Source organism: Novosphingobium chloroacetimidivorans, from assembly GCF_014204535.1.
Classification (GTDB): Bacteria; Pseudomonadota; Alphaproteobacteria; order Sphingomonadales; family Sphingomonadaceae; genus Novosphingobium; species Novosphingobium chloroacetimidivorans.
The window spans coordinates 57,199-114,869 of sequence record NZ_JACHLR010000006.1 but is presented as its reverse complement, the minus strand read 5'-3'; the positions used below and the strand labels follow the sequence as shown (position 1 = coordinate 114,869).

Annotated in this window: 49 protein-coding genes and 1 tRNA gene (2 of these 50 only partly in view); 20 read left to right on the top strand and 30 right to left on the bottom strand. The window is 67.7% G+C overall.

Going from position 1 to position 57,671, the window contains the following annotated elements:
• The 5 genes from HNO88_RS08980 to HNO88_RS08960 all read left to right on the top strand — a co-directional run.
• Nucleotides 1-705, top strand: partial view of a GNAT family N-acetyltransferase gene (locus HNO88_RS08980; RefSeq protein WP_312857032.1) — the 3' portion only. It extends 306 nt beyond the left edge of the window; the window shows 705 of its 1,011 coding nt (coding positions 307-1,011); the start codon falls outside the window, past its left edge; the stop codon is at nucleotides 703-705.
• Nucleotides 706-767: 62 nt separating this feature from the next.
• A complete protein-coding gene (locus HNO88_RS08975) occupies nucleotides 768-1,031 on the top strand; it encodes a phosphopantetheine-binding protein (protein ID WP_184244240.1) in 264 nt (87 codons plus the stop codon).
• 121 nt (nucleotides 1,032-1,152) lie between these two features.
• The gene (locus HNO88_RS08970; RefSeq protein ID WP_184244238.1) at nucleotides 1,153-1,824 is read left to right on the top strand and encodes an alpha/beta hydrolase family protein; all 672 of its coding nucleotides are present in this window, start codon (nucleotides 1,153-1,155) and stop codon (nucleotides 1,822-1,824) included.
• A 43-nt stretch (nucleotides 1,825-1,867) separates the two neighbouring features.
• Complete coding sequence (locus HNO88_RS08965; RefSeq protein ID WP_184244236.1) at nucleotides 1,868-2,644, top strand: hydrolase 1, exosortase A system-associated; 777 nt, start codon at nucleotides 1,868-1,870, stop codon at nucleotides 2,642-2,644.
• Nucleotides 2,645-2,992: 348 nt separating this feature from the next.
• Nucleotides 2,993-3,553, top strand: coding sequence for an opacity protein (locus HNO88_RS08960; protein WP_184244234.1), 561 nt, complete (start codon nucleotides 2,993-2,995; stop codon nucleotides 3,551-3,553).
• Between the two features lie 259 nt (nucleotides 3,554-3,812).
• Here HNO88_RS08960 and trxB read toward each other — a convergent pair whose 3' ends face one another.
• The gene (gene trxB, locus HNO88_RS08955; RefSeq protein WP_184244232.1) at nucleotides 3,813-4,796 is read right to left on the bottom strand and encodes a thioredoxin-disulfide reductase; all 984 of its coding nucleotides are present in this window, start codon (nucleotides 4,794-4,796) and stop codon (nucleotides 3,813-3,815) included.
• A 155-nt stretch (nucleotides 4,797-4,951) separates the two neighbouring features.
• On the opposite strand from trxB, the gene HNO88_RS08950 reads away from it, so the two are divergent.
• Complete coding sequence (locus HNO88_RS08950) at nucleotides 4,952-5,746, top strand: histidine phosphatase family protein (protein ID WP_184244413.1); 795 nt, start codon at nucleotides 4,952-4,954, stop codon at nucleotides 5,744-5,746.
• Entirely contained in the window at nucleotides 5,743-6,624 is an 882-nt protein-coding gene (locus tag HNO88_RS08945; RefSeq protein WP_184244231.1) for an NAD(P)H-hydrate dehydratase, read from the top strand. The genes HNO88_RS08950 and HNO88_RS08945 overlap by 4 nt, the downstream gene beginning before the upstream one ends.
• A gap of 128 nt (nucleotides 6,625-6,752) precedes the next feature.
• Here HNO88_RS08945 and HNO88_RS08940 read toward each other — a convergent pair whose 3' ends face one another.
• The 4 genes from HNO88_RS08940 to HNO88_RS08925 all read right to left on the bottom strand — a co-directional run bounded on the left by HNO88_RS08940 (nucleotide 6,753) and on the right by HNO88_RS08925 (nucleotide 12,090).
• Nucleotides 6,753-7,802 (bottom strand): phosphotransferase family protein, encoded by a 1,050-nt coding sequence (locus tag HNO88_RS08940; protein ID WP_184244229.1) that lies wholly within the window; start codon nucleotides 7,800-7,802, stop codon nucleotides 6,753-6,755.
• A gap of 151 nt (nucleotides 7,803-7,953) precedes the next feature.
• Nucleotides 7,954-8,808 carry an IclR family transcriptional regulator gene (locus tag HNO88_RS08935; protein ID WP_184244227.1) on the bottom strand — a complete coding sequence of 285 codons (855 nt, stop codon included), beginning with the start codon at nucleotides 8,806-8,808 and terminating at the stop codon, nucleotides 7,954-7,956.
• 156 nt (nucleotides 8,809-8,964) lie between these two features.
• The gene (locus HNO88_RS08930; RefSeq protein WP_184244225.1) at nucleotides 8,965-10,524 is read right to left on the bottom strand and encodes a class I adenylate-forming enzyme family protein; all 1,560 of its coding nucleotides are present in this window, start codon (nucleotides 10,522-10,524) and stop codon (nucleotides 8,965-8,967) included.
• 180 nt (nucleotides 10,525-10,704) lie between these two features.
• On the bottom strand, nucleotides 10,705-12,090 hold the full coding sequence (locus HNO88_RS08925; protein WP_184244223.1) for a helix-turn-helix domain-containing protein: 1,386 nt from the start codon (nucleotides 12,088-12,090) through the stop codon (nucleotides 10,705-10,707).
• A 138-nt stretch (nucleotides 12,091-12,228) separates the two neighbouring features.
• Here HNO88_RS08925 and HNO88_RS08920 point away from each other — a divergent pair, with 138 nt between their 5' ends.
• The 7 genes from HNO88_RS08920 (at nucleotide 12,229) to HNO88_RS08890 (ending at nucleotide 20,514) form a co-directional block, all read left to right on the top strand.
• On the top strand, nucleotides 12,229-13,815 hold the full coding sequence (locus HNO88_RS08920; protein ID WP_184244412.1) for an isocitrate lyase: 1,587 nt from the start codon (nucleotides 12,229-12,231) through the stop codon (nucleotides 13,813-13,815).
• 153 nt (nucleotides 13,816-13,968) lie between these two features.
• A complete protein-coding gene (locus tag HNO88_RS08915; RefSeq protein ID WP_221419928.1) occupies nucleotides 13,969-14,142 on the top strand; it encodes a hypothetical protein in 174 nt (57 codons plus the stop codon).
• A 212-nt stretch (nucleotides 14,143-14,354) separates the two neighbouring features.
• On the top strand, nucleotides 14,355-15,464 hold the full coding sequence (locus HNO88_RS08910) for a type III polyketide synthase (RefSeq protein ID WP_184244219.1): 1,110 nt from the start codon (nucleotides 14,355-14,357) through the stop codon (nucleotides 15,462-15,464).
• Nucleotides 15,464-16,168 (top strand): methyltransferase domain-containing protein, encoded by a 705-nt coding sequence (locus tag HNO88_RS08905; RefSeq protein ID WP_221419906.1) that lies wholly within the window; start codon nucleotides 15,464-15,466, stop codon nucleotides 16,166-16,168. The genes HNO88_RS08910 and HNO88_RS08905 overlap by 1 nt, the downstream gene beginning before the upstream one ends.
• Nucleotides 16,162-17,268 (top strand): NAD(P)/FAD-dependent oxidoreductase, encoded by a 1,107-nt coding sequence (locus HNO88_RS08900; RefSeq protein WP_184244217.1) that lies wholly within the window; start codon nucleotides 16,162-16,164, stop codon nucleotides 17,266-17,268. The genes HNO88_RS08905 and HNO88_RS08900 overlap by 7 nt, the downstream gene beginning before the upstream one ends.
• A 111-nt stretch (nucleotides 17,269-17,379) precedes the next feature.
• Nucleotides 17,380-19,455 carry a putative bifunctional diguanylate cyclase/phosphodiesterase gene (locus HNO88_RS08895; protein WP_312857031.1) on the top strand — a complete coding sequence of 692 codons (2,076 nt, stop codon included), beginning with the start codon at nucleotides 17,380-17,382 and terminating at the stop codon, nucleotides 19,453-19,455.
• A gap of 126 nt (nucleotides 19,456-19,581) precedes the next feature.
• On the top strand, nucleotides 19,582-20,514 hold the full coding sequence (locus HNO88_RS08890) for a 1-phosphofructokinase family hexose kinase (protein ID WP_184244214.1): 933 nt from the start codon (nucleotides 19,582-19,584) through the stop codon (nucleotides 20,512-20,514).
• Between the two features lie 34 nt (nucleotides 20,515-20,548).
• Here the strand turns inward: HNO88_RS08890 and HNO88_RS08885 are convergent, their stop codons facing one another.
• Complete coding sequence (locus HNO88_RS08885; RefSeq protein WP_184244212.1) at nucleotides 20,549-21,193, bottom strand: TetR/AcrR family transcriptional regulator; 645 nt, start codon at nucleotides 21,191-21,193, stop codon at nucleotides 20,549-20,551.
• A 119-nt stretch (nucleotides 21,194-21,312) separates the two neighbouring features.
• Here HNO88_RS08885 and HNO88_RS08880 point away from each other — a divergent pair, with 119 nt between their 5' ends.
• Both HNO88_RS08880 and HNO88_RS08875 read left to right on the top strand, forming a co-directional pair.
• Nucleotides 21,313-21,639: a 2Fe-2S iron-sulfur cluster-binding protein gene (locus tag HNO88_RS08880; RefSeq protein ID WP_184244210.1), complete on the top strand. Its 327-nt coding sequence runs from the start codon at nucleotides 21,313-21,315 to the stop codon at nucleotides 21,637-21,639.
• A gap of 13 nt (nucleotides 21,640-21,652) precedes the next feature.
• A complete protein-coding gene (locus HNO88_RS08875; protein ID WP_184244208.1) occupies nucleotides 21,653-22,912 on the top strand; it encodes a cytochrome P450 in 1,260 nt (419 codons plus the stop codon).
• Between the two features lie 37 nt (nucleotides 22,913-22,949).
• On the opposite strand, the gene HNO88_RS08870 is transcribed toward HNO88_RS08875, so the two are convergent.
• Nucleotides 22,950-23,819, bottom strand: coding sequence for an alpha/beta fold hydrolase (locus HNO88_RS08870; RefSeq protein WP_184244206.1), 870 nt, complete (start codon nucleotides 23,817-23,819; stop codon nucleotides 22,950-22,952).
• A 46-nt stretch (nucleotides 23,820-23,865) separates the two neighbouring features.
• Between HNO88_RS08870 and HNO88_RS08865 the strand changes: the two genes are divergently transcribed.
• On the top strand, nucleotides 23,866-25,302 hold the full coding sequence (locus tag HNO88_RS08865) for an MATE family efflux transporter (RefSeq protein ID WP_312857030.1): 1,437 nt from the start codon (nucleotides 23,866-23,868) through the stop codon (nucleotides 25,300-25,302).
• Between the two features lie 24 nt (nucleotides 25,303-25,326).
• Complete coding sequence (gene modA / locus HNO88_RS08860) at nucleotides 25,327-26,130, top strand: molybdate ABC transporter substrate-binding protein (RefSeq protein ID WP_184244204.1); 804 nt, start codon at nucleotides 25,327-25,329, stop codon at nucleotides 26,128-26,130.
• Nucleotides 26,131-26,191: 61 nt separating this feature from the next.
• Here modA and HNO88_RS08855 read toward each other — a convergent pair whose 3' ends face one another.
• The 3 genes from HNO88_RS08855 to HNO88_RS08845 are packed head-to-tail and all read right to left on the bottom strand — an operon-like array spanning nucleotide 26,192 to nucleotide 30,331.
• Nucleotides 26,192-27,742, bottom strand: coding sequence for a DHA2 family efflux MFS transporter permease subunit (locus tag HNO88_RS08855; RefSeq protein ID WP_184244202.1), 1,551 nt, complete (start codon nucleotides 27,740-27,742; stop codon nucleotides 26,192-26,194).
• Nucleotides 27,742-28,923, bottom strand: coding sequence for an HlyD family secretion protein (locus HNO88_RS08850; protein ID WP_184244200.1), 1,182 nt, complete (start codon nucleotides 28,921-28,923; stop codon nucleotides 27,742-27,744). The genes HNO88_RS08855 and HNO88_RS08850 overlap by 1 nt, the downstream gene beginning before the upstream one ends.
• Entirely contained in the window at nucleotides 28,916-30,331 is a 1,416-nt protein-coding gene (locus HNO88_RS08845; RefSeq protein ID WP_246381420.1) for an efflux transporter outer membrane subunit, read from the bottom strand. The genes HNO88_RS08850 and HNO88_RS08845 overlap by 8 nt, the downstream gene beginning before the upstream one ends.
• Nucleotides 30,332-30,453: 122 nt before the next feature.
• On the opposite strand from HNO88_RS08845, the gene HNO88_RS08840 reads away from it, so the two are divergent.
• Together HNO88_RS08840 and HNO88_RS08835 are read left to right on the top strand one after the other, a co-directional pair.
• Nucleotides 30,454-31,068: a TetR/AcrR family transcriptional regulator gene (locus HNO88_RS08840; RefSeq protein ID WP_312857029.1), complete on the top strand. Its 615-nt coding sequence runs from the start codon at nucleotides 30,454-30,456 to the stop codon at nucleotides 31,066-31,068.
• A gap of 45 nt (nucleotides 31,069-31,113) precedes the next feature.
• Nucleotides 31,114-34,557, top strand: coding sequence for an acyl-[ACP]--phospholipid O-acyltransferase (locus HNO88_RS08835; RefSeq protein ID WP_184244194.1), 3,444 nt, complete (start codon nucleotides 31,114-31,116; stop codon nucleotides 34,555-34,557).
• 29 nt (nucleotides 34,558-34,586) lie between these two features.
• Here HNO88_RS08835 and HNO88_RS08830 read toward each other — a convergent pair whose 3' ends face one another.
• The 20 genes from HNO88_RS08830 to HNO88_RS08735 all read right to left on the bottom strand — a co-directional run.
• Nucleotides 34,587-35,495 (bottom strand): NAD-dependent epimerase/dehydratase family protein, encoded by a 909-nt coding sequence (locus tag HNO88_RS08830; RefSeq protein WP_312857028.1) that lies wholly within the window; start codon nucleotides 35,493-35,495, stop codon nucleotides 34,587-34,589.
• Complete coding sequence (proB, locus tag HNO88_RS08825) at nucleotides 35,492-36,622, bottom strand: glutamate 5-kinase (RefSeq protein WP_184244192.1); 1,131 nt, start codon at nucleotides 36,620-36,622, stop codon at nucleotides 35,492-35,494. Before proB ends, HNO88_RS08830 begins: the two co-directional genes overlap by 4 nt.
• 243 nt (nucleotides 36,623-36,865) lie before the next feature.
• The gene (gene obgE, locus HNO88_RS08820) at nucleotides 36,866-37,924 is read right to left on the bottom strand and encodes a GTPase ObgE (RefSeq protein WP_184244190.1); all 1,059 of its coding nucleotides are present in this window, start codon (nucleotides 37,922-37,924) and stop codon (nucleotides 36,866-36,868) included.
• Nucleotides 37,925-38,023: 99 nt separating this feature from the next.
• Nucleotides 38,024-38,099, bottom strand: a tRNA-Ala gene (locus HNO88_RS08815).
• Between the two features lie 89 nt (nucleotides 38,100-38,188).
• Nucleotides 38,189-38,923, bottom strand: coding sequence for a hypothetical protein (locus tag HNO88_RS08810; RefSeq protein ID WP_312857027.1), 735 nt, complete (start codon nucleotides 38,921-38,923; stop codon nucleotides 38,189-38,191).
• Nucleotides 38,924-39,064: 141 nt separating this feature from the next.
• Nucleotides 39,065-39,805, bottom strand: coding sequence for a Bax inhibitor-1/YccA family protein (locus HNO88_RS08805; protein ID WP_184244188.1), 741 nt, complete (start codon nucleotides 39,803-39,805; stop codon nucleotides 39,065-39,067).
• A 115-nt stretch (nucleotides 39,806-39,920) separates the two neighbouring features.
• Complete coding sequence (gene proC, locus HNO88_RS08800; protein ID WP_184244186.1) at nucleotides 39,921-40,727, bottom strand: pyrroline-5-carboxylate reductase; 807 nt, start codon at nucleotides 40,725-40,727, stop codon at nucleotides 39,921-39,923.
• A gap of 3 nt (nucleotides 40,728-40,730) precedes the next feature.
• Nucleotides 40,731-41,249 (bottom strand): type III secretion system chaperone family protein, encoded by a 519-nt coding sequence (locus HNO88_RS08795; RefSeq protein WP_184244184.1) that lies wholly within the window; start codon nucleotides 41,247-41,249, stop codon nucleotides 40,731-40,733.
• Between the two features lie 136 nt (nucleotides 41,250-41,385).
• Nucleotides 41,386-43,599, bottom strand: coding sequence for an SPOR domain-containing protein (locus HNO88_RS08790; RefSeq protein ID WP_246381418.1), 2,214 nt, complete (start codon nucleotides 43,597-43,599; stop codon nucleotides 41,386-41,388).
• A 161-nt stretch (nucleotides 43,600-43,760) separates the two neighbouring features.
• Entirely contained in the window at nucleotides 43,761-45,344 is a 1,584-nt protein-coding gene (gene ftsZ, locus HNO88_RS08785) for a cell division protein FtsZ (protein WP_184244180.1), read from the bottom strand.
• Nucleotides 45,345-45,674: 330 nt separating this feature from the next.
• On the bottom strand, nucleotides 45,675-46,985 hold the full coding sequence (gene ftsA, locus HNO88_RS08780) for a cell division protein FtsA (protein ID WP_184244178.1): 1,311 nt from the start codon (nucleotides 46,983-46,985) through the stop codon (nucleotides 45,675-45,677).
• Nucleotides 46,985-47,914 carry a cell division protein FtsQ/DivIB gene (locus HNO88_RS08775; protein ID WP_184244176.1) on the bottom strand — a complete coding sequence of 310 codons (930 nt, stop codon included), beginning with the start codon at nucleotides 47,912-47,914 and terminating at the stop codon, nucleotides 46,985-46,987. Before HNO88_RS08775 ends, ftsA begins: the two co-directional genes overlap by 1 nt.
• The gene (locus HNO88_RS08770) at nucleotides 47,911-48,864 is read right to left on the bottom strand and encodes a D-alanine--D-alanine ligase (RefSeq protein ID WP_184244174.1); all 954 of its coding nucleotides are present in this window, start codon (nucleotides 48,862-48,864) and stop codon (nucleotides 47,911-47,913) included. Before HNO88_RS08770 ends, HNO88_RS08775 begins: the two co-directional genes overlap by 4 nt.
• A gap of 160 nt (nucleotides 48,865-49,024) precedes the next feature.
• Nucleotides 49,025-49,948 carry a UDP-N-acetylmuramate dehydrogenase gene (murB, locus tag HNO88_RS08765; protein WP_184244402.1) on the bottom strand — a complete coding sequence of 308 codons (924 nt, stop codon included), beginning with the start codon at nucleotides 49,946-49,948 and terminating at the stop codon, nucleotides 49,025-49,027.
• 71 nt (nucleotides 49,949-50,019) lie between these two features.
• Complete coding sequence (murC, locus tag HNO88_RS08760; protein WP_184244172.1) at nucleotides 50,020-51,429, bottom strand: UDP-N-acetylmuramate--L-alanine ligase; 1,410 nt, start codon at nucleotides 51,427-51,429, stop codon at nucleotides 50,020-50,022.
• Complete coding sequence (gene murG, locus HNO88_RS08755) at nucleotides 51,426-52,610, bottom strand: undecaprenyldiphospho-muramoylpentapeptide beta-N-acetylglucosaminyltransferase (protein WP_184244170.1); 1,185 nt, start codon at nucleotides 52,608-52,610, stop codon at nucleotides 51,426-51,428. Before murG ends, murC begins: the two co-directional genes overlap by 4 nt.
• The gene (locus HNO88_RS08750; protein ID WP_184244168.1) at nucleotides 52,607-53,815 is read right to left on the bottom strand and encodes an FtsW/RodA/SpoVE family cell cycle protein; all 1,209 of its coding nucleotides are present in this window, start codon (nucleotides 53,813-53,815) and stop codon (nucleotides 52,607-52,609) included. The genes murG and HNO88_RS08750 overlap by 4 nt, the downstream gene beginning before the upstream one ends.
• On the bottom strand, nucleotides 53,815-55,158 hold the full coding sequence (murD, locus tag HNO88_RS08745; protein ID WP_184244166.1) for a UDP-N-acetylmuramoyl-L-alanine--D-glutamate ligase: 1,344 nt from the start codon (nucleotides 55,156-55,158) through the stop codon (nucleotides 53,815-53,817). The genes HNO88_RS08750 and murD overlap by 1 nt, the downstream gene beginning before the upstream one ends.
• Nucleotides 55,159-55,168: 10 nt before the next feature.
• Nucleotides 55,169-56,239, bottom strand: a complete 1,071-nt coding sequence (gene mraY, locus HNO88_RS08740; protein WP_184244164.1) for a phospho-N-acetylmuramoyl-pentapeptide-transferase — start codon at nucleotides 56,237-56,239, stop codon at nucleotides 55,169-55,171.
• Nucleotides 56,240-56,401: 162 nt separating this feature from the next.
• Nucleotides 56,402-57,671, bottom strand: the 3' portion of a protein-coding gene (locus tag HNO88_RS08735; protein WP_184244163.1) for a UDP-N-acetylmuramoyl-tripeptide--D-alanyl-D-alanine ligase. It continues 200 nt past the right edge of the window; the window shows 1,270 of its 1,470 coding nt (coding positions 201-1,470); its start codon lies beyond the right edge, outside the window — the gene reads right to left on this strand; its stop codon occupies nucleotides 56,402-56,404.

Genomic DNA, 57,671 nt, shown 5'->3' with positions numbered 1-57,671 from the left:
AAGCACGCGAGCCGGCTGACGCTCACCGGGCTGCCGGCCGAGGATGCGGAAAGGCTCGAAGCGGCGTTTCGCGCGGCCGGCTGGATCGCCTGGCGCGAGCAGAGCGACGTCAACCATGTGCTCGCACTCGCCGGGCGCGACTACGCGGCCTACATCGCCGGTCGCCCGGGCAAGCTGCGCACGACACTCAAGCGCAAGTCGGGCAAGGTGCACACGCGAGTGCTTTCCCGCTTCGACGCGCAAGTCTGGTCCGACTACGAGGACATCTACGCCGAGAGCTGGAAGCCCGAGGAAGGCTCGCCCGCGTTCCTGCGCGCCTTTGCGCAAGCGGAAGGGGCGGCCGGACGCCTGCGCCTTGCCGTTGCCCACGCAGCGGACGATCCGCAAGGCCCTGCCCTGGCCGCGCAGATGTGGACGGTGGAGGGCGGCACCGCCTTCATCCACAAGCTGGCCCATCGCGAAAGCGCCAAGCCGCTCTCGCCCGGATCGGTGCTGAGCGCGGCGCTGTTCCGCCGGGTCATCGACGTCGACAAGGTCGAGCTTGTCGATTTCGGCACCGGCGACGATCCCTACAAGCGCGACTGGATGGAGCAGGTTCGCCCGCGCTACCGCCTCGACCTGCTACGTCCGCGCGCGCCTGCGAACTGGCCGGTGATCGCACGCCGAATGGTGCGCTCCCTTGCCGCAAGTGCGAAGCGCGGCTAGAGCGCCACGGCTTTCAGACTTCGTTCAAGAACAGATTTAGCAAGACACACGCTGGGAGGCCCATGTCCGACGACACCGATCTGCTGCTGCGCCGCATCCTGACGGACGTGCTCGGCCTCAAGCAGAACCAGGCCTCCGACTTCACCGAAGAGACCGGCCTGTTCGGCCACTTGCCCGAGCTCGACTCAATGGCGGTGGCGGGACTGCTGACCGAGCTTGAGGACCGGCTCGACATCGTCATCGACGACGACGAGATCGACGGCGAGATGCTCGAAACCTATGGAGGCCTCCTGGCCTTCGCCAAGGCCAAGCGCGAGCAGGCGTGAGCCGCTGCGGCCATGCACCGGCCAACTCGGCCCAATCTGTGCCATGGCGCCTGAAGCAAGTTCAGCGAGACGAGTGCTTCGTGGCCGCTCTGTCGCCCGGCCGACCGCTGTTCCGCAAGCCATGACGCCGCTGACCTGGCCCTGTCCCCTGCGCGACGGCACCACCACCGACGAATACGCCCTCAGCTTCGATCACGCGCGGGCCAGGCGTCTGCTGATCGTGCCGGCCCTGTTCGACGAGGCCAATCGCCTGCGTCGCCTGACCGTAGAGGTCATGCGCCGGCTGGACGGAGCCGGGATCGACAGCGTTCTGCCCGACCTGCCCGGCACCAACGAGAGCCTGCAGCCGCTCGAAATACAGGAGCCGCAGGACTGGTCGAACGCCATGGCTGCGGCCGCAAGCCACTTTGGCGCAACGCACGTGCTGGGAATCCGCGGCGGGTGCCTGTTCACGCCCGCTGGCTTCGCGGCCCTGCACTACGCGCCGGCCAAGGCGCCGGGCATCCTGCGCCAGATGCTGCGCGCCCGAACGCTCGCAGCGCGCGAGGCCGGCCGTGAGGAAACGCGCGAGGGCCTCATGCATCTGGCGCTGACGCAAGGCATCGAGCTTGTGGGACACCGGCTCGGGCCTGAATTCGTCCGCCGGTTCGAGACGTTTGCCCTGCGGACGGATGCGGTGGAGATCACCCAGGAGACGCTCGGCGGTTCGGGGCTCTGGCTGCGCGCTGAGCCGGGCGAGAGCGCGAGCCAGGCGGATGCGCTGGCCGCCGCCATCGCGCGAGCACTGGCATGACGCCAGCCCCGCTTCCCGCACCGTCCGGCCATGGAGTGAACGCATGAGGCGTCACTTCGCATTCCCGTGCGAGGGCGTGCAGCTCGTCGCCACGCTCGACGAGGCACCGGGGTGCGCAGGCCTGCTGCTCGTCACTGGCGGCAACGAGGTTCGCTCGGGCGCATGGGCAGGCCAGGCGCAGTTCGCCGCTCAGGTTGCCGCCGCCGGTCATCCCGTGCTGCGCTTCGATCGGCGCGGCTGTGGGGACAGCGAAGGTGTCAACGGCGAGTTCCGCGCCAGCGGCCCCGACATGTCCGCCGCGCTGGCCGCCATGCGTGAACACTGCCCGCACCTCACCCGCGTGGTCGGCATGGGCAACTGCGATGCCGCGAGCGCCCTGATGCTCGCAAGGGGCGCGGGGTGTGACGGGTTGATCCTGTCCAATCCCTGGACCTTCGAAAGCGACGCCGCCGACGAAGCGCCGCCGCAAGCGGTGCGCAGTCACTATCGCGGCCGCTTGAAGGATCTCGGTGCAATCAAGCGGCTGCTGACCGGCAAAGTCGCGATCGCGCCCTTGCTGAAAAGCCTGCTTTCCGCCGCCAAGCCCGCACCTGCGCCAAGCACGCTGGCGCAGGACATGGCGGCCGGGATCGCCGGCTTTGCCGGTCCCGTGCGCTATCTGGTCGCCGATCGCGATCGGACCGGCCAGGCTTTCGCTGCCGTCTGGACCGACGCCACCGCAATCCGGCGCTGCCCGGGTGCAACGCATAGTTTCGTCGAAGCAGACGCGCGCGCCTGGCTGCTCGACGAAACTCTCACGCTCTTGTCGGATCTTGCCTGAGCATCGGCACGCGCGATGATGATCTTCGCCTCTCCTCGCACTGCCTGCAAGTGACCGGACGTCCATCCAAAGCAACGGCATCGCGCAACGACCGTCGGGGATTGCCGCGCTGCCGAGGCTCGGCAATCGTTACTCTACCGAGCAGATTACGCTGCTGCGCCGCAGCAATCTGATCTTCGGGGATACGCACGGGCCAGCTAAGAGCGTCAATGGCCCCACGAATTCCCTAGATGCACAAATGCAACACTCTTGCTGCAATGCGCCATAGGGCTGCAACTTAAGTCCCTCGCTCCGCATTACACGGCCTCATCGGCAAGCTCGGTGATGCATGATAATTGGAGTTTGAGAATGAAGAAGTTTCTGTTCGCTGCGGCGCTCGCTGTGTCGATGCCCGCCGTTGCCGTAGCGCAGGACGCCAGCACCGCGACCGCGCCCGACGGCACGCCCGCATTCGGGATCGAGCCCTACGTCGGTGTGCTCGGTGGCTGGCACCAGTTCGACAAGAGCAGCGAGTTCGGCAGCCCCCGCGGCGGCCGCATGGACGGTGCGCTGCTCAGCGGCGTGGCCGGTGTGAACATTCCGCTCGGGCCCGTCTTCGTCGGCGCGGAAGGTAACGCCACCAAGGGCTTCGGCGATATCGACTGGGAATACGGCGTTCGTGGCCGTGTCGGCGCGCGCGCTGGTGACAGCGGCATGATCTTCGTGTCCGGCGGCTACCAGTGGGTCAACGGCAAGCGTGCGTACAGCGACCAGAAGGACTGGATCTATGGCGTCGGCGTGGAAGTCGGCCCCAAGGACATCGGCCTGGGCGGCATCACCACCAACAGCGGCATCCGTCTGCGCCTGCAGGCCGAAACCTACGACTTCGATTCGATCCGTCCGATGGCGGGCGTGATCGCGCACTTCTGAGCCTGAATGGGGCCGGTCGCAAAGACCGGCTCCACCGGTTCGGAAGGGCATAGGACCGAGCTGTCGTCCGGGGCGCACCTGCATTCCTGCAAGCGAGCCACCGAGACCGGATGACAGTTCGGCCCGTCTTCAACCTTTACGATGATCGTGCGGACCGCAGGTCGGCCGCAATCCAGGGCAACGCGAGAAGCTCTCGGACCACTGCCCTAAGCTCGCGACGACGAGCAGCATGAGGTCGGCGGCAAATCGAAGCTTCGGCTTACTCCGCCGCTTCCCTGGTCGCCTCGGCAAATTCCTTTTCCTGCAAGTAGCGCTCGGCATCCAGCGCCGCCATGCAGCCAGTGCCCGCCGCGGTCACCGCCTGGCGATAGGTGTGATCCATCACGTCCCCACACGCGAACACGCCGGGGATCCTGGTCTTGGGCGTGCCCGGTTCCACAACCAGGTAGCCGCTTTCGTCCGTGTCGAGCTTGCCTTCGAACAGCGAAGTCGCCGGGGCATGACCGATCGCCACGAACGCGCCGTCGGTGCCGATCTCGCTCTCCTCGCCGGTGACCGTGTCGATCACGGCGACGCCGCGCAGTTCGCCCGTCGCATGGTCGGCCACGAAGCGCTCGACCCGCTTGTTCCACACGACCGTGACGTTGGGATGCGCGAAGAGGCGATCCTGCAGGATCCTCTCGGCACGCAGCGAATCACGACGGTGGATCAGCGTCACGTCCTGCGAGTGGTTGGTGAGGTACAGCGCCTCCTCCACTGCGGTGTTGCCGCCGCCGATCACCACCACCTTCTTGCCGCGATAGAAGAACCCGTCGCAGGTGGCGCAAGCCGATACGCCCTTGCCGGATAGCTCCATTTCGCCCGGCACGCCCAGCCACTTGGCCTGCGCACCGGTGGCGATCACCAGCGTCTCGCCTTCGTAGACGTCGCCGCCATCGCCGATCGCGCGGAACGGCTCGCCGCGGCTGGGTCCGTCGAGATCGACCGAGACGATCGTGTCCCACAGCATGCGCGTGCCGACGTGCACTGCCTGCGCCTCCATCTCCTGCATCAGCCAGGGCCCCTGGATGACGTCGCGAAAGCCGGGATAGTTCTCGACATCGGTGGTGATGGTCAGCTGGCCGCCGGGCTGGAGCCCCTGCACGACGATCGGCTTCATGCCCGCGCGCGCGCCGTAGATCGCGGCCGAGAGGCCTGCCGGGCCGGAACCGATGATGAGCATGCGAGTGGTATGCGTAGCCATGAAAAAACCTCCGGCCGGCGAGATAGCGATCCGCGCCGTGCTTTGCCAATCTTGCGGACCGTAGGGAAATGTTTGCTGTCCACAACTGCGGGTTCGCGGAGGCGGTGAGCCAAGGGCCGGCGGAACCCGCGCCGTTCCCCGGCATTGCATTCGCGATGAGCCACACCGCCACCGAGAATGCACGCAGCAGCCGCTGGCCCGCCCGGCTGTGGGTCGTGCGCCATGGCCAGAGCGCCGGCAACGTCGCGCGCGATGCCGCGCACGCCGAAGGCATGCATCGGATCGACCTCGACATTCGCGATGTCGATGTGCCCCTCTCCGACCTTGGCCAGCGCCAGGCACAGGCGCTCGGGCGCTGGTTCGCCGACGGTGCCGAGGACGAGCGACCCGACGTGATCCTGTGCAGCCCCTACGTGCGCGCACGCGAGACGGCGCGGCTGTTCCGCGATGCCGGCGGCGCCCCGCCCCAGGAGCCGATCTGCGGCGACGAGCGCCTGCGCGAAAAGGAGTTCGGCATCCTCGACGGGCTGACCACCGCGGGCATCCTGGCGAGCGAGCCCCAGCAGGCCGAGTTCCGCCGCCTGCTGGGCAAGTTCTACCATCGCCCGCCCGGCGGCGAGAGCTGGTGCGACGTGATCTTTCGCCTGCGCTCGCTGCTCGACACCGTGTCGCTGCACTATCACGGCCGCCGCGTGCTGATCGTGGCGCACCAGGTGGTAGTGCTCTGCCTGCGCTACATCATCGAAAACCTGAGCGAAGAGGAGATCCTGGCGATCGATGCGCAAGGCGACGTAGCCAACTGCTCGGTCACGGAATACGCCTTCGATCCTGCATTCGGGCGCGAGGGTGGGCTGACGCTGGTGCGCTACAACGCGACTGCGCCGGTGGCCGAGGACCCGGCCGCGCACGTCACCAGCGAGCCCGATGCGATGGTCGGTGCACGCGGATGACACCGCTCGACGCGCAATGGCTGGCCGATCACCCGCTCCCCGACATCGATCACGACACCGACAAGAACAAGCGCGGCCGCCTGCTGGTCGCCGGTGGGTCCCAGCTCGTGCCCGGCGCGCTGCTGCTGTCGGGCGAGGCGGGGTATCGCGCCGGCGCGGGCAAGGTGCAGCTGGCCTTGCCAGCGTCCGCCGCCAGCGGCGTCGGCATCGCCATGCCCGAGGCGGCCGTCATCGCGCTGGAGGTCAACGACAAGGGTGAGCTTGGCCCATCGGCAGGCAAAGTGGGTGACCTGATTGGCCGGTGCGATGCCTTGGTCCTGGGCCCCGGGATGGGCGGCGGCTCTGACGCGCACGCACTGCTGGAGACGGTGCTCGATCACAAGGAAAGCGGCGTTGCCTTGCTGCTCGATGCGGCGGCGATCGGCGCTGCGCCAGACTTTGCCGATGCGCTGTGCCGCTGGTCGGGCCCGCTGGTGCTGACCCCGCACCCGGGCGAAATGGCGGGACTGATGACGTGCGAGGCGGACGATGTCTGCGACGAGATGGCCATGCAGGCGGCCGATCGCTTCCAGGCGACGGTCCTGCTGAAAGGACCGCGCACGATGATCGCGTCCAGCGACGGTACAGTGCTGCAGTTTCACGGCGGTGGCCCCGGCCTGGCGACGGGCGGCTCGGGCGACGTGCTCGCTGGCATCATCGGCGGACTGCTCGCGCGCGGAGCCGACGCGCAGCTCGCGGCGGCATGGGGCGTCTGGGCGCATGGGGAATCCGGCCGGATGCTCGCCCGAAGCGTCGGGCCGATCGGCTTTCTTGCGCGCGAACTGCTGCCGGCAATCCCCGGCTTGCTCTACCCGCGCGGCCCGACGGCGGAACGCTGAGCAGGCGAGCCGTCCGCGCTCGTCCTGCGTCGCATAGCCGTCTCGCTCACTTGCTGAGTTCCGATATCAACGTCAGATAGCAGACCACGCCCGGCGCCGCGCCGCGCAAGGCGCACCGCCGCCGCAGCTCAGGCCACGCGCAGGCGCTTCGCCAGCGTCTCGTCATCCATCATCCGGGTTCCGCGCAAGTGGCTGAGGCGCACCGCGGTGCAGCTCATCTTCAACTGGGTGAACTGCTCGTACCACTCCAGCCCTGCTGCCGACTTGCCGCTCACCTGCTCCCACAAGGCGACCGTCTCGTCATGCGAACCCATGCCTTCCAGCGGAGCGCCATATGTCGAGTTGGGGCCGTGCATGGTGTCCGCAATGACGCAGAACCAGGCGAGATCGTGCAAGGCGCCGCCTAGCGAGGGCTGCTCCCAGTCCATCACCGCGACGACCTTGTAGTCGTCCCCGAACATCATGTTGCCGATGCGTGCATCGCCCCACACCAGACCTTCGGGCTCATGCTCGGGCCATTCCGACTTCAGGCGGGCGAGCCCGGCGCGCAGGATCGGTTGCGGCTCGACCTCTTCCAGCCAGTCGACGAAACGCGTGTACTTGTCCCACTCCTGCGCCAGCCCGTTACGGGCACCCTCGGGTCCTCCTAGAAACGCCAGGTTCGCCAAGGGAATGGTCTGGATCAGTGCGAGCTGGGTCACGGCATCTTGCCACAGGATGCGGAGCTGCTGGGGGCTGGCCTCGGTCATCCAGCCGCTGCGGGCATACGGCGGGATGCTGACCGGCACGCGGCCATGCTTCTTTTCCATGACGAAGAACGGCTTGCCAAGGACCGCCGCATCCTCCTCCAACCAGAGAGGCTCGGCGATGCGAACGCGGCCGTCCTCATGCAGGGCCTTCATGATCTGGTACTGCTCTTCGAAGAGTGTGTCCGGGAAGACGGTGAACTTCTCGGGCTTGATGCGCACCACGCAGCCCTGCTTGCGCGGCTCCCCCCCTTCGGTCCAACTTGCATCGAACAGGATCGTTTCGTGCGACTGGCCGGCGCCGCGAGGATAGGTGAAGTTCTGCAAGGCGAGATCGCGAGCTTGCGGCAGCTTGCCGGAGAGCCAGGAGCGCAGATCGCGCGAAAGATCATCCAGATCCCGCGTCTCGGGGGCTACGATTACGTCGGACATGCGCCACTCCCACTCGGCATCGCCACATTCACCATAGTGAATTTGTTTTCGGCAGTATGATCGAGATACGTGGATGGGTGATGCGGGTCAAGACGACACGCACATGTCCGCCAGTGCGCTGAAGCATGCAGCGCGCATCGGTAGCGGGGGCTTAGTCCTCCAGCGGCTCGATACGGCCGGCGAGGAAGTCTGACACCCGCTTGCAGGCGGCGCTCAGACGGCCGCCTGCTTCGCGCAGCCTTGCACCCGATTGCAGATCGTGGAAGCCGGCCATCAGCAGCGAAATCGTGACTTTGCCGCGAGCATCGTAGATCGGCGCCATGATCGCCGCGAGCGGGTAGCGGGTGTCATCCTCGACCTGCAGCAGCGGAACGACCGGTGGCTCATCGCGCGCGCTGCGCATGTGCGGCGCGGCGTTCTCGAAGGCCGGACCAACGCCTGACCGGCGCGTCAGGCCGATGTAGCCGTGCTCGCGAACGAACTCCATGCCGGCAAACAGCGCCTCGCGCCGTGCCTCCTCCACGTCGGGGATGTTACGCTCCAGCCAGGCCGTCGCATCCTTGGGCGAGCGCGCGAAGAACACCGTCGCCTGCACCGTGGTCAACGGCATGCGCGTGCCCAGCGGCACCGGATAGCCGACGTGGTTGGCCGAGGTCGCCCGCTCGCGCAGGTGCATCATGTCGCCTTCCAGGAAGTAGGCTCCGCACACGACATCGAAGTCGTCGGCGATCGCGCGCATCTCCGGCTGCGCCACCTGCAACGGCGAGAAGTGGTCCGCCGCAGTGCGTCCGATCGCGGCCAGCGCCGGGCCGAGCACATAAGTCTTGTCGCCCGTGCGATAGAGGTAGCCGACATCGACAAGGCCCGTCAGCAGGGCATGACAGGTGGCGCGGCTGAGCTTGAGCGCGCGGACGAGATCGGTGAGCGCGAAAGCCTGGCCGGGATGATCGGCGATGAAATTCAGGATGGCTGCGACGCGACGCACACCCGGGGAGGACCGCGACATAGTAACTTTCGCTATTTCGAATTGCGCGGGTATGTCGTTGGACTGCGCACGTCAATAGCAGCATGTTCCCTCATGGGGACGGCGCCGACTGCCCAGCCACCACTCTGTGCTTCACCCGCCATGGATGACGCCGCCGGCCGATCCGCTTGAACAACCCTAGACATCCCGCCCCAGCCGCTCCGCGAGCATCGCGGCGATCTCGCGGCGGGCGATCTTGTTGCTGTGTAGCAGCGGCACTTCCTCGCGCGTGAAGGCGACGTAGGCGCGCGGCACCTTGTAGCCCGACAGGCGCTTGCGCAGTTCCGCCTCGATCGCCGCGAAGTCGAGCTCGACACCGTCGCGCGGCACCACCGCGGCGACCAGCAGTTGCCCGCGCTCCTGGTCCGGCAAGCCGAGCACGAAGGCATTGTGCACGCCATCCAGCGACTGCATCTCCATCTCGACTTCCGCGGGAGAGACGTTGGAGCCCATGGTCTTGATCATGTCGCCGCTGCGGCCCACGAAGTGCACGCGCCGTCCCTGCGGTCGATCCTCGATGCGGCACATGTCGCCCGTCTTGATGTAGCCGTCCGCGGTATAGTAGCCGGCCTTCTCCAGCTTGTGCAGCCCGGTAGCGACCGGATAGCCGCGCAGCTGCATCTCGCCGACTTCGCCATCGCCCACCGGCTGGTCGTTCTCGTCGGCCACGCGCACGTCATAGCCATCGGCGAAGTGGTCCATCGGGGCGCAGACCGGGTAGCCCGGCGCGCGGAAGTCGTCGCCGTACGAGTAAGGGCCCAGCGTCTCGCTCATTCCGAGGCCCCACCAGGGCTTGGGCGCCTTGGACAGGAGCGCAAGGTCATCGTCCGACAGCACCGATCCGAACGCCATGCGACTGTTGCTCATCGTCCGCTCGGTACAGACGGTGACCGCGCCCGCCTGCCAGTCGGGCACGAGCCACATCATCAGCCCGCCGACCCAGAACATCGGCATCATCGCCTGCTTTTCCTGGCCGGGCTCCAGCGCGAACATGCCCTTCAAGTAACGGCTGCGGAACAGCACCGGTCCGTGGTTGTGCTTCACGCCCTTGGGCAGCGCCATCGAGCCCGAGGTGTAGATCTCGACGATCTGGTCGGAAGTGTGCACCTCGCTCTCCACCTCGCGCAGGAAGGCGTCGTCGATGGTGGCGGCCGCCTCGGTCAGGAAGTCCATCGAACGGAATGTTGGTGGCAGATCGTCGCCATGCGAGATGATCCAGCGCAAGTACGGCACCTTGGCGATGCGCAACTCCGGGCTTGTGCCCGTCGCCAGGTCCGGCAGCGCCTCGCAAAGCCTCTCGACGTAATCCTTGCCCAGTAACTCGCGCTGCACGTAGAGCCCGTGCACGTCCGACTGGCGCAACACGCGGACCAGTTCGTTGGCGCGGATCAAGGTGCTGATCGGGATGGCGATGGCGCCGATACGCGCGGCGGCGGCGAACCAGATCGCAAAGCGCGGTCCGTTGCCGCAGATGAAGCCGATACGGCTGCCCTTGCCCACGCCGCGCGCCAGCAACCCGCGCGCGATCTCGGCCGATCGGGCATCGAGTTCGGTGAAGGTGGCGGACTCGTCCGGGATCGATGCATCTCGCAGCACTACGGCGGGTGCATCTCCGTAGGCGGCGGCGGCAGAACGGATCAGTTGCGGGAAGGTGGTCGCCTGGTGCGGGTCGTTCGGGACGGCGGGCTCCTGGCTCACGATGGCTTCCTCTCACGTGTTCTATGGACAGGTATCTGGTTCAGTCATGGCAGTGCGTGACCCCGCGCCGACGCGCGCGACCTCGCTCGATCCGGGACCGAGAACTAGTTTCGACTATTCGCCTGTGCAAACGATTTGTCGCGATTTCGAACTGCTGCGCTTGACTACCGTTTTAAGAATCTAGCTCTCCGCAAAGGCAAAGGGCTGGGGCGGCCGACGGTATTCGTCGGTCAGGATCTCGCGGCCGATCGGCGGGGCGGAGCGAGCTTCGCATTCTGCGCGGTGGCACAGGCGGCATGTCACACCGATCGGCGTGGGCATGGGCTGCGCATCATCCCGAGCATAGGCGAGCCGGGTCGCGTCCGCCGCGGCGCAGGCGAGTGCGATGGCGCGTAGCGTGCGTCCCTGCCCCCGCCCCACCGCCCCGACGGTGCGCGCGATCGAGAAGAAGCGCTGGCCGTCGGGCAGTTCCAGCCACTGCACCAGCACCTCGCCGGGGTGGCGGAAAGCCTTGTGCAGGCTCCACAAGGGGCATCCGCCGCCATGCGCCGCAAACGGGAAACCTGCCCCGTCGAGCCGCTTCGAGACGTTGCCCGCCTCGTCGACCCGCAGGAAGAAGAACGGAACGCCTTCCTGCCCCGGCCGCTGCAGCGTGGTCATGCGATGCGCCACTTGCTCGAAGCTCGCGCCGAACACGCCGGCAATTGCCTCGACATCGTAGCCACGCGCCTCGGCCGTGCGGAAGAAGCGCTCGTACGGCATCACCAGCGCACCGGCGGCGTAAGCGGCAAGGCCGCGACGCACCAGTGTCTCGGCCGTCTTGGTGGAGAACACCCCTTCGCGCAGCACTTGCGCGATCTCGCCGCGCAACGCGGTGTACGCGATGTGGAGCGCGATCTGGAACGCGCGCGCCGCAGGGTCGAGCGTGTCCGCGATCAACAGCTGCTGGTTGTGCCTGTCGAACCGGCGCAGCGCATCGACCAGCACGTCGGGCGGCAGGAAGCGCACGCGCACGCCCTTGGTGGCGAGGAACTTGGCGGCGCCGCCCTCCTTGTCGATCTCGGCGGCGAGGTCTTCGGCGCGGCGATCGAGGCTGTCGATATAGTTGCGGCGGCTGGCCAGGAACGCCTGCGCCTCGGCCACCGGGTCCTGCGCCTCGCCCTCCCCTGCTCCGGCGCGCCGCTGGGCAAGTGCCTGCTGCTCCCGCACGTAGGCGCCGTGCAGCCGCAGCAGCGCCTCGGAGATGCCGGGAAAGCTGGTCGCGAGATCGGACACCTCCAGCGCCGGCATGTCGATGTCGGAGAAGATCGGATCGCGCAGCACGTCCGCGATGCGGCGCGCATAGCTCTCGCCGTCCTCGCTGGCGAGGTCGGTGACGTCGAGGCGGTAAGTGCGCGCCAGGCGCAGCAGCATGTCGGCGGTGACCGGGCGCTGGTTGCGTTCCAGCAAGGCGATGTACGAAGGCGAGATACCCAGATCCTCGGCCATGACCTGCTGGGTAAGCCCCAGTTCGCGCCGCAGCCGGCGCAGGCGAGGACCGAGATAGAGGGGACGCGCTTCAGCCATACAGCCGTGTTTGTCATAGCCGCACAACTTTACAAGGTTCATCTGTAAAGTTTGACACGGTGACTCCGCCGACCGTTCCTCTGCACGCATCTGCAGCATAGGCCGTCTTCAACGCATCACCGCATGAGGACAGTTTCCGTGACCTACCAGCAGACCATCGCCGAAGCCGGCCAGACGATCGAGACCGAACGCAACTGGGACGGGATCGAAGCGGAGTCCGTGGCTCGCATGCGCCTGCAGAACCGCTTCCGCACCGGCCTCGACATCGCCAAGTACACCGCCAAGGTGATGCGCGCCGACATGGCCGCGTATGACGCCGATCCGGCCAACTACACGCAGTCGCTGGGCTGCTGGCACGGTTTCATCGGCCAGCAGAAGCTGATCAGCATCAAGAAGCACTTCGGCACCACCAAGGGCCGCTACCTCTACCTGTCGGGCTGGATGGTCGCGGCGCTGCGCTCCGAGTTCGGTCCGCTGCCCGACCAGTCGATGCACGAGAAGACCTCGGTTCCCGCGCTGGTCCACGAACTCTACACCTTCCTCAAACAGGCCGACGCCCGCGAGCTTGGCGGCCTGTTCCGCGACCTCGACAAGGCGCACGAAGCCGGCGACGAGCTGGAAGCCAAGCGCATCGAGCACGCGATCGACAACTACGAGACGCACGTCGTGCCGATCATCGCCGACATCGACGCCGGGTTCGGCAATGCCGAGGCGACCTATCTGCTCGCCAAGAAGTTCATCGAGGCCGGCGCCTGCTGCCTGCAGATCGAGAACCAGGTTTCGGACGAAAAGCAGTGCGGCCACCAGGACGGCAAGGTCACCGTGCCGCACGAGGACTTCATCGCCAAGATCCGCGCCATCCGCTACGCGTTCATGGAAATGGGCGTCGATGACGGCTTGATCGTCGCGCGCACCGACTCGCTGGGTGCCGGCCTCACCAAGCAGATCGCCTTCACCCGCGAAGCCGGCGATATCGGCGACCAGTACAACAGCTTCCTCGATTGCGAGGAAGTGACCTCGGTCGGCCACGGCGAAGTGCTGATCAGCCGCGACGGCAAGCTGATGAAGCCCAAGCGCCTGCCCTCCAACCTCTACCAGTTCCGCTCCGGAACCGGCGAGGACCGCTGCGTTCTCGACTGCATCGAAGCGCTGCAGAAGGGTGCCGACCTCCTGTGGATCGAAACCGAGAAGCCGCACATCGCCCAGATCGGTGGCATGGTCAGCCGCATCCGCGAGGTGATCCCGAATGCCAAGCTGGTGTACAACAACTCGCCCTCGTTCAACTGGACGCTCAACTTCCGCCAGCAGGTGTTCGATGCCTGGGAGCAGGCCGGCAAGGACACCTCCGCCTACGATCGCGCACGCCTGATGAGCATCGACTACGACGGCACGGAGCTGGGCATAGAAGCCGACGAGCGCATTCGCACCTTCCAGAGGGATGCGGCGCGCGAGGCGGGCATCTTCCACCACCTCATCACCCTGCCGACCTACCACACCGCCGCGCTGTCGACCGACAACCTGGCCAAGGAATACTTCGGCGAAGCGGGCATGCTCGGCTACGTCAAGGCGGTGCAGCGCGAGGAAATCCGCCAGGGCATCGCTTGCGTGAAGCACCAGAACATGGCCGGCTCCGACATTGGCGACGATCACAAGGAGTACTTCGCCGGTGAAGCCGCGCTCAAGGCCGGCGGCGCGCACAACACGATGAACCAGTTCGCTGCCTGAGGCAGCAGGGGAACCAGTTCGCTGCCTGAACCAACGCGGGGTTCGCCGATGACACTGAACAGCGAACACCTGAGACTACCGGACGGGGCGCTGCTGCCGCTCGCCTCGTTCGCCAACCCAGCCGCTCACAGACGCGAGCCAAGGATAGGAGACGTGACCATGACCACCACGACCGAACCGAGCCGCGCGCGCGCCGTGCTCTCGAACGAGGACTTCAAGCTGCTGCAGGAAGCCGTCGTCTACTACATCAAGGCGCACGAGGACGATCCGATCTCGTCCAAGTACGCCAACCTGCATCACCGTCTCGGCAGCGCCATCCGCCGCTGAACGGTCACCGCTTTCCTGGGGAGGAAAGCCTCGACCCGTCGCGCTCACCGGCGCGGCGGGTCGTTTTCATGTCGCACCTGGCTTCGCCGCTCGGCTTTCGGGCTTTCGCGCAGCATCACCAAAGGGCAGCCATCCGCCCGCGCGGGCGTTTGCACCCGGTTGCATTCGCTGGCATCGTGCCGCGGGGTGCGGAGTTGGCGAAAGTGCTGAGCATGCAGACCGTTACCCCTACGACGACGGCCCACATAAACGCGATCGGCACCGCCGTGCCGCCCAACGACGTCCACGGGGCCTTCCATGGTCTGATCGATCACATGCTCACCGACCGGCGCAGCCGCGCCATCTATGAACGCATGGCCAAGCGCTCGGGCATCGAGAGCCGTTACTCCTTCATCGAGCCGTCCGTCAGCGACGACGGACAGACGATCGACAGCGAGCGCTTCTACATGCGCGGCTCCTTCGCCAGCACGGCGCAGCGCATGGAGCGGTACGAGCGCTGGGCACCGGAATTGGCGCTGCAGGCGATCGACCAACTCGATGACGACATCGCCAGCCAGGGCATTACCCATGTCGTGGTGGCAAGCTGCACCGGCTTCGTGGCGCCAGGGCTGGACCAGATCCTGATCCGCCGCACCGGGATAGACCCGTCGGCCGAGCGCACGCTGGTGGGTTTCATGGGCTGTTACGCCGCGGTCAACGCCCTGCGCCTGGCCCACCACATCGTGCGCTCGACGCCCGAAGCGCGCGTGCTGGTCGTCAATGTCGAGCTGTGTACCCTCCATCTGCAGGAAACCGCGCAGGTGGACCGGCTGCTCGCCATGCTGCTGTTCAGCGATGGCGCCACGGCCGCTCTGGTCACCGCCGAGCCGAAAGGCATCGCGCTCACCGACTTTCGCCCTGCGGCAATACCCGGCTCGGCCGATCTGATCACCTGGCGTATCGGCGACCAGGGCTTTGCCATGCACCTCGACGGGCAAGTGCCGATCCGCATCGCCGAGGCCCTGGAGCACGAGCGCACGCGCAACGATGCCGACGGTATCCTGCGCGGGCAGCAGACGTCCGACTTCGACTTGTGGGCCGTGCACGCCGGTGGCCGCTCGATCCTGGATGCGGTCGAGCGCGGGCTCGAGCTGCCGCCCGAAGCGCTTGAGCCTTCGCGCACGGTCCTGCGCGAGAAGGGCAACATGTCGTCCGCTACCCTGATGTTCGTGCTCGCGCGCATGATGGCGGCGCGGCAGGAAGGGCATGGCGAGCGCAAGGGCCTGGGCATGGCATTCGGCCCCGGGCTTGCGGCCGAGACCTTCCGCTTCAGCCTGCTCTGATGCCCGATCTGCGCCACCGCTCGCAAGCGGCCGAGTGGATGGACGGAGCGGAGGTGACGCCGGAGGACTTCGCCGCCTGCGTGAAGGACCTTGCCGCGGTGAACACCGTCACCCTCGCCCGCGGCCCCACTCTGCGCTTCGTGACCGAGGCGGTACGGCAAGCTCCGCGCACTCCCACGATCCTGGACGTGGGCTTCGGCGCCGGCGACATGCTGCGCGCGATCGCCGAAGTGCTGCGCGCCAGGGGCCTGTCCGCAAGGCTCGTCGGCATCGATCTCAATCCGCGCAGCGAACCCGTCGCGCGCTCGCTGACGCCGCCCGACGCGTCCATCGAGTGGTGCACCGGCGATGCCTATGCCTGGGCCGAGCGCGAGCGGCCCGATCTGATCATCAGTTCGCTCGTGACGCATCACATGGACGATGCCGAGGTGGTCCGCTTCTGCACCTGGATGGAAGCCACTGCCGGCCTCGGCTGGTTCGTCAACGATCTGCACCGCCACGCCCTGCCCTGGTACGGCTTCACCGCGCTCGCCGCGCTGGCCCGCTGGCACCCCTTCGTGCGGCACGACGGTCCGCTTTCGATCGCGCGCAGCTTTCGGCGCGACGAGTGGCACGCGTTGCTGCGACAGGCGGGCGTCGACCGCGCGGCAAGCGTGCGCTGGCGCTTTCCCTTCCGCTACTGCGTGGAGCGCCGCCGATGGTAAGTCCCGTCGTGGTGATCGGTGGAGGGCTCGCCGGGGCCGCCGTCGCCACCCGCCTCGCCCGCACCGGGCAAGCGGTCACCGTGATCGAGCGCGAGGCAGGACCGCACGAGAAGGTCTGTGGCGAATTCCTGTCGGTGGAAGGCTGCCAGGACCTCGCCGGGCTCGGTCTGCCGCCGGAACACCTCGGCGCCGTCGCCATCGACCGCGTGCGGGTCCTGCATCGCAGGCATGCGGTAGAGGCCAAGCTCCCCTTCGTGGCACGCGGGCTCTCCCGCGCGATCATGGACGAGGCCCTGCTCGACATGGCCCGGAAGGCGGGTGCCGAGGTGCTCCGCGGCGTACGTGTCACCGGGTTGCAGGGAACGCGAGTGCTGACCTCCGCCGGCGAATACGAGGCCTCGCACGTCATGCTCGCGACCGGCAAGCACGACTTGCGCGCGATGCCTCGCGCCGCGCCCGCGACCCGCGACGGTTATGTCGGGTTCAAGATGCACTGGCGGCTTTCTCCAAGAGCTCTGGATGCGCTGGGCAGTGCCATCGAGCTGGTCCTGTTCGGGCAAGGCTATGCCGGCCTGCAGCGTGTCGGCACCCGCGAGGCCAACCTCTGTCTCGTCGTGCGGCGCCAGCACTTCGCGGAGCTCGGCGGCACCTGGGACGCGCTCCTTGCCCGCCTCATGGACGAACCGGGGCTCGCCTCTCGCCTTGGCGACGCCCAGCCGCTCATGGCCAGGCCGCTTGCCATAGCCAACCTGCCGTACGGGCACATGCACCGGCCGTCGGGCGACGAAGGCGCGGTGTGGCGGCTCGGCGACCAGGCGGCGATGACCGCCTCCCTCAGCGGTGACGGCATGGCGGTCGCCCTTCGCAGCGCGACCCTGGCTGCGGATCTGTTCACGCGCGGCGCCACCACCGCGCAGTTCCACCGGCTGCTCGCCGCGCAAGTCGGTCCGCAAGTGCGCCGGGCCATGCGGCTCCAGCGGCTCTCCGAGCATCCTCTGGCGTTGGCGTTGGGCATGCAAGCCGCCCGCGCCTGCCCACGACTCCTGACGCTGGGCGCGCGGGCGACGCGCCTTCCCGCGTATGAAGCGACGAAGGCCTGACAAACATCGACGAAGATCGCCGGGCTTTACACACAAGTTAACCTTTCCCGTTCAACTTCGCGGAGGTTCAGTGGGGCACGGATGAAACTCGACTTCGGAGAAAGCTCTCTGGTGGGGGCTGTTGACTTACAGGCGGTGCAGTCGCTCGAAGCGGCGATGACCGCGGCAAACCTTGCCGAGCAGCGATTGCGCGAAGCCATCGATCTCCTGCCGGAAGGCGTGGTGTTCCTCGATGCCGAGGGACGCTACATCCTCTGGAACCAGCAATACGCCAAGATCTACTCCACGTCGGCCGATCTGCTGGAGCGTGGCGCCCGCTTTGCAGACACCTTGCGCATCGGCATGGCGCGGGGAGACTATCCGGATGCGATCGGGCGCGAGGAGGAGTGGCTGGCCGAACGCCTTGCCCAGATGTCCAAGCCTGCCGCCCGCCACGAGCAGCGCCTGGCCGACGGCCGACGCATCCTGATCGAGGAACGCAAGACTTCGGACGGCGGCACCATCGGTCTGCGGGTGGACATCACCGACATGCGCGAGAGCGAAGAGGCGTTCCGCCTCCTGTTCGAGCGCAACCCGGTAGCCATGGCTGTGTACGACCGCGAGAGCCGCTGCATTCGCGCGGCAAACCAGTCCGCGGCGGACTACTTCGGCTTACCAATCGCCTCGATGAGCGGCCTTCCGGCCAGTGCGCTGTTCGGCGAGGGCGAGTGGCCTCGCGCGCAGGTTCTGCTCTCCTCGGATTCCAGCGGGCTCAGCGAAGTGTGGCAGATGCGCTGTGCCGGCGGCCTTGTCGGCGAGGCGGTCATTTCCACGCGTCTGTCGCAGCTGGAGGGCTATCCCGCCACGATCGTCTCCTTCTTCGACATCACCGAGCGGCGCCAAATCGAGCAGCGCATGGAGCACATGGCGCGTCATGACGAACTGACCGGGCTTGCCAACCGCGCCCACTGCCGGGCGCATCTGCGGGCGGTGCTGGAGCAGTCCGACAGTGACGAAACCGTCACGATGGCGCTCGTCGATCTCGACCACTTCAAGGCCGTCAACGACACCTATGGCCATCATGTCGGCGACGCGCTGCTCACCGATGCCGCGCGTCGCATGGCGGCGCTGGTGCCACAGGACGCGCTCCTGTGCCGGATCGGTGGCGACGAGTTCGCCGTGATCTTCCGCCGATCGAGCCGCACCCAGGCCGAGATCGTCTCACGCTCGATAATCACTGCCCTGTCGCAGCCGTTCCATGTCCAGGGCAACGTGTTGCACATCGGCGCGACGATCGGCTTTGCGACCTCTCCGTACGACAGCAGCGATCCAGAGACGCTGCTGCGCTATGCCGATCTTGCGCTCTACGCAGCCAAGGGCGAGAAGCGGGGCACCTGCCGCAGCTTCCGGCTCGGCATGGATGCCGCGGCGCAGGAGAAGACGCGGCTCGAGAACGATTTCCGGGACGCCCTGAAGCTCGGACAGCTCTACGTGCACTACCAGCCGCTGGTCGATCTCACGAGCGGCGCGGTGGAGTGCTTCGAGGCACTGCTGCGCTGGCACCATCCGGTACGCGGGTCCGTGTCGCCCGATGTCTTCATACCGCTTGCCGAGGAGATCGGCCTGATCGACGCGGTCGGTCGCTTCGTGCTGCACACCGCCTGCCGGGAGGCGCAGAACTGGCCCGAGCACATCAAGCTTGCGGTCAACGTCTCGCCGCTCCAGTTCCGCAACGGCAATCTGATCAGCACGGTGATCAACGCGCTCACCTCGGCGAACCTTCCGCCCGAGCGGCTGGAGCTGGAGATTACCGAAGCCGTGCTGATGGAAAAGGGGCCGCGTCCGTCCGCGATCATCCGCAACTTGCGCACCTTCGGCATCGGCATCGCGCTCGACGATTTCGGCACCGGGTTCTCGTCGCTCAGCTACTTGCTCAATTACCCCTTCACCAAGATCAAGATCGACAAGTCCTTCATCTTCGACCTGGAGCGGGAGAGCAACTCGCGCGCCGTCATCCGGGCGGTGATCGGCCTGGCTCGCAACCTGGGCCTGACCGTCACCGCCGAGGGGATCGAGCGAGAGGCCGTGCGCGATTACTTGCGCGACGAGGGGTGCCTGCAGGGCCAAGGCTACCTCTTCGGTCGACCGAGCCCGGCCAGCGAGATGCAGCGATACCTCAGCTGTGACGTCCGACGCGACGCGGCCTGAACGCCAAGCCTGCTGCAATGCCGATGGCCCACCGGCATGCATCCTCTCTGGAGCCCGGTCGTTGTTGCACTCGCCCGCACGTCAGCGTGCGAGATGACCGCAACCGCCTGAAGGAACCGCGCGAGCATGCCCCGGATCGCCACGCTGACGATGAACCCGACGATCGACGTGTCCTACGACGTCGCGCGCATGCAGCACACGCACAAGATGCGGACGCAGAACGAGCAATACGCGCCGGGCGGGGGCGGCATCAACGTCGCGCGGGTGTTCCACCGGCTCGGCGGCGAGGCGCTGAGCTTCTATCTGTCGGGCGGCGAGACCGGGCCGGCACTGGATGGGCTGCTGGCCGATCATGGCCTGGGCTGCTGCCGTATCCCCATCAAGGGCGCGACCCGCATCGCCTCGGCCGTGCACGAGCTCGACACCGGCAAGGAATATCGCTTCACGCCATCGGGGCCCACCATCGAACCCGCCGAGTGGCAGGCCTGCCTCGACGCTATGGAGGCGGCGCTGCCGCTGGACGCACTGGTGCTCTCGGGCTCGCTGCCGCAGGGTGTTCCACCGGATTTCTACGCGCGGGCGGCGCGCCTGGCACAGGCCCGCGGCACGCCGGTCGTGCTCGACACCTCGGGCGAAGCGCTGGCAGCGGGCCTCGAAGTCGGCGGTCTGTTGCTGGTGAAGCCGAGCCAAGGCGAACTCGCCGCGCTGGTCGGACGCTCGCTCCAGACCATCGACGAGATCGGCGCCGAGGCATCGCGCCTCGTCGACGCCGGCAAGGCGCAACTGGTCGCCGTCACGCTCGGCCATCTTGGTGCCGTGCTGGCGCAGGCTGGTGGCACGACCTTCCTTCCCGCCCCGCAGATCGAGGCCAAGAGCGCAGTCGGGGCTGGCGACAGCTTCGTTGCGGCCATGGTCCATGCCCTCACCAGCGGACGGGACGTACAGCACGCCTTCTGCCTCGGCATGGCGGCAGGATCGGCCGCGGTGCTATCGCCGGGCACGGGTCTGGCCCACCCGGACGATATCGCGCGCCTGCACGCGCAGATCTGCGGCTGTTGAAGCTTAAGGGATCTGCGCGGCTGCGACCGCGAGCCTAGACAATCAAGGCGCGGCGGCAGAACTCCCAGATCGTGCCGGCCAGCTGCTCGCGCCGAGCTCGGTCGGCCTGGCCGCCTTCCTCCCTGAGCAGTTCGACATGGATCGTCGCGGAAACGAAGTTATAGACCAGGCTCGCCTGGAGGCGGGGATCGCACTCGCGCAGCAGGCCCATCGCCACACCCCGGGCGATCTCTTCGGCGATCAGGGCGATGAGCGGGCTCAGCGCCCTTTGCAGCTCCTGCGGACGGCTCTCCGCAAGGCGCAAGTGTTCGCGGCTGAGGGCAGCGCTGCGGCGGCCCTTGCCCGGTTCTCCGAAGCCGAGCTGCCCGATCACCAGCCCCTCGACGATCTGGCGAAGCGCGTCGATCGGATCGCGCGCGCTCTCCGCTCCTTGACGGAAGTGCTCGGCGGCGAGGCTGAGCGTCCGCTCGAAGACGGCGAGCACCAGATCGTCCTTGCCGTTGAACTGCTCGTAGAAAGCCCGACGTGCCAGTCCCGATCGCAGGAGAACGGCGCGGATCGTCAGTCCTTCCAGGCCACCCTCATCCAGCAGTTCGTCTGCCGCGCGAATGAGCACATCGTTGCGGTGATTGCCGGCAAGCCCCGGCACGTCTGTCTGTGAAGCGGTCAGCGTGTCCATGCCGCAAAGCTAAGCGTCATCGGGATCGCGGTCTAGTCGCCGTGCATATGACGCTGGCGCGTTGACTTGCGTCATGAACGAGCCTAAAAGACTTGAGAACTATGTTCTCTGGAGGGTATATGCCGAAGGTCACATACGTGGCGCACGATGGTACGGAAGCGCAAGTCGATGTGCCGGCGGGTGAAAACGTCATGCGCGGCGCGCTGTACAATGGTGTCGAGGGCATCGTTGGCGAATGCGGCGGCGGCCTGTCGTGCGCGACGTGCCACTGCTACGTCGACGAGAGCTGGATCGATCGCGTGGGCGGCCCTTCGTCCGTCACGGAAAGCGAGTTGCTCGAATCCGTCGCGACCGAGCTGAAGGCGACCAGCCGCCTCAGCTGCCAGATCGAGGTCACCGACGCGCTCGACGGCTTGGTCATCCACACGCCCGAAACCCAGTACTGAGCCGGAGCGCGCCATGCCGATCGACGCCGCAAACCCCGTTCCGCCAACCCTGCCCCGCCGTGCCGGTCCGGACCAGGTTCCCGATCATGTCGCGCCAGAGCTGGTCCGCTCGGCCGGGATCACCTTCGCGCCCGACTTCCTGAAGGCGCCGCACGACTTCATGGCCGGGCTGCACGACAGCTTTCCGCCGATCTGGTACGATGTCTCGCCATTCCAGAACGCCTGGAACGCCATCAAGCACGAGGACGCGCTGTTCGTGCTGCGCAATCCCGAGATTTTCTCCAACGAGGGCGCCACCCCCTTCCCGCGCGATCCGGACGACTACTTCTACTTCATCCCGATCGAGATCGATCCGCCGCACCATCGCAAGTACCGCAACATCGTCGATCCGATGCTCAGCCCCAAGGGCGTGCTGGCATTGGAGGAGCGCATCCGCAAGCTGGCGAACGACCTGATCGACGAGGCGATCGAGGATGTGAAGTCCAAGGGCGAATGCGAGTACACCACCGCGTTCGGCCGCCCGCTGCCCGTCTCGGTGTTCCTCGATATCATGGGCCTGCCGCAGTCGATGCGCGACACCTTCGTGGACTGGGCGGTGAACCTGCTGCACTCCAACGACCGCGCGATCATGGCGCAAGCGATGAAGAGCATCTCGGACTACCTCAAGCAGGCGATCGCGGAGAAGAAGGCGACCCCCGATGACGGCGTCGTCAGTCGCATCGCCCATGCCGAGTTCGACGGCCGGCCGCTGTCCGACAAGGAAGTGTTCGGCTTCGTCGTGTTCCTGTTCATCGCAGGATTGGACACGGTCTTCGCCACGCTCAACAACGTCTGGATGTATCTCGCCGAGCACCCGGAAAAGCGGCAGGAGATCATCGACCGTCCGCAGGACATCGACAAGGTCGTCGAGGAACTGCTGCGCCGCTGGTCGGTCACCTTCTCGGGCCGCGTGCTGGCGCAGGACTGCGAGATGCGCGGCGTGCAGATGAAGGCGGGCGATCGCATCACCTGCGTGCTGCCCGCCTGCAATTTCGATCCCGAGGTGTTCCCCGATCCGCTGGAGGTGGACTTCGATCGCCCGCGCAAGACGATCCTGGCGTTTACCGTCGGCGTCCACAGCTGCATGGGCGCGCACCTCGCGCGGCTCGAGGTCAAGATCGCGCTGCAGGAGTGGCTGAAGCGAATTCCCGCCTTCCGGATCAAGCCCGGCTACGAGGTCGAGTACCGCCCCGGTGGCGTGGTCGGCCCGGAGTACCTGCCGCTCGTGTGGTGAGGCCGTCGCGGCCTTGTCACTGCGCCGGGCCGCGCCCTCACCCGGCTTGCTCGAATACGCCGTGCAGCGCCCGCTCGAACGCCTGCGGCCGCTCGTACATCGCCCAGTGGCCCGCATCGGCCACGACCTCGAAGCCGGCATCGGGACATACCGAGCGCAGTGCGGCTTGCTGCAGCGCGGGATCGGGATGCGGGCGGTCGTACTCGCCCCAGATCGCATCGACCCGGCAGCGCACCTCGGGCAGGATGCGCAGCAGCTTGTCCGGCATCACCATGTCCGCCGCGATCAGCCGCGCGCGTTTGGCGTTGGGCAGCAGCATGTGGATCGCCAGCCCGTCGGCGCTCTCGGCATGATGGAGCATGAGCCCCAGCAGGTTGCTCCGCAGAACGGCCGTGCGCGCCTCGCCACGCAACCCGCTGACGCGCTGGAGGTGCACCTCTCCATGCGGCGTACCCAGCCCGCCGCAGCCCACCAGGATGAGCCGACGGGCGACCTGCGGATGATAGGCGGCCAAGTGCGCGAAGCAGACGCCGCCGAACGAGAAGCCGCATAGATCCGCCGGCGCGTTGGCGCCCAGAATCTGCTCCAGGCCATGCGCGAGCGCCTTGGCGATCCCGCGATGATCGAGCGTCTCGGGCAGCGCCGAGTCCCCGTGACCGGGAAGGTCCACCGCGATGACACGACGATCGCGCGCCAGGCTGTCGATGTTGCGGACCCAGTGCTGCCAGGAGCCTTGTGCGCCATGCGCAAGGATCAGCGGCTCGCCCCTACCCCAGGCGCGCCACACCACCGTGCCGTCGGCGCAAGGCGTCTCGATCCGCTCGGCGCGGCTGTCCAGATCGTCGAGGATCGCCTGGTACGGGTCAGCGGCGCTCGCTTCCCTGTCCCCGTCTGCGGCGATGCCCATGTCTCGATCTCCTCGTCGCGGAGCAAAGCATGCCCGGCGAGCGCTTGTGAAGGGCGCGCCCGGCCTCCACGCCGGCATCGCCACGACGCTGCGCAAGGTTGACGCCGCGCGCCACGGCCGCCACCCGGCATGCGTGTCTATTGCCCCTTCCCCCTCTCCGGCCCGCATGGTCTGGGCCATCGCGCTGCCGGCGATGCTCACCAACGTCGCGACGGCGCTGTTCGGACTGGCGGACATGTGGACCATCGGCCAGCTTGGCAATGCACCCGCGCAAGGCGCCGTGGAGCTGGGCGCCAAGTACATGATCGGCCTACTCAACGTGTTCAACTTCCTGCGCACCGGTACCGTCGCGCTCACCGCGCAGGCCGCCGGGCGCGGCGATGCGGAGGCTCAGGCGGCGACACTGGCGCGCGCCCTGGCGGCGGCGGGAGTGATCGGTGCAGGGCTGCTGCTCTTGATGCCCATCGCCATCCCCTACGGCCTGGACCTGCTCGAGGCACACGGGTCGCTGCGCGCGGAAGCGGGCCGGTACGTGGCGATCCGATACTGGAGCGGTCCCATCTGGCTGGCGAATTGCGTGCTGGTCGGCTGGCTGATCGGGCGACGGCGCGTAAGGGCGGTGCTGGTGGTGGAGGTCGCCGCCAACGCGGCGCACATCGCGCTCGATCTCACGCTGGTGATGGGTTTCGAGCTGGGAGTGACGGGGGTCGCCGTCGCGACGGTCAGCTCCGAGGTGCTGAAATGCGCGCTATTGGCCGCGCTGGTCCTGCGCGAGCCCGAAGCTCGTCACGCACTCGCCGCTGCCCGCCGGCGCTCCACCTGGGCGACACAGGCCTTGCGCGCCCTTTTCGCCATCAACCGCGACTTGTTCCTGCGTACCGTGCTGCTCACCGCGGCCATGCTGCTGCTGGCACGCAGCGGTGCGCAGCGCGGCCCCGTCATGCTGGCGGCGAACGGCATCCTGTTCCAGCTGTTCATGCTCGCGACGCTGATCCTCGATGGCTTCGAGAGCGCGGCCCAGGTGCTCTGCGGGGAGGCGCTGGGCGCACGCAGTCGGCGGCGCTTCGATGCCGCGCTGCGCGCCGCTCTGGTGTCGGGCGGAGCGGGGGCGCTGGTGCTCGCCGCCGTGGCTTTAGTGGCCGGGCGCGGGCTGACCGCACAGTTCAGCACCGACGCGCAGGTCATCGCGGCGGCCGGTGCGCACAGCGGATGGCTGGTCGTGCTTCCGCTCGCCGGCTTTGCGTCTTTCGTGCTGGACGGCGTCTTCGTCGGAGCCGGCTGGACCCGCGCGATGCTGGGTACCATGCTGCTGGCGATGATGGTCTACGTCGCGCTGCTGTTCGCGGCCGTACCGCTCGGCAATCACGGGCTGTGGCTCGCATTCACCCTGTTCTTCGTCGTGCGCGCGGCGGGGCAGATCGCCGTTCTGCCCCGCCTCCTGCGGCGCGACCTTGGCGAGGCAGGCTCTTCACACCCTCGCTGAGATCCATATACCGGCGGATATAACATGCGAGAGGCCGTCCGCTTGCGCCGTATCCTGATCCTCGTCGCAGCAGTCCTGGCGATCGCCGCCAGTGTTGCCCTGCTCGTGCGCACGCCTTCATCGGAACCGGCTGCTCCGGTCGTACTGGCAGCGGCCAGCCTGCAGGAGTCGCTGGAGGCGGCGGCGGATGCCTGGACCGCCAAGGGGCATCGGCGGCCCGTGCTCTCGTTCGCCGCCACCTCGGCGCTCGCCCGCCAAGTCGAGGCGGGCGCACCGGCGGACGTGTTCATTTCCGCCGACGAGGAGTGGATGGACACGCTTTCCGCCAAGGGCCTGATCCGCTCCGGCAGCCGGGCGACGCTGGCAGGCAACAGCCTGGTCCTGATCGCGCCGGTGTCCAGCAAGACCGATCTGAAGATCGCGCCCGGCATGCCCTTGGCCAGGGCACTGGGCAGCGGCCGCCTGGCCCTGGCCGACCCCAGCGGCGTGCCTGCGGGCCGCTATGCCAGGCAAGCCCTGGAGAGGCTGGGCGTCTGGGATCAGGTATCGGCGCGGGTGGCAGCGGGCGACAACGTCCGCGCCGCACTTTCACTGGTGGCGCGGGGCGAGGCGCCACTCGGTGTGGTCTACGCAACCGATGCGAAGGCCGAGCCGAAGGTCCGCGTGATCGGCACCTTCCCGCCTGCAAGCCACACCCCGATCACTTATCCGATCGCCCTGCTTCAGACCGCACGCGCCCCGGAGGCCGAGCCGTTGCGCCGGTTCCTGCTCTCGCCGCAGGCGCAAGCCGTGTTCCGGCGCTACGGCTTCACCCCCGCCGCGCGCTGAGCCCCGCCCCTGCTGAGCCCCGCCCCCGCTGAGCCCCGGCCCCCGCTGAGACGAGCCGGCGTCAGTGCGAGGCTACGGGCGGGGCGCCCTTCTTGGGCCGAGGCGCGATCCAGATCGCCGAGGCGGCCATCATCAGCACCACGGCTGCGACCATGAACAAGTGGTTGGTGCCCACCGACATGCCCTGGTTGGTCACCAGCTGCTCGAGTGTGGCGCGGGACTGCTCGACGCTGAAGCCACGCTCCTGCATGCGCGCCATGACCTCGGGCGCACCGTTGAGCTCTCCCGCCATCTGCGCGGTGTCCATCCGCGCCTGGTTCGACCAGTAGGTGGTCACGATCGCCGTCGCGATCGCGCTTGCCAGCGTGCGGCCGAAGTTGGCGATGCCCGCCGCCGAGGCGGTCTCCTCGGGATCGACCGAGCCCAGGCTGATGGTGGTGAGCGGCACCATGAACAGCGAGACGCCAGCGCCCTGCAGCAGTTGCGGCAGCGCCAGTGTCCAGAACGTCGCATCGGTCGACCACCACAAGGCGCGCAATACGGAGCACACGCCGATCCAGCCGACGCCGATGAACACCAGCAGCCGCGGATCGAACTTCTTCATCAATCCCGGCACGATCGGCGACATCACGACTGCCAGTACGCCGCTGAACGCCATGACGAAGCCGGCATTGGTCGCGGTGTAGCCGAGCGAGGTCTGCAACCACTGCGGGATCACGACCACGGACGAGAAGTATGTCCCGAAGGCAAGGGTCAGCGAAAGTGTTGCGGCCGAAAAGCCGCTATGGCGGAACACCTTGAGGTTCACGATCGCGTCCTCCTCGGTCAGTTCCCAGATGACGAACAGCGCGAAGAAGATCGCGGCGATCACCGCGCAGACGACGATGAAGGGCGAAGAGAACCAGTCCTCCTCGCGGCCCTTGTCCAGCATGATCTGGAACGCACCGACCCAGATGACCAGCAAGGCAAGCCCTGTGGCATCGATCGGGCGCTTTTCGGTCGGCGTCTCGGTGCCGGGCAGCATGATGACGACGCCGATGAAGATCGCCAGGATGATCGGTGCGTTGATGAAGAAGATCCAGTGCCAGGACCAGTTGTCGCTGATCCAGCCGCCCAGGATCGGCCCCAGGATCGGCGCGACGACCACGGTCATCGCCCAGAGCGCCATGGCCTTGGGGTGCATCTCCTTGGGGAAGATGCGCAGCATCAGCGTCTGCGTCAGGGGCATCAGCGGGCCGCCGCACAATCCCTGGCCGATGCGGAACGCGACGAGCATCGGCAGCGTGCTGGATAGCCCGCACAGGACCGAAAACACGCCGAACCCGATCAGCGAGAACACGAAGGTGCGCAAGGTGCCGAAGCGCTGCGCCAGCCAGCCGGTCAGCGGCACGCAGATCGCTTCGGCGACCGCGTAGGAGGTGATCACCCAGGTGCCGGTCGATACGGAGACCGCCAGGCCACCGGCGATGTGCGGCACGGAGACGTTGGCGATCGTCAGGTCGAGCACGACGATGAAGTTCGCCATCGCCAGCACGAGGCCGGCGATCAGCAGCTTCGCGCCTTGGAAGGCACGAGGCTGCTCCGACGCTGCGAAGAGCCCCTTGGCTCCCATCAGCGACCGCCGCTGGTCAGGTCGATGGTGGCTTCCATCGAAAGACCGACGCGCAGGGGATGCTCGCGCAGTTCCCGCGGATCGAGCTGGATGCGGACCGGCAGGCGCTGCACGACCTTGATCCAGTTGCCGGTGGCGTTCTGCGCCGGGATCAGCGCGAAGGCCGCACCGGTGCCGCCCGAGAACCCGACGACCTTGCCATGATACACCACGTCGTCGCCGTAGAAGTCCGAGGTGACTTCGACCGCCTGGCCGCTGCGCACCTTGCCCAGCTGGTCTTCCTTGAAGTTCGCATCGACATAGAGCTGCTCGACCGGGACCACGACCATCGCGACCGTCGCATTGGTCACCCGCTGGCCGACCTGAACTGTGCGCTGGGCGATCACGCCGTCGATCGGTGCGCGGATCACCGTGCGGGCGAGGTCCAGCCGGGCGTTCGCAAGACGCGCCATGGCCGCGCGCACTTCCGGCGCCTCGTTGACGGCCAGGCCCTGCGTGGCCGCGCGGCTGGCGGTTTCCTCCTGGCGGGCGCTGACGGCATCGGCGCGCGCCTGGCTGAGGCCGGCCTGGGCCTGGCTGACCGACGCCTGCGCGGCCGCGAGCGCATTGCGGGCACTGGTCAGCTCCTCACCGGAAACGGCACCGCTGCCGTCGAGCGAGGCGCGTCGTTGATAATCGGTTCGGGCCTTCGCCAGATTGGCCTGTGCCGAAACGAGCCGCGCCTGCGCCTCGGGGATCGCCGCTTCCTTGGCGGTCGCGGAAGCACCCGCGGCGGATCCTTGCGCGCGAGACTGGGTATAGCGCCGTTGCGCCATGGCGAGATTGGCTTCCGCTTCGGCAACCGCGATCTTCTGGTCGGCATCGTCCAGCCGCATCAGCAGTTGCCCCTTGCGCACCGGCTGGGTGTTCACCACCGCGACTTCCACCACCTGCCCTTGCGTCAACGGGGTGATCTGCGCGTTCTCGCCAGCGACATAGGCGTTGTCGGTCGAGACCGAGCGGCTGCCGATCAGAAGGTGATAACCGAGATAGACGATCCCGAGCACCACCACCGCCACGGCCAGTCCGATCAGCAGCGGCTTGCGCCGGGAGTTGTCCATCACCGCGGCCGAGGCGCCGCTGGCACCCGGCTTGCTGTCGTGTTCGGGCGCTTCGGTCTGGCCCTGCACGTCGTCACTCATCGGTCGTAACCTTCTCGTTCATGTCTTGCGCGAAGCCCCCGCCCAGAGCGCGCTTCAGCGCGACTTCGGCAGCGAGGGTGCGGAAATGGGCATCGATCGCGGCTTCGCGGGATTCGATGGCGACTTGCTGGGCGCTCAGCGCCTCGATGAAGCTGGAGAGCCCCGCATCGTAGCGCTTGTTGGCCAGATCGTAGGCGGCCTCGGCCTCGCGCCGGGCAGCGGCGGCGTCGGCCTCCTGAGCGCGCGCGGCATCGCGGGTGGCGAGTGCGTCGGCGATCTCGCGCAGGGCGTCCACCACGGTGGAGTTGTAGTCGGCCACCGCCAGATCGAAGCTGCCGCGTGCCTGCCGGTACTCGCCACGGATCCGGCCGCCATCGAAGATCGGCAGGCTGAAGGCGCCGACGCCATTGCCGTAGGTCGAGCCGCTGTCGAACAGGTTCGACACGCCCAGCGAGGTCAGTCCGATCAGGCCGCTCAGCGAGATGTTCGGCAGGTACGCGGTCTTGGCGATGTCGATCCGCTTGCCCGCCGCTTCCACGCGGAGGCGCGCGGCGACAATGTCGGGTCGTCGTCCGGCCAGAGCGATCCCCGCGTCCGCCGGCAGCGGCGTTTCGGGAATTTGCGTGATCCCCGTCGGCTTGATGGCGAGGCCGCGGTCCGGCCCCGCTCCGAGCAGCGCCGCCAGGGCGTTGCGCCGGGCAGCGAGCTGTTCGCGATTGGCGGACAGCGCGATACGCGACCGCAGCGTCTCGGCCTGGCTCTGGCGGACCGGCGACTGGTTCTCCAGCCCCTGCTCCGCCCGGCGACGCGTGAGCGCGCCCAGGCTCTCGCGCGATTGCGCCGCCTGCACCAGCGCCTCGTCGCGCGCCAGCAGCCGCGCCAGATCGAAGTACGAAGAGACGACGTTGCTCGCCAGGATCAGCGAGGCCTGACTGGCGTCGGCCTGTGCGGCCTGCGCCTCGGACGTGGCGGCTGCCAGCAGCTTGCGGCGGCGGCCCCACAGGTCGAGGTCGAAGTCGCCGGTCAGCGCCAGGTTGCCGGTGCTCTTCCAGCCGCGGGGCACGAAGTCGGGCGGAATGCCGTTGTTGTAGCTCTGCTTGGTCACGCCGGCCGAGCCCTGCGCGCCGATCTGCGGCAAGGTATCGGCGCCGGTGATCTCGACCGCGCCGCGCGCCTGGCGCACGCGCGCCTGTGCGGCGGATACGTCGGGCGAACCGGCCAGCGCCTCTGCCACCAGGGCGTCGAGCTGCGGATCGCCATAGGCCTTCCACCATTGCTCCTGCGGCCAGTTTGCCGCAACTGCGCTGGCCCGCGCAAAGGTCTGCGCGGTGGCGAGGGAGGCGGGCGGACGCGTCTCGGGTCGTGGCCCGAGTTCAGGCAGGCCGCAGGAAGCCAGTGCGAACGTCATCGCAAGCAGGCCGGGCGCTGCGACTCGTTTGATCGTGTGAGTAGACATGCTGCGGTGCGGAATCGTCCTCCAGCTTGCCTCTGTCAATGAAAAAGTGTACTTGCCGGTACGGTATGGAAATCGTGACAAGCAAGCGTGAGCAGAACAAGCTGCGGAGGCGTGCGTCGATCGTGGAGATCGCCACCCGTTCGTTCCTCGAACGGGGGTACGCGGCGACCAGCATGTCGGCGATCGCGGACGAGCTTGGCGGCTCGAAGGCCACCTTGTGGTCGCACTTCGCCTCGAAGGAAGAGCTGTTCACGGCCGTTGTGGACGACCTGGTGGCTCGCCTCTCGATCGAGATCGAGGAGGACCTGATCCATGACAGCTTTTCGATCGAGGGGCTGCGGCGCTACGTCCTGCGCTATCTCAAGAAGCTGATGAGCGACCAGGCCATCGCGTTGTTCCGGCTGATGATCGCGGAAGGCGGACGCTTTCCGGAGATCGTCGCCGTGTTCCATGCCCGGGCCCCGGGTAAGATGCACACCGCCGCCGTCACCTTTTTCTCGACTTGCTTCAAGATGGACGAGGCCGTGAAGCTGGCCCGCCTTACCAGCGCCGCTCTGGCGGGCTATCGCTCGATGGCACTCACGCGCCCGCTCATGCCCGATGAGGCAGAGATCGAGGGTTTCGTGGACGACTTCATTGCCCATTTACGGCTGCCCGCATACCGTGACGCACAAGAAGGCAGCCTATAGCGGCCACCTCGAAGGGCCATCAGGGCCGACAATGCAGGAGCCCGCGTGTCAGCACCCGACCTTTCGCTTCTTGGCAAACGCCGGCTTGGGCCGATGTTTGCCGTCCAGTTCCTCGGCGCCTTTAACGACAACCTGCTGAAATATGCGCTCGTCTTCATGGCGAGCTTCACGATCTACGCGAGTGAGCCGGACAAGGCCGGCCAGCTCGGTCTGATCTCCACCGGGCTGTTCATCCTGCCCTACTTCCTGTTCTCCTCGATCGCCGGACAGCTGGCCGACCGGATCGACAAGGCACGCCTGGTGCGGCTGGTGAAAGTCGCCGAGATCGCAATCATGCTGCTCGCGCTCGCGGGCTTCTGGCTGCAGTCGATCCCGATCCTGCTGGTCTGCCTGTTCGGCATGGGCGTGCACTCGACGGTGTTCGGGCCGGTCAAGTACTCGATCCTGCCCCAGCACCTGCATCCCCACGAGATCATGGGCGGCACCGGCCTGGTCGAGGGCGGGACCTTCCTGGCGATCCTGGGCGGACAGCTGCTTGCCGGCTTCATTCCGGCGTGGGAGGCGGGGGTGGTCGCCGTCGCCCTGGCCGCGATCGGCCTGGCGCTGAGCTTCGCCGTTCCTCCCGCTCCGCCGTCACGCGTGAGCCAGCCGATCGACTTCAACATCCTGCGCGGCACCTGGACGGTGCTCAAGACCGCGCACAACGGTCGCGGCGTGTGGCTGGCGATCCTGGGCATCAGCTGGTTCTTCAGCGCCGGCGCGGTGCTGACGATCGAGTTCGCGCCGCTCGTCTCCGGCCACTTCGCCGGTAGCCAGCATGTCGTGAACCTGTTGCTGGCGGTGTTCTCGGTGGCCGTTGCGCTCGGCTCGCTGGCGGTCAACCGCCTGCTCAAGGGCGAAGTCTCGGCGCGCTACGTGCCGGTCAGCGCGCTGCTGATGGCGGCCGGCCTGATCGACCTGTGGCTCTCCTCGCGCGCGTTCCAGCCGCAAGTGGCGGGCGCCACGGTCGAGCAGTTCCTGGCCAATCCGGGCAGCTGGCGCGTCATCGCCGACCTGGTGGTCACGGCCTTTGCCGGCGGCATGTTCATCGTGCCGCTCTACGCCATCCTCCAGGTCTACACCGTGCCCGAGGAGCGATCGCAAGTCGTCGCGGCCAACAACATCGTCAATGCCTTCGTGAACGTGATCGTGGTGGCCGTCGCCGCGCTGCTGGTCTCGAGCGGACTCGACATCCCGGGCGTGATCGGCACGCTGGGCTTCGCGACGCTGGCGGTGGCGCTGATCAGCGTCTGGCTGCTGCCCGAAACCGTGTTCAAGACCGTGGTCCGGTGGGTGCTCAAGGCCCTCTACCGTGTCGAAGTGATCGGTGCCGAAAACATGGTGAAGGAAGGCGAGCCCGCCGTCGTGGTCGTCAACCACCTCAGCCTGCTCGACGGCGTGCTGCTCGGCGCCTTCCTGCCGGGCAAGCCGACCTTCGCGATCAACACCCAGATCGCCAAGGCCTGGTGGGTGAAGCCGTTCCTCAAGCTGTTCGAGGCGTTCCCGGTCGATCCGACCAACCCGATGGCGGCCAAGGCCATGGTCCGCGCGGTCAAGGAAGGCCGCACGCTTGTGATCTTCCCGGAAGGCCGCATCACCGTCACCGGCGCGCTGATGAAGGTGTTCGACGGGCCCGGCATGGTGGCCGACAAGTCGGGAGCGCCGATCGTGCCGGTGCGGCTCAACGGTCCGCAGTTCACGCCCTTCTCGCACCTCAAGGGCAAGGTGCGCACGCGCCTGTTCCCCAAGATCACCATCACCGTCCTGCCGCCGCGCCACTTCGAGATCGAAGGCGAGATGTCGGCCCGTCAGCGCCGCGCCGTCGCCGGGCGGCGGCTCTACGACGTGATGAGCACGATGATCTTCGACACCTCGCATACGGACAGCACGCTGTTCGCGGCGCTGTGCGAGGCGCGCCACATGCACGGCGGCCGTGCGCCGATCGTCGAGGATACCAAGCGCGAGCCGCTGACATATGACCGCCTGATCCTCGGCTCGGAGCTGGTCGGCGAGCAACTGGCCTACATGACCAAGCCCGGCGAGAACGTCGGCGTGCTGCTGCCCAACGTCGCGGGCGTGACGCTCGCGTTCTTCGGGCTCCAGGCCGAGGGACGCGTGCCGGCGATGCTGAACTTCACCGCCGGCCAGGCGAACCTCGTCTCCGCTTGCCAGACCGCCTGCATCCGCACCGTCGTCACCGCCCACGCCTTCGTCGAGCAGGGCAAGCTCCAGCCGGTGATCGCCGCGCTGGAGGCGGACGGCCGCCGCGTGCTCTACCTGGAAGACGTCGCCAAGCAGATCGGCACCGGCGCCAAGCTGTGGAAGCTGTTTACAAAGCTGGGTGCCGCCAGCCGCCACAAGGCGCGCCGGATCTCGCCCGATGCGCCCGCGGTGGTGCTGTTCACCAGCGGCTCGGAAGGGGCGCCCAAGGGCGTGGTGCTGACGCATCGCAACCTGCTTTCGAACTGCGCGCAGCTTGCCGCGCGGATCGATTTCAACCCGTCCGACATCGTGCTCAATGCGTTGCCGGTGTTCCACTCGTTCGGGCTGACCGGCGGCACGCTGCTGCCGATCCTCAACGGGGTGAAGACGGTGCTCTACCCCAGCCCGCTGCACTACCGCATCGTTCCGGCGCTCGCCTACGACGCCAATGCGACGATCATGTTCGGCACCGACACCTTCCTCGCCGGCTACGCACGCATGGCGCATAGCTACGACTTCTACTCGCTGCGCTACATCTTCGCCGGCGCCGAGCGAGTGCGGGACGAAACCCGCCGCGCCTATGCCGACAAGTTCGGACTGCGCATCCTGGAAGGCTATGGCGCGACGGAAGCAGGCCCGGTCATCGCGGTGAATACGCCGATGCACTTCAAGGCTGGCACAGTCGGACGTTTGCTCCCGGCGATCGACCAGCGGCTCGACGCGGTCGAGGGCATCGACGAAGGCGGGCGCCTGTTCATCCGCGGCCCCAACGTCATGGCAGGCTACCTGCTCGCCAGCGAGCCGGGCAAGCTGCAGCCTCCGGAAGGCGGCTGGCACGACACCGGCGACATCGTCACCATCGACGACGAAGGCTTCATCGCCATCAAGGGCCGCGCCAAGCGCTTCGCCAAGATCGGCGGCGAGATGGTCTCGCTGCCGGCCGTCGAGGGCTATGCCGCCAAGCTCTGGCCCGATGCGGAGCATGCGGTGGTGACGCGTCCCGACCCGAAGAAGGGCGAGCAGCTGGTGCTGTTCACCACCCAGAAGGACGCGGAGGGCAAGGCCCTGCAGGCGTGGGGCCGTCAGAACGGCGTGACCGAGCTGATGCTGCCGCGCGACGTGCGCGTGGTCGAAGCACTGCCGGTGCTGGGCACGGGCAAGCTGGACTACGTGACGATGACCCAGCAAGCCGAGGGCGGCGCGAAGCCGGCCGAGGTTGAGGAAGTTAGCGACGAGGAACAGCCTTGATCCTCTCCCCGACGGAGAGAGGATGGGCCTCAAAACCAGCCCTGCTCCTGGTACCAGTCGGCCGTTGCCTTCAGCCCGGTGCGTGTTTCCACCTGTGACTCCCAGATCGAGGGCGGGACGCTGGCGGCAGGATCACCCGTCCAGTCCGGATGGCTGAGATACGATGCCCGATCCGCCGTCATCTTCGCGCCCTTGCCGCGCAGGAATCCGTCGATCCCCGCCGCCCGCCGCAACGACCTGGCCGAGAGCCCCAGCACCCGGGGCCGCCGCCCCACGGCCCAGCCGATCGCCAGAGCCAGCTCGCGATGCTCCCAGCCGCCGGGCCGTCCATCGTCGGGCTCGAACACCATGTGGCTCACCGCCTCGTCGCTCGGCAGCAGCGCCAGCAACAGCCGCGCCAGATCATCGACGTGGATCACCGAGGCCCGCCCCTCGCCCGGCACCGGCACCACGCCCCAGCGTGCGGCACGGAACAGCTCGAACATGTCCTTGTCGTTCGGGCCGTAGATCGCCGGCGGACGCACCACCGTCCAATCGAGCAGGCTGGCCTTGACCATCTTCTCGCCCCGCGCCTTGGAGGCCCCGTAGGCGGACAGCCCCGGCTCGCGGGCCGAGAGCGAGGAGACATGCACGAAGCGGCGCACGCCTTCCTTCAAGGCCGCTTCGACCAGGTTCAGCGTGCCCAGCACATTCCCGGTTTCGAACCCTTGCGGATCGGGCGTGTTGACCACCCCGGCGATATGCACCACCGCGTCGACATCGCGCACGAGCTCGGCCAGAGCCGCGCGGTTCTCCAGGTCGCCGATGATCCATTCGACCCCTTCGCGCGGCACCTGCTTGGCGCGGGCGAGGGCCACCAGCTGATGCCCTGCCGCAAGCGCGTGATCGACGAATGCCCGGCCGACGAAGCCGGTCCCTCCAGTCAGTGCGATGATCACTTCAGGACCAGCTGGTCGCGGTGGATGACGGCGGAGCGCGGTGCATAGCCGAGCAACGCAGCATGCTCGCTGGAGTGCCGCCCCTGCAGCCGCTCGCACTCGTCGGAGCCATATTCGGCAAGGCCATGGGCCAGGACCTGCCCATCGTCGCCGCAGATCGCCACCGGGTCGCCACGCTCGAACGGCCCTGTCACTTGCGTGACGCCCTTGGCCAGCAGGCTGGATCCACGCAGCAACGCCGCCGCGGCGCCGGCATCGACAGTCAGCTGGCCCTTGAGCCGCAGGCGCCCGCCAAGCCACGCCTTGCGCGCACCGGACCGGCGACGCGCGCAGAACAGCGTGCCGATGCGCTCCTGCGTGGCTCGGGCGATCGGACGATCGTGGGTGCCGTTGGCGATCACCAGGGCAATGCCGGCGAGTTCCGCGATCTCGGCGGCCTGCAACTTCGAGGTCATGCCACCCGAGCCCATGCCCGACGCCGATTCGGCGCTACCCATGGCACGAACCTGCGGCGTGACGCCCTGCACTTGCGGGATCAGCTGCGCGCCGGGTTCGCGCGGGTTGCGATCGTAGAGGCCATCGACGTCCGACAGCAACAGGACCGCACTCGCCTGCGCCGCCTGGGCGACGCGCGCGGCCAGCCGATCGTTGTCGCCGAAACGAATCTCCTGCGTGGCGACCGAATCGTTCTCGTTGATGACGGGAACCGCGCCGGCATCCAGCAGCCGCGCCAGCGTGGCGGTGACGTTCAGGTAGCGACGCCGGTCTTCCAGGTCGTCGAGGGTCAGCAGGATCTGCGCCGCGGTTACGCCCTCACCGCCCAACAGCTCGGCCCAGAGCCCCGAGAGCGCGATCTGGCCGACGGCGGCCGCAGCCTGCGCATCGGCAAGGCTGCCGCGCCCGCCCTTGTCCAGCTTGAGCCGCCCTGCACCCAGCGCGATCGACCCCGACGAGACAACGATCACGCGCTGGCCGCGCGCCCGCGCTTCGGCGATCTCGGCGACCAGCCCTTGCAGCCATGCCCGGCGCGCGCCATCCGGCCCGACCAGCAAGGACGATCCCACCTTGACCACCAGGAGCGGGCACAGCGCGGCGTCGGCAAGATCGGATAGTCGGGCAATCGTCATGAGAGCGCCAGCCTCTAGGCAATTCGCCCGGTCATGGAAAGCGCATGCATGGGACGCACGGCACGGGTTGTCGTGGATGAAACTGCACGCTCGCGGTGCGCCTCGTATCCTGGCCACACATCTCCGTCGCCCCCGCGCAGGCGGGGGCCCCGCTTGTTCTTCCTGGCGATATGCTTGATTTAAAAAGCGGCCCCCCGCCCGCGCGGGGACGACGGAGCTATCTCGAACCCAGCAGCGAACGCCTTACAACGGGGACCAGGGCTTCTCGTCTTCCTCTTCCTGCTCGCCCTGTGGCCGCTCGGTCACGGTCGCTGCCGGCAGGTGCGAGATCACGGCGTCGAGCAAGGCGTCCATCCCCTCGCCCGTCGCGCCGGAGATCGCGAAGACCTGATCGGCTCCGGCATCCTGCAGCTCCTCGGCGAAGCTGGCGGCCAGTTCCGGATCGGCAAGGTCGAGCTTGTTGAGCACGATCAGCCGCGGCTTGTCTTCCAGCCCGCCACCGTAAGCCGCGAGTTCCTCCTCGACGACCTGCATGGCCTCGGCCGGATCCGTGCCGGCGATGTCGATCAACTGGATCAGCACCCGGCAGCGCTCGATATGACCCAGGAAGCGGTCGCCGATGCCGGCGCCTTCCGCCGCGCCCGCGATCAGCCCGGGAATGTCGGCCAGCACGAACTCGCGGTTCTTGTGACGGACCACGCCCAACTGCGGATGCAGAGTCGTGAAGGGATAAGCGCCGACCTTGGCGCGCGTGTTGGTCAGCTGGTTGATGAAAGTCGACTTGCCCGCGTTCGGCAACCCGACCAGACCGACGTCGGCCAGCAGCTTGAGCCGCAGCCACACATACGCCTCTTCACCGGGCAGTCCCGGCTGGTGCTGGCGCGGCGCGCGGTTGGTGCTGGTCTTGTACGAGGCGTTGCCACGCCCACCCAGTCCGCCCTCGAAGAACACCACGCGCTGTCCAGCTTCCGTCAGGTCGGCTAGCACGGTGGTCCGCTCTTCGTCGTCGGCGATGACCTGGGTGCCGACCGGCACCTTGATCACCAGGTCCTTGCCCTGCGCGCCGTTGCGGTCCTTGCCCATGCCGTGGCCGCCGCGCGGCGCCTTGAAGTGCTGGGTGTAGCGAAAGTCGATCAGGGTGTTGAGCCCGGCCACCGCCTCGAACACGATGTCGCCGCCCTTGCCGCCGTTTCCGCCGTCCGGGCCGCCATACTCGACGTACTTCTCGCGCCGGAAGCTGACCGCGCCCGGCCCGCCGGCGCCCGCGCGTATGTAGATCTTGGCCTGGTCGAGAAAGTGCATGGCGGTTCCGGTCCGATAAGCTCAGCGGCCTGTCCTGCGGTCCGCGCAAATGCGAACGGCCGCAGCGATGTGCGGCCGGTCAGCGTCGATTTCAATTACTGGTGGAGCCGAGGGGGATCGAACCCCTGACCTCGTCATTGCGAACGACGCGCTCTCCCAGCTGAGCTACGGCCCCGTTCCAGCAATCGCGCGAGAGGGCTCGGCCCGAACTCGCGAGCGGCTCCGTTAGCGAAGAGGCCGCAGCAAGGAAAGCGAAATCTCGCGCTACTGCGGCTGAACCGCGGGAGGCCCCGGGCGCGCAGTGGTCGTGGAGTTGCGCGCTTGGTCGGGCGCGACCACTACGATGCCGCCGTACTTGGCCTGCCACGCTGCCAGGTCCGCGCGGTACTGGTCGTAGGCATCGAAGAACGCCATAAACGGAGCTTCGATCTTCGCCAGGCCTTGCGGCGCATAGCCTTCCAGCTGGCCGGCCGGCACCGACGCCATCTCCGTCGCGAGCGCCATGGCGGCGTTGCAGAAGGTCGATTTGACGGGGGGAACCGAGAAGAAGTTATAGACCTGCGTCTGGTACGTCTCTCGCTCACGGGTGCCGGACTTGCCGAAGGCGCCGTTGAAGTTCTTCTTCAGATCCGCGTCGGCCTTGTCGAGCGACTTGTCATGGATCTTCAGGAAATCCTTGTAGCCGGCGAGCACGGGCGCATACTCCGGCTCGACGCAGTTGAGCGCGGCGACGTTGTAGGCCGAGCGCAAGTTCCAGACGGCCTGCGCGGTAGACACGCTGGTGTTGACGGTCTTGCGGGTGCCGTCGTCCGCCACCTCGGGAATGCGCATGTTCAGCGGCGCGCCCATCGGGGGCTGCGGCTGCGGCGGGATCACCACCACCGGCGGCGGCGGCGGCGGTGGCACCTTCTGGGCGCAGGCTGCCAGCACGCTGATCACCGCAAGCGGTGCAAGCTTCAGGAAACTAAGGGAAAGCCCCTTGGTATTCGGACGCGTCACCCGGCCCACTCCGCACATTCTGAGGTATCCCATCTAACCGCTTAGCCGCACAAAGCAAATGCCCGGCGCGAACAAGTCGCGCCGGGCATCGTCATTCACCTGTGGAAGATTCGCGGGCGATCCGCGTCTCCTCCGCCGTTCTTAGTCGCGCTGGCCCATGAAGCTCAGCAGGAACTGGAACATGTTGATGAAGTCCAGGTACAGGCTGAGCGCGCCGAGCACGATCGCCTTGCCGGCGAACTCGGTGCCGGCGAGCACGTAGTACTCCTGCTTCAGGCGCTGGGTATCATAAGCCGTAAGGCCCGCGAAGATCAGCACACCGAGAACAGAGATGCCCATCTGCAGAGCGCTCGAAGCCACGAAGATGTTGATCACCGATGCGACCAGGATGCCGATCACGCCCATGATCAGGAACGAGCCCATGCCGGACAAGTCCTTCTTGGTCGTGTAGCCCACCAGGCTCAGGCCGGCGAATGCAGCAGCCGTCGCGAAGAAGGTCGTCGCGATCGAAGCGCCGGTGAACACCAGGAAGATCGACGAGAGCGACAGGCCCATCACGATCGCGAAGCCCCAGAACAGCGCCTGCAGCGTCGAGGTGCGCATGCGGTTGGCACCGAAGCTCATCGCCATGACGAAGCCGAGCGGCGCAAGCATGATCAGCCACTTGAGCGGCGTGTTGAGCACCTGCACGGCAAGGCCCGATCGCGCAAACAGCAGCGCCACGACACCCGAAAGCAGCACGCCCGAGGCCATGTAGTTGTAGATCGACAGCATGTGCCGCCGCAGGCCGGCGTCGTAGCCGGCGCGGGTGCCCGTGCGGGCGCCCAGGCTCGGGGACGCACCGAAGCCCGTGCGGGGCTGGGGGTCGTTCCAGTTAGCCATTTCAAACTCCTTTCCGGCACCGCCCAATGCGGTGGATTCCGGACACTCCCGAATATCGTCCTGCGTTCGCGACAATTCAAGAACAACCCGAACCGGAATAGCGTAACGAAGTGTGTCAGCCGCCGCGCGCGTCGCGCCCCATTTCCGCCGACCTTCGCTCGGCCGCAGTCATGGCCGCTTCGACCAGCCGGACGAGCGCCTGATCGGCATCGAGCACGTCCAGGCCGGCCTGGGTCGAACCGCCCGGGCTGGCGACACGCCGGGCCAGCTCGCCCGGACCGTGCTCCGACGAGGCCGCAAGCAGCGCCGATCCCTCGGCCGTGGCGAGCGCCAATCGTTGTGCCTGGTCCCGGGGAACACCCAACGCAGTCGCGCCAGCCGCCAGGGCGTCGATGTAGCGGTACACGAACGCTGGCCCACACCCGGCAAGCGCCGTCACGGCGTCGAACAGATCCTCGCTCGCCAGCCATTCGGGCGTGCCCAGCGGCTCCAGCAGGGCGGTCACCGCATCCCTGCCCGCCTGGTCCAGCCCCTGCCCGGAGAGAGCAAGCGGCGAGCGCCCGATCGCGGCTGCGAGATTGGGCATGACCCGCACGATCCCCTTGGCGTCGGGGAAGCGAGTGGCGAGCGTCGCCAGCTCGACCCCCGCCAGGATCGACAGGAGGATCGTGCCTTGCCCGATCGCCGGCGCGACCTGCGGCGCCACGGCATCGAGCAGCTGCGGCTTCACGCCGAGCAGCACGACATCGAAGTCCGCCACCGGCACCTCGCGAACCAGCATCACGCCTGCAGGCGCTTCGGCCATGCGCGGATCGGCCACCGTGATGCGCCCGGGCGCAACCCCGCCGGCGAGCCAGCCTTGCAGCATCGCCCCGCCCATGTTGCCGCACCCGACGATGAGCACCTTGTCGAGGTTCACCACGGCTCAGGCCTCGCCCGCCGCATCGACCATCGCGGCCGCCAACGCCTCGGTGGGCGTCTTGTCGCCCCACAGGATGAACTGGAACACGGGATAGAACCGGTCGCACTCGTCGATCGCGGCCTCCACCACGGTCTGCGCCTGCGCCGGGCCGAGCAGTCCGTCCTCGCCGAGCATCAGGCCATGGCGATAGAGCACGACCCCGCCGTTCGACCACATGTCGAAATGGCCCAGCCACAGCTGCTCGTTGATCAGCGACAACGCCTCGAACATCGCCTGTCGCTTGCCCTCGGGCACGCGGATCTCGGGCAGGCACAGCAGCTGGAGTACACGGTCCTCCGCGCGCCAGATCGCCTGGAACTGGTAAGTGGTCCAGCTGCCCTTCACTTCGGCGGAGATCTCGTCCTCGCCGGCATATTCGTGCGGCCAGTCCCGCGCCTCGAACAGCGCCGCCAGCATCTCTACCGGAGCGGCCTCCTCTTCGCGTTCGATCTCGTCCCCAACGCTTCTCATAATTCCCGACATCACGCCTCCATGACGCGGTAACGATTGCGCCGCCACGTGTGCACTGCACAATCGCAAGGTCACATGCCGCTGCGCAAAACTCGACAAGTCTGTGAACAGCGTGTGGATAAGCCGCGGGTATTAACCAGCGAGGCGCCTATTTGGCTCCGAGCGGATCCACCACTTGCCCCGCGGGGCTGGTCCAGACGAACGCTCCGCCGAGTTCGGCCTTCTTGGCCTGAGCCACGAAGGCGTTCGCCGCCTTCTGCGTCTCGAACGGGCCCACCAGGATGCGGTTCGTGCGGCCCATGTCGCTGACAGACGCCTGCCGTCCCTTGAAGAGAGTGGGCTCCGTCTTCACGAAGCGGCGCCAGTCAAAGGCGATCGCCGATTGATCGCGGCCAACGCCGATCTGCACCCAGATCCGGCTGGGATGGCTTGGAGCGGCCTTCTTCGCGTCCGCCTTCTTGGCATCGGCTTTCCTGGCATCGGCCTTCCTGGCGTCAGCCTTCTTGTCCTTGGCGCCGGCCTTCGCGTCGTCTGCAACGGCGTCCTCGGCGTCGGCAAGCCTGGTCGCTACGCCCTTCTTGCCGGCTGCCTTGGAGGTATCGGCCTTCGCCTTCTCGGCGGCGAGCTTCGCAGCATCGGCTTTCGACTTGCCGGCCTTGGCCTGGCCAGCCTCGAGAATGTCGGCCTTGGGAGTGTCGGGCCTGACGACCTCGGGCGTGCGTTGCGGCAAGGCCTGGGCTCGCGCGATCGAACGGATGTCCACCGCGCCGGCGACCGGCACTGCCGTGGCGCTGGGTGCACCGAGATCGGCGAAGATCTTTTCGAGCGGAACCGGATCGGGTGGCGTCTCCGAAGCCGCTGCCGGAGTGGACGCGGCAAGCCGACCCAGGTCGAAGCCAGGTACCGCAACCGGCCTCGTCGGCGCGCTGGTGAGCGCAGGCGTGCTCGCCGCCGGCACGGGTACCGGCGCGCTGGCGAGCGCGGGCGTGCTCGCGGCCAAGGCGGATGCCGGCGCGGGCGCAGGAGCAGGTGTCGACGCAGGCACCGGGTTGCTCGACGCCAGAGTGGACGCCGGCAGTTGTATCGACCCCGTCCGAACGGTCGCGGCGCGCGCGGGTGAGACGGGCGTGAAGGTCTGCCGCGGCGCCTCCGCAGGTGCAGGTGCAGGTGCAGGGAAAGTTCGCGCCGATGGCACAGCGGCCGCACTCGCGACGCGCGTCGCGGTCGGCGTCGGTGTCGGCGTTGCGGTCGACGGGAGCGGCGGCGTGGTCGAGGTGCGTGCCGGCGCGCTTGCCGCCAGCGTTGCACTCGTCGCGCCGATCGGCGGCAGCTCGCCATCGCGGTCGATGGCTGGCCTGGGCTCGGGCGGAGCGACACGCGGATTGGCCTCGGCACGCGCGAGCCGTGCAGCCCGCTCCTGCGCCCGCCGCTGCGCGCCGGTCAGGGGCCGTGCCTCGCTCGCCTGCGTGCGCGCCCGCCCGCTGCCGAGCGCCTTGCCCTGCGGGATCAGCGCGGCATCCGCCGAGGCAAGGCGCGGCGCCGTCGGCGTGTAGGCCGCAATGGCGGGATCGTCGCGGCCGATCTCGGACGCGCGCGGAAACTTGCCCAGGTTCGCGGCCGCGGCCTGCTGCGCGCGGGTGAGCCGCGGCATGTAGCGCAAGTAAGGCGTGACGCTTTGCGCCAGGATGCCGGGCAGGATCGCGTTGACGGTATCCACCGCCTCCTTGGTCTTGCCCTCGATCGCCAGGGCAAAGGCGTGGCTGCGCCACCCCGGCTTGTCCTGCTTGCGCAGCAGCGGCATCAGCATCGCCTCTGCACCGGCGGCATCGCCGGCGATGGCAAGGCTTACGCCGAGACGCCGGCGCACTTCGTCGTCGTCTCGGCGGCTGAGGGCGGTGCGATAGTACCTCTGCGCCGTCACCGGATCGCCGACGAGGTCATAGGCAAGGCCGCGGTCTGCCGTGACGTCCAGCGCCGAGCCGCCCGCCTCGGCCAGGGCGAACAGGGGAATGGCCTTGGTCGGATTGCCTTGCAGCACCAGCGCCCGGGCAAGGCCCGCCTTGATGCGCGGATTGTTGGGCGAGATGCCGTCGGCGCGGTTGTAGAAGCCTGCCGCCGCCTCGGGATCGCCCATCGTGTTGGCAGCCTCACCCGCCTCGATCAGCGCCTGGAAGTCACGCGGGTCGCGCGCGATCCGGGCCAGGGCGGCGTTCAGGCGCTGCGACTCCGGGCTCGCGGTCCTTTGCACCACCGGACGCGATACGGTCGGAAGCGACTGCGCCAGCGCCGCCGACGCGCAGGCGCCGACGCTCACGAAAGCTACGCTGGCAAGCCACGCGGCGAGGCTGCGGCGGAACTTCAAGGTTGCTGACATCCTTCTGCGCTCGGCTTCGGAGACCGAAACCTCGACGATCCAGCCTGTCCGTTCTGCGGCCCGATCGCTCGGCGTGATACCTGCGCCAAACTGAACGGGCCAGGAACGGCCGAAACGGGAGGAAGGCACGCCCCCTCCCGCCCAGGTACTTACTGGTTGTTCTGGCGCCCGAGGAAGCGCGGGATGCTGATCGATCCGCTGTCTTCCTCACCCTCTTCCTCGCTCGGCGCCGGCTTGGTGCCGCGCGAGAGGTTGGACATGCGCTCGAACAGGGTGCTGCCGGTCGAGGCAGGACGCGGCGCGGGTGCGGCGGGTGCCGGCGCTGCGGGAGCGGGAGCAGCAGCTGCCGGCTCGGACAGGAACGTGCGGCGACGGCCCGGAGCAGGTGCCGGCTCCGCGGCCTCTTCCTGCAGGTTGAGCTCGTCCTGGCGCCTGGTCTGCGAAGCCGCAACGGGCTGCGCAGCGCCCAGGCCCGCCGGCTGGCGCGCCGGGGCGGGCGCGGCATTGCCGTAGCTCTCGTCGCCAAGCTCTTCGGCGCCGCCCAGTTCGAGCGCGCTGTCGTCCTCACCGAGTTCCGCGTCCGAACCCAGGTCGAAAGGCTCGGCGGCGGGAGCCGCAGGCGGTGCCGGCGGTGCGTAAGCGGCAGGAGCAGGGCTGTAGCTGGGCGTTGCCGCGACCGGCTGCGCCGGCTGTGCGGCGCCGGGACGGACAGGGCCGCGCGAGCCGCTGAAGCTGACCGGGCGCGCCGCGATCTCCGCCTGTTCGGCGGATTGCTCTATACCCGTCGCGACAACCGAGACGCGGATCTTGCCCTGCAGGTCCGGGTTGAACGCCGAACCCCAGATGATGTTGGCATCCTGGTCGACCAGCTCGCGGATGTGGTTGGCGGCTTCGTCGACTTCGAGCAGCTTCATGTCATCGCCGCCGATGATCGAGATGATCACGCCCTTGGCGCCCTGCATCGACACGCCATCGAGCAGCGGGTTCGCGATCGCGCGTTCCGCCGCCTCGAGCGCACGGTTCGGGCCCTCGCCCTCACCGGTGCCCATCATTGCCTTGCCCATCTCGCCCATGACCGAGCGCACGTCGGCGAAGTCGAGGTTGATGAGGCCCGGCATGACCATGAGGTCGGTGATCGAGCGCACGCCCTGCTGCAACACTTCGTCGGCGAGCCCGAACGCTTCCTTGAAGGTGGTGTCCGCCTTGGCGACCAGGAACAGGTTCTGGTTGGGGATGACGATCAGCGTGTCGACGTGCTTCTGCAGCTCGTCGATGCCGGTCTCGGCCGAGCGCATGCGGCGCGTGCCCTCGAACATGAACGGCTTGGTGACCACGCCCACGGTCAGCACGCCCTTGTCGCGCGCGGCCTTGGCGATGATCGGGGCGGCGCCGGTGCCGGTGCCGCCACCCATGCCCGCAGCGATGAACACCATGTGCACGCCTTCGAGCAGGCGGTCGATCTCCTCGATCGTCTCCTCGGCGGCGGCGCGGCCCACTTCCGGACGCGATCCCGCGCCCAGCCCTTGCGTGATATCGGGACCGAGCTGGATGCGGTTTTCCGCGATCGAGCTGTTCAGCGCCTGCGCGTCGGTGTTGGCGACAATGAAGTCGACGCCTTCGATCTGCGCCTGGATCATGTTGGCGATGGCGTTGCCGCCAGCACCGCCCACACCGATCACGAGGATGCGGGGACGCAGCTCTTCGATCGCCGGCGGTCCGATATTGATGCTCATTCTACTCTCCTGGCAGACACGCGCGGGAAGGAATTCTTGACCAAGTCTGATGGCACAGCCCTGCGCGAACAAGCAAAGCGGGGCAAGGCTTTGTCCACAACGAACGGGCGCAGACGAGCCACATTCCGGCGCTTGGCTCGGTGCCGGGTACGGTGGTCCTCTCCCCGGGTCGGGGAGAGGATGGCGCAGCTTGCCGCCCCACGTCGGCTAGCGCAGCTTGGAGAGGGGTTCCGCGGTCGAGAGCGCACAAACCCCTCTCCAACTACGCCTAGCGAGCAAGCTCGCAAGGCTTTGTATCCTCTCCCCGTCCGGGGAGAGGGCTGGAGGCAGTCAGAAGTATTCACGGAACGCTCGATACACCCGCCCGACCGTCCCCAGGCGCTCGGCGCGCACGCTGGTCTGGCGGCGCTTGCTGAGCGTGCGGATGTCGATTGGATCGGCCGAAGCGTAGAGCACCAGGCCCGCCAGAGTCGAGAAGCCCGGCTTCACGTGCGCCTCGGCCAGGCCGCTCAGGTGCGGCACGCGGCCGATGCGCACCGGCTTGCCCAGCGCGGCCTGCGCATAGTCGGCAAGGCCCACCAGCTCCGCGCCACCACCGGTGAAGACCACCTGCTTGCCGCGCTGGCCGTTGAAGCGCATGGCCTTGAGCGCCTTGTTCACCTCTTCCATCAGCGTGCCGAGCTGGCCGGTGATGACCGCGATCAGCTCCGCGCGCGGTATGCGGTTCTTGTCGTCGGCATGGCGGGCGACCGGGCCGGTCTCTTCCTCGCCGGGCGCGTTGACCGGGATCATCTCGCGGTGATCCGCCGGGCTGGCGAGCGCCGAGCCGTTGACGCATTTGAGCCGCTCGGCCTGGAAGCGGCGGATGCCGAAGGCCGAGGCGATCGCATCGGTGACGTCGGCCGACCCCATCGGGATCGCGGTCAGCCCGGTCAGCATGCCTTGCGAATAGACCGCCACGTTGGTGACCTCGGCGCCGAACTCGACCAGCGCGACGCCAAGGTCACGCTCCTCGGGCGAAAGGCAGGCGTGCCCCGCGGCGATCGGCGAGCCGACCACCGCCTCGACCTCGAGGTGCGCAGACTGCACCGCCTCGGTCAGGTTGCGGATCGGTGCGCCGTCGGCGAGCATGATGTGGATGTCGACGCCCAGCCGCTCGGCATGCAGGCCCTTCGGATTGGCGACACCATGCGCACCATCCAGGCGGTACTGCGCCGGCTGGGCGTGGAGCACCATGCGTCCGTCCGGCCGGATCACGTCGCGTGCGGAGCTGAGGAGCATGTCGATGTCTTCCTGCTCGATCCGTCGCCCGCCGATCTCGGCGTCCACTTCGGCGACCTGGCTGGCCAGCCCCGCGCCCGAGCAGCCGATCCAGACGCGCTGGACGGACGTGTCGGCCATCTTCTCGGCCCGGTCGATCGCGTCGCGGATGGCGTAAGTGGCGGCCGTCATGTCGGTGACGTAGCCGCGCCGGACGCCCTGGCTGGCGCGATGGCCGGAGCCGAGCACGACCACCTCGCCCACGTCGGAGATGCCCGCGACAATGGCCGAGATGCGGAACGAGCCGATGTTGACCGCGCCGAACACGCGACTGATGCGCGGCTGCGAAGTGCGCGGAACCGAGGAACGCGAGCCAGCCATCAGTTTTCCCCTGCCTTGCGCGTGGCCCCGGCCTTGAGCGCGGCTGCCTCCGCCTCGCGACCCGGAATGCGCAGATAGATGCGATCGCCCGCGCGCATGTCGAAGATCGTCACCTTGCCGCCCAGCAGGCGGTTGGTGCCATCGAGCCGCGCGAACGAAACCAGGGCACTTGCCGACTCGCGCTCGCCTTCGGGCAGCGCCAGGACCTGGCCGGTCTTGAAGGTCACGTTCCAGCGCCGATTGCCGATCCACTCGGCCTCCTGCACGCGCGGCTTCAACGCAGGAGCGGCATCGAGCAGCTTGGTCAGCGAGACCACCTGCTGCCCCGCGCCGAGCCCGGAGACGATCAGCTTGCCCTGCGCCCGGCCCCGCGCGACCGTCTCCAGCTCGTGGCCGGTCTCGTCGATCAGCACGAAGCGATCGGCCTTGCGCAACACCGCGTGCGGCTCACGCTCGACGATGTCGATCACCAGAGTGTCGGGCAACTGGCGCGAGACGCGCGCGTCCTTGACCCACGAAAGCGCCAGCAGGTCCTGGCGCAGGCTCTCCAGATCGACCAGCGGCATCGACCGGTCCTGCTGCGCCAGCGCCCGCTCGTAGACCTTGAGCTCGTTGATGTTCTTCACGCCCCGCACGTCGACGTGCCGCACTTCGAACCCGGCGTCGGACGCGACTTGCGCCAGCTGCAGGCTCGCGAAGCTGGGCAGGCCGGCCGCCGAAGCGACCACCCAGGCGAGCAGCGCGGCGCCAGTCAGGATCAGGATCAGGAACATGCGGTGCAGCTGCGCCTCGGTGAAGGGCAGCGCCACCATCGCCATGTCGATCGCCGAACCGGTGCGCGCCTTGGCCTGGCTGACCTTGGCCTTCTTGTCCTGCTTTGCGGCAGTCTTGCGGACGGTCGTCGCCTTGCGGCGGATGGTCTGGCTCATGGCGAGCCGGCTTTGGCGCGTGCGTCGGCCAGAGCCTCGGCGATGATCGCCTCGACCAGGTCGGGGTAGTCCATGCCGCACGCCTTGGCCTGTTCGGGCACCAGGCTGAGCGGGGTCATGCCCGGCTGGGTGTTCACTTCCAGCAGGAACAGGCCCTCCACGCCCTGCTCGTCGTCCCAGCGGAAGTCGGAGCGGCTGGTCCCCTTGCAGCCCAGCAGCTTGTGCGCGCGCAAGGCGATGTCCTTGCAGGCCTGGGTGATCTCATCGGGGATCTCGGCCGGGCAGACGTGCTCGGTCATGCCTTCGGTGTACTTGGCGTCGAAATCGTAGAAGCCGGACTTGGGCTTGAGCTCGGTGACCAGCAGAGCGCGATCTGCGATGACCACCGTAGTCAACTCGCGCCCGCGGATGAACGGCTCGGCCAGCAAGTGGTCGAAGTCCTGCCACGGCCCCTTGGCGCCGCGCGCGATCGGGTTGCCGTAGTTTCCTTCAGCTGTGACGATGGCGACGCCGACCGACGATCCCTCGTTCACCGGCTTGAGCACGTAAGGGCGCGGCAGCGGATCGCGCTCGAAGATCTCCTCGCACGCGACGATGCGGCCGCCGGGCATGGGAATGCCGTGAGGGACCAGCGCCTGCTTGGTCAGCTCCTTGTCGATGGCGATCACGGACGTCGCCAGGCCCGAGTGCGTATAGGTGAGGCCCATCAAGTCCATCATGCCCTGCACCGTGCCGTCCTCGCCGGGCGCGCCGTGGAGCGCGTTGAACACGACGTCCGGCTTGGCCTCGGCCAGCTTGAGCGCAACGTCACGGCCCATGTCGAGCCGGGTGACGCGGTGGCCCTTGCTCTCCAGCGCCTTGGCGACGCCCTCGCCGCTCATCAGCGAGACCGGCCGCTCGTTCGACCAGCCGCCCATGAGGACCACGACGTGGAGGTGGGGTATGCTCATGCTGTCCTCCCCGACACGGGGAGGGGGACCGCGCGAAGCGTGGTGGAGGGGACTCGCGTCCAGACGCCAAGCACGAAAGGCTGCTCGATGCCGAGAGTCCCCTCCACCACCGTGCCGGCGGTCCCCCTCCCCGTCTCGGGGAGGACATGCCACGCGTCACTCACTTCGTACCCACCCTTTGTATCTCCCACTCAAGCTCCACGCCCGAGATGTCCTTCACGCGCCGGCGCACGTCCTCGCCGAGCGCCTCGATCTCGGCGCTGGTCGCGGCGCCGGTGTTGATCAGGAAGTTCGTATGCTTCTCGCTCACTTGCGCACCGCCGAGCGTGAGCCCGCGACATCCTGCGCGGTCGACCAGTTCCCAGGCCTTGTGGCCTTGCGGGTTCTTGAAGGTCGATCCGCCGGTCTTGGAGCGCAATGGCTGCGAGGCTTCGCGGCTGGCGGAGATGCGGTCCATTTCCGCCTGGATCGCCGCGGGCTCACCGGATCGGCCCTTGAAGCGCGCGGCCACGACGATCGCGCCCTCGGGAAGCTGCGAGTGCCGGTAGGTGTAGCCAAGGTCGGCATTGTCCAGCGTCACCAGCTCGCCCGAGCGCAGGACCACGTCGCAGTCGACCAGGATGTCCTTGACCTCGCCGCCATACGCGCCGCCGTTCATCCGCACGAACCCGCCGACCGTACCGGGGATAGAGCGCAGAAACTCGACCCCGGCGATACCGGCGTCGCGCGCGGTGGACGAAACCAGTATGCCCGAGGCGCCGCCGCCGCATTCCAGCGTGACCTCGTCCAGGCGGCGCACTTGCGCGAAGGCCTTGCCGAGGCGCACCACCACTCCGGGCACACCGCCATCGCGCACGATCATGTTGGAGCCCAACCCCAGTGCCATGACCGGCACGGCAGGATCGAGTTGGCGGAGAAAGTCCTGCAGGTCAGCAAGGTCCTTGGGCTCGAACAGCCACTCGGCCGCGCCGCCGGACTTGAACCACACCAGCGGAGCCAGGGGTGCCTGAGGGGTCAGCTTGCCCCTCGCACCGAGCGCCCCCTCCCCGCTCGTGTCGAGCGCAGTCGAGACATGTGGATCCAGCGCCAACGTGTCTCGACTTCGCTCGACACGAACGGAGGTGGGGTTGGAATCAGAGGAGGCGGGATGCTGGCTCACGCCGTTACTCGCTCGCCGATCGCCCCGGCAAGCCCCGCCGCCCACTTGGTGATGTCGCCCGCGCCCAGGCACACGACCATGTCGCCGGGCCGAGCCACCCGCGCCAAAGCCTCCGCCAGTTCGTCCGCGCCGCCGACCACATGCGCATCGCGATGACCACGCGCCTTGAGGCCGGCCACCAGCGCGTCGGCATCGACGCCGTCGATCGGCGCCTCGCCAGCGGCATAGACCGGGGTCACATAGACGGCGTCGGCATCGTTAAAGGCGGTCTGGAACTCCTCCATCAGATCGCGCAGGCGGCTATAGCGATGCGGCTGCACCACGGCGAGCACCCTGCCCCGTACGCCTTCGCGCGCCGCTGCCAGCACGGCGCGGATCTCGACCGGGTGGTGGCCATAATCGTCGATCACGGTAACGCCGTTGATTTCGCCGACCTTGGTAAAGCGCCGCTTGACCCCGCCGAAGCCGGCAAAGCCACCGCGCACGATCTGGTCGTCGCAGCCCATCTCGATGGCCACCGCGATCGCGGCGAGTGCGTTCTGGACGTTGTGGCGCCCTGGCATCGGCAGCTCGATGCCATCGATCCGGCGCTGCTCGCCATCGCGCTCGCGGACGACGACGTCGAAGCGGTTACCGCCGGGCACCGGCGTCACCGCCTCGCCGCGCACGTCGGCCTGGGCCGAGAAGCCGTAAGTGATCACGCGCCGGTCGCGCACCTTGCCGATCAGCGCCTGCACTTCGGGATGGTCGATGCACAGCACCGCCGCGCCGTAAAAGGGCACGTTCTCGATGAACTCGACGAAGCAATCCTTCACCTTGTCGAAGCTGCCGTAGTGCTCGAGGTGCTCCGGATCGATGTTGGTGACGACGGCGATGGTGCCGTCCAGCCGCAGGAACGAGCCGTCGCTCTCGTCCGCCTCGACCACCATCCAGTCGCTCGCGCCCAGCCGCGCATTGGAGCCGTAGGAGTTGATGATTCCGCCGTTGATGACGGTGGGATCGACACCGCCGGCTTCGAGCAGGCAGGCGACCATCGAGGTGGTGGTGGTCTTGCCGTGGGTGCCGGCGACCGCGACAGTGTTTTTCAGCCGCATCAGCTCGGCCAGCATCTCGGCGCGGCGGACGACCGGGATGCGGTGCTCCAGCGCGTAGACGACCTCGGGATTGTCGCGCTTCACCGCCGTGGAAGTGACCACCACCGCCGCATCCGCGACGTTCTGCGCGGCGTGACCGATCATCACGGTGATGCCGCGGGCGCGCAGGCCTTCCACGACATAGCCCTCGGCGATGTCGGAGCCCTGCACGGTGTAGCCCAGGTTGTGCATGACCTCGGCGATGCCGGACATGCCGATGCCGCCGATGCCGACGAAGTGCACGGTGCCGATATCGGTCGCGACGCCCTTCATTCCGCGCCCTCCAGAGCCAGCGCTTCCTTGCTCTTGGTGGTCGCCGGCTTCGCGCCCATGCGGATCACGTCCATCATCGGCGCGCCGCCGAAGCTCTCGACCAGATCGGCGAGATCTTTGGCTGCGTTGGGGTAGCCGCAGTTCCAGGCAGCGTGCGCGGCGTTGGCGAGGGTTTCGGGATGCTGGGCCATGGCCTGGATCTGCTTGGCGAGTTCGCTGGCGGTGAACTTCTCCTGCCGGATCGCGCGCGCGCCACCGGCCGCGACGATCTCGCGCGTGTTGGCGGCCTGGTGGTCGTCGGTGGCGATGGGCAGCGGGATCAGGATCGCCGGGCGACCGACCGCCGAAAGCTCGGCGATGGTCGAGGCCCCGGCGCGGCCGATGAACAAGTGCGCGCCGGCCAACCGCTCGGCCATGTTCTCGAAGTAGGTCGCAAGCTCGGCGGGGATGCCGTGCGTGGCATAGCGATGGCGGACCGCCTCGATATCCTCGGCCCGCGCTTGCTGGATCACCTGGAGCCGCGAGCGCAGCGCGGTGGGCAGCATCGCCAGTCCATCGGGCACCACTTCGGACAGGACGCGAGCGCCTTGACTGCCGCCGGTTACAAGGATGCGCAGCAGGCTCTCACCGGTGAACATCGGGAACGGCGCCTCGCGCAGCGCCAGCACCTCCTCGCGCACCGGGTTGCCCACCAGCGTGACCTTGTCCGCAAGCTTGGGATCGAGCCGGTCGACTTGCGCGAAAGACGTCGCGATCGCATCGACGCGGCTGGCGAAGAAGCGGTTCACGCGGCCGAGCACCGCATTCTGCTCGTGCAGGATCGTCGGGATCTTGGCCGCGCGCGCCGCCAACATGGTCGGCAGCGCGGGGTAGCCGCCGAAGCCCACGACTGCTGTCGGCTGGAAGCTTTCGAACAGGCGCAGCGCCATGCGCCGGCCTTCGATCACGCCCTTGGCGCCCTTCAGCCAGCCCAGCGGATTAAGTCCGGCGATCCGGCCGGGCGGCAGGATGTGCGCGGGCAGGCTCTCGGGCTTGCCGGGGATCTGCGCGCCGCGCTCGTCGGTGATCAAGGCTACATGATGACCGCGCTTCTCCAGCTCCAGCGCCAGCGCAAAGGCGGGGATCAGGTGCCCCCCGGTCCCTCCGGCAGCCAGCACGTAGTGGCGGCTCACGCCTGTCATGACACATCTCCGACATCGCTGAGCGAGAAGCGCTCGCGCTCGATAAACGGGTTTCTGCGCGTGATGGCCAGCAGCAATCCCAGGCACGTGCACATCGCCACGGTGGACGAACCGCCGTACGAGACGAGCGGCAGGGTCATGCCCTTGGACGGGAAGAGCTGCAGGTTCACCAGGATGTTGATGAACGCCTGGCCGCCGAACTGCGCGGCAAGGCCAACGCCGGCGAGCACGGTAAACAGATCGTCCTCACGCACCTGCCGCATGATCGAGCGGACCATGATGGCGCTGTAGAGCAGGATCACCACGCCGCAGACCCACAGGCCGAACTCCTCGCCGATCACGGAAAAGATATAGTCGGTATGCGCCTCCGGCAGCGAGAGCTTGCGCGTGCCCATCCAGAACCCGGTGCCCAGCCACCCGCCGTTGAGCAGCGTGCGCTCGGCCAGCGCGACCTGATCGTAGGCGCTGCCGCCGCCCAGGAACGCATCGATGCGGTTGCGTCCGTTCTCGTAGAAGAAGTACGCCAACGTGATGCCCACCAGGCCCGCACCGACGGCAGCGATGATGCGCTTCACGTCCAGTCCCGACAGCAGGATCAGCACGAACCAGGTGGCGCCAAACAGCATGGTCGAGCCGAAGTCCGGCTGCGCCATCAGCAGCACCGCGATCAGGCCCATCAGGCCGATCGTCACCTGCATGACCGGGATCTTGCCGTCGCGCACGCGCCACGAGAGGATCCAAGCGAGCAGGATCGGAAACCCGCACTTGAGGAACTCGGAGGGCTGGATGGAGATGCCCAGGTTGATCCAGCGCCGCGCGCCGTTCACCTCGCCGCCGATGAACGGCACCAGCATCAGCGCGACGATCATCACGCCGGAAACCATGATGCCGAGCCGGCGCGCGGTGTCCTTGGACAGGGTCGAGCTGACGAACAGCGCGACCAGCCCGAGCGCCTGCCAGCGCAAGTGGATCGCGAAGAAGTGCAGGTCCGACAGGTGCTTGGCCGAGGTGGACAAGCGGCGCGCACTCGCCGGCGAGGCGGCCGCGACCGATACGGTGCCGATCGCCATCAGCACGAGGACGAGGCCGAGCGTCACCCGGTCGATCTCCTGCCACCAGATCGCAAACGCACTGCGTCGGCTGCGATTGTAGCGCACGAGGGCATTGCCGGTGGCGATGGAGGCGGCAGGTGCGGTGCTCGCCATCAGCTGTCTCCATCGGCGGCGGGCGCGTCGCCTTCGGTCAGCGCCGTCACGATCTGTCGGAACACGTCGCCCCGCGCCTCGTAATCGCGGAACTGGTCGAAGCTGGCGCAGGCGGGGGATAGCATGACGACATCTCCCGGCACGGCGCGCGCGATCGCCTCGCGGATCGCCTCGGCCATCATCTCGCTGCGGACCACCGCCATGTGCGGGCTGAGCAGCTCGGCGAACAGGGGTCCGGCATCGCCGATGGTGTAGGCGGCCGCGACGTTGCCATAGAAGGGACGGCACTCGTCGAGGTCCTCGCCCTTGGGCAATCCACCGACGATCCAGTGGATACGCCGGTTCGGCGCGGGCGGGAACGCCGCCAGGGCCGGCGCGGTGGAAGCGGGGTTGGTCGCCTTGCTGTCATTGATGAACAGCACGCCACCGGCTTCGGCCACACGCTCCATGCGATGTGGAAGCCCGTGGAACCTGGGCATGGCCGCCTGCCACTGCTCGCGGGTGAGCCCCAGCGCTTCGACGATGGCGACGGCCACGGCGGCGTTCTGCAGGTTATGTGGCCCCTGCAGCGAGGGCCAGTCCTTCTGCAGGCTCGCCAGATCACGTCCGTCGGCGAAGTGGACGCGGCCGGGCTCGTGCCGGGTCACCTGCATGCCGGCGATCGCGGCGGTGTCGTCGTCGCCGATCCCGAACACCGCATGATGATCCGCGCTCTGCATCGTGAACAGCCGCGCCTTGGAGGCGGCGTAGGCAGCGAAGCCTTCGTAGCGGTCCAGGTGATCCGGGGAAATGTTGAGCAGCGCGGCCACGTCGCAGTCGAGGGTCTGCGTCAGGTCGATCTGGTAGCTGGACAGCTCCAGCACGTAGACACCGCCTGCAGGAAGCGGCTCCTGCCCCAGGATCGGCAGTCCGATGTTGCCGCCCATCAGCGCGGGCACTCCGACGCTTTCGAGCAGGTAGTGGACCAGCGCAGTGGTGGTCGACTTGCCATTGGTGCCGGTGATGCCGACGACCTTGTGCGGCGGCAGGTCGGCCCGGGTTTGCGCGAAGAGCTCGATATCCCCGATGACCGGGATGCCCGCCTGCGCGGCGGCTTCGGCGATGGGATGGCGGTTGAGCGGGATACCGGGCGACACGACCACGCCGTCGTACCCGGCGAGTTCGGCGCTGGTGGGATCGTTCAGTTCGACCCGATCGGCAAGTGCCGCGCGGGGTTCCTCGCGATTGTCCCACGCCATGACGTGGGCGCCGCTCGCCAGCAATGTCTCGACTGCGGCAAGCCCCGAGCGCGCGAGCCCGAGCACGGCGTACCGCTTGCCGGCGAATGCAGAGGAGACCAGCACGGCGGCGCCGTTACCGCAGCTTCAGCGTCGAGAGACCCAGCAGCGCAAGAACGATCGATATGATCCAGAAGCGGATGACAACGGTCGACTCTGCCCAGCCGAGCTGCTCGAAATGATGGTGGATCGGCGCCATGCGGAACACGCGACGGCCCGTGCGCTTGAAGAAGAACACCTGGATGATGACCGACAGGGCTTCGAGCACGAAAAGGCCGCCGACGATGCCAAGCACGATCTCGTGGTGTGCCGCGACGGCAATGGCGCCCAGAGCTCCACCGAGAGCCAGACTGCCGGTGTCTCCCATGAACACCGCAGCAGGCGGCGCGTTGAACCACAGGAATGCGAGGCCCGCTCCCATGATCGCGGTGCACAGGATGGCGAGGTCGCCGGCGCGCGGAACGTGCGGGATGCCCAGGTATTCCGCGTAGTCGGCGCGGCCGGCGAGATAGGCGATGATCGCGAAAGTGCCCGCGGCGATGATGACGGGCATCGTCGCCAGCCCATCGAGCCCGTCGGTCAGGTTCACCGCGTTGCCCGCGCCCACGATCACGATCGCTGCGAAGACGTAGTAGAACGGACCCAGCGGAATGTAGCGCCCGGTCAGGAAGGGCACGTAGAGGTTGGTGTTCAGCTGCTGGACGATGATGAACGCGGCAATGCCCGCGACGATGAACTCCAGCACCAGGCGCAGCTTGCTCGACAAGCCGGCATGGTGGCGCTTGGTCACCTTGTCGTAATCGTCGAGGAAGCCGATCACCCCGAAGCCGACGGTCACCGCCAGGCAGGCCCAGACAAACGGGTTCGTCAGGTCCATCCACAAGAGCATGGAAATGACCAGCGAGATCAGGATCATCAGCCCGCCCATCGTCGGCGTGCCGCGCTTGGCCAGGTGCGTCTGCGGCCCATCGGCGCGGATCGGCTGACCCTTGCCCTGCCGTACGCGCAGCATGTTGATGAACTTGGGACCGATGATCAGGCCGATCACCAGCGCCGTCATCAGCGCGGCGCCCGAGCGGAACGTCTGGTAGCGGAAGAGGTTGGAGACCCCTTCGAAGTGAAACCAGTCTGCGATGATGTACAGCATTGGGGGTGGTGCGACCTAAATCGAGCGTTTTGTACAGAGCGCCGTAAGCCACCCGGCTTCGTCATTGCGGGCGGCGCAGCCTTGCGGCAATCCAGGGCCGGTGCAAACCGCCGTTGATTGCCTTGCTGCGCTCGCACTGACGAGGGTCGCTCCGTACACGTCTTAGCCTTCGCGTTTGCCGAGCGCGGAGACCAGCGCCGCCAGGCCGACCGAGTTCGATCCCTTCACCAGGATCGCGTCATCGCGTTCGAGCCCGAAGCTGCGCAAGGTGTCCACCGCGTCCTGCACCGATCCGGCATGCGCGAAGGCCACCGGTTTGCCAAGCGCGTTGGGAACGGCTTTCCCCAGTTCGTCCGCAAGCGGCTGCATCTCGGGCCCCACCAGCACGGCAAAGTCGACGCCGGCCTCGCGCACGGGCGCGGCGAGCGCGGCGTGGTAATCGGGACCATGGCTGCCCAGTTCCTTCATTGCGCCGAGCACCGCGATGCGGCGGCGCGCCGGGGTGCGGCCGAGCTGCGCCAGGGTGGCGCGCATGGAGGCGGGATTGGCGTTGTAGCTCTCGTCGATCAGCAGAGCCTGCCCTGGCGGCACATCGTCGTCGATGTCGATCTCCAGGCGGGCGCCGCGGCCGGCCAGACCCTCCATCTCGGCCAGCGCGACGCCCGCGGCGCCGAGGTCCCCGCCCACCGCGCGGACCGCGGCCATAACCGCAAGAGAGTTGATCACCCAATGCTCACCGGGCGAGGCGACGGTGTAGCACACGCGGCGATCGCCCATGTCGGCGGTCACCAGCGAGCCACCCCCGATCGCCGAGACGGCATCGAGCAGCCGGACGTTGGCATGGTCTGCCTTGCCGAACGACACGACCGTGACGCCCAGCTTGTCGGCTGCCGTCTTCAGCCGCTCGAAGTGCGGGCTGTCGGCCGGGATCACGGCGACGCCGCCGGGCTCCAGGCCCTCGAAGATCTCGGCCTTGGCGTCGGCGATCGCCTCTTCCGAGCCGAGCATCTCGATGTGCGCGGGCGCGATGGTGGTGATCACCGCCACGTCGGGGCGGACCTGACGCGTCAGCGCGCTGATCTCGCCCGCGTGGTTCATGCCCATCTCGAACACGCCAAAGCGAGCTCGCGCCGGCATGCGAGCGAGGCTGAGCGGCACACCGACGTGGTTGTTGTAGCTCTTCACCGAGCGGTGCGCGTCGCCGTGCGAGGCGCGATCGAGCGCGGCGAAGATCGACTCCTTGACGCCGGTCTTGCCGACCGAGCCGGTCACGCCGATGATCTTGCCCCGGCCCCGCGCGCGTGCTGCCGCGCCCAGGCGAACCAGCGCCTCGGTCGTGTCCTTGACCAGGATGTGCGGACCATCGACCGGACGATCGACCACGACCGCCGCGGCGCCCTTGGCCAAAGCCATGTCCACGAAGCGGTGGCCG

Coding starts and splice junctions, on each gene's coding strand:
- HNO88_RS08975 (WP_184244240.1), top strand. CDS start 768: ATGTCCGACGACACCGATCTGCTGCTGCGCCGCATCCTGACGGACGTG.
- HNO88_RS08970 (WP_184244238.1), top strand. CDS start 1,153: ATGACGCCGCTGACCTGGCCCTGTCCCCTGCGCGACGGCACCACCACC.
- HNO88_RS08965 (WP_184244236.1), top strand. CDS start 1,868: ATGAGGCGTCACTTCGCATTCCCGTGCGAGGGCGTGCAGCTCGTCGCC.
- HNO88_RS08960 (WP_184244234.1), top strand. CDS start 2,993: ATGAAGAAGTTTCTGTTCGCTGCGGCGCTCGCTGTGTCGATGCCCGCC.
- trxB (WP_184244232.1), bottom strand. CDS start 4,796: ATGGCTACGCATACCACTCGCATGCTCATCATCGGTTCCGGCCCGGCA.
- HNO88_RS08950 (WP_184244413.1), top strand. CDS start 4,952: ATGAGCCACACCGCCACCGAGAATGCACGCAGCAGCCGCTGGCCCGCC.
- HNO88_RS08945 (WP_184244231.1), top strand. CDS start 5,743: ATGACACCGCTCGACGCGCAATGGCTGGCCGATCACCCGCTCCCCGAC.
- HNO88_RS08940 (WP_184244229.1), bottom strand. CDS start 7,802: ATGTCCGACGTAATCGTAGCCCCCGAGACGCGGGATCTGGATGATCTT.
- HNO88_RS08935 (WP_184244227.1), bottom strand. CDS start 8,808: ATGTCGCGGTCCTCCCCGGGTGTGCGTCGCGTCGCAGCCATCCTGAAT.
- HNO88_RS08925 (WP_184244223.1), bottom strand. CDS start 12,090: ATGGCTGAAGCGCGTCCCCTCTATCTCGGTCCTCGCCTGCGCCGGCTG.
- HNO88_RS08910 (WP_184244219.1), top strand. CDS start 14,355: ATGCAGACCGTTACCCCTACGACGACGGCCCACATAAACGCGATCGGC.
- HNO88_RS08905 (WP_221419906.1), top strand. CDS start 15,464: ATGCCCGATCTGCGCCACCGCTCGCAAGCGGCCGAGTGGATGGACGGA.
- HNO88_RS08900 (WP_184244217.1), top strand. CDS start 16,162: ATGGTAAGTCCCGTCGTGGTGATCGGTGGAGGGCTCGCCGGGGCCGCC.
- HNO88_RS08890 (WP_184244214.1), top strand. CDS start 19,582: ATGCCCCGGATCGCCACGCTGACGATGAACCCGACGATCGACGTGTCC.
- HNO88_RS08885 (WP_184244212.1), bottom strand. CDS start 21,193: ATGGACACGCTGACCGCTTCACAGACAGACGTGCCGGGGCTTGCCGGC.
- HNO88_RS08880 (WP_184244210.1), top strand. CDS start 21,313: ATGCCGAAGGTCACATACGTGGCGCACGATGGTACGGAAGCGCAAGTC.
- HNO88_RS08875 (WP_184244208.1), top strand. CDS start 21,653: ATGCCGATCGACGCCGCAAACCCCGTTCCGCCAACCCTGCCCCGCCGT.
- HNO88_RS08870 (WP_184244206.1), bottom strand. CDS start 23,819: ATGGGCATCGCCGCAGACGGGGACAGGGAAGCGAGCGCCGCTGACCCG.
- modA (WP_184244204.1), top strand. CDS start 25,327: ATGCGAGAGGCCGTCCGCTTGCGCCGTATCCTGATCCTCGTCGCAGCA.
- HNO88_RS08855 (WP_184244202.1), bottom strand. CDS start 27,742: ATGGGAGCCAAGGGGCTCTTCGCAGCGTCGGAGCAGCCTCGTGCCTTC.
- HNO88_RS08850 (WP_184244200.1), bottom strand. CDS start 28,923: ATGAGTGACGACGTGCAGGGCCAGACCGAAGCGCCCGAACACGACAGC.
- HNO88_RS08845 (WP_246381420.1), bottom strand. CDS start 30,331: ATGACGTTCGCACTGGCTTCCTGCGGCCTGCCTGAACTCGGGCCACGA.
- proB (WP_184244192.1), bottom strand. CDS start 36,622: ATGACGATTGCCCGACTATCCGATCTTGCCGACGCCGCGCTGTGCCCG.
- obgE (WP_184244190.1), bottom strand. CDS start 37,924: ATGCACTTTCTCGACCAGGCCAAGATCTACATACGCGCGGGCGCCGGC.
- HNO88_RS08805 (WP_184244188.1), bottom strand. CDS start 39,805: ATGGCTAACTGGAACGACCCCCAGCCCCGCACGGGCTTCGGTGCGTCC.
- HNO88_RS08795 (WP_184244184.1), bottom strand. CDS start 41,249: ATGTCGGGAATTATGAGAAGCGTTGGGGACGAGATCGAACGCGAAGAG.
- ftsZ (WP_184244180.1), bottom strand. CDS start 45,344: ATGAGCATCAATATCGGACCGCCGGCGATCGAAGAGCTGCGTCCCCGC.
- ftsA (WP_184244178.1), bottom strand. CDS start 46,985: ATGGCTGGCTCGCGTTCCTCGGTTCCGCGCACTTCGCAGCCGCGCATC.
- HNO88_RS08775 (WP_184244176.1), bottom strand. CDS start 47,914: ATGAGCCAGACCATCCGCCGCAAGGCGACGACCGTCCGCAAGACTGCC.
- HNO88_RS08770 (WP_184244174.1), bottom strand. CDS start 48,864: ATGAGCATACCCCACCTCCACGTCGTGGTCCTCATGGGCGGCTGGTCG.
- murC (WP_184244172.1), bottom strand. CDS start 51,429: ATGAAGGGCGTCGCGACCGATATCGGCACCGTGCACTTCGTCGGCATC.
- murG (WP_184244170.1), bottom strand. CDS start 52,610: ATGACAGGCGTGAGCCGCCACTACGTGCTGGCTGCCGGAGGGACCGGG.
- HNO88_RS08750 (WP_184244168.1), bottom strand. CDS start 53,815: ATGGCGAGCACCGCACCTGCCGCCTCCATCGCCACCGGCAATGCCCTC.
- mraY (WP_184244164.1), bottom strand. CDS start 56,239: ATGCTGTACATCATCGCAGACTGGTTTCACTTCGAAGGGGTCTCCAAC.